General features: G+C 72.0%; 47 protein-coding genes and 1 tRNA gene. 36 read left to right on the forward strand and 12 right to left on the reverse strand.

The features are described from left to right. Nucleotides 1-283: 283 nt before the first annotated feature. From VIW71_RS16070 to VIW71_RS16150, 17 genes are all read left to right on the forward strand, one after another. Nucleotides 284-853: a hypothetical protein gene (locus VIW71_RS16070; protein WP_331622974.1), complete on the forward strand. Its 570-nt coding sequence runs from the start codon at nucleotides 284-286 to the stop codon at nucleotides 851-853. Beyond that, nucleotides 850-2397 carry a serine/threonine-protein kinase gene (locus VIW71_RS16075; RefSeq protein WP_331622975.1) on the forward strand — a complete coding sequence of 516 codons (1548 nt, stop codon included), beginning with the start codon at nucleotides 850-852 and terminating at the stop codon, nucleotides 2395-2397. The genes VIW71_RS16070 and VIW71_RS16075 overlap by 4 nt, the downstream gene beginning before the upstream one ends. Before the next feature lie 9 nt (nucleotides 2398-2406). Continuing rightward, entirely contained in the window at nucleotides 2407-3204 is a 798-nt protein-coding gene (locus VIW71_RS16080; RefSeq protein WP_331622976.1) for an HNH endonuclease family protein, read from the forward strand. Nucleotides 3205-3363: 159 nt separating this feature from the next. Continuing rightward, a complete protein-coding gene (locus VIW71_RS16085; protein WP_331622977.1) occupies nucleotides 3364-4014 on the forward strand; it encodes a SurA N-terminal domain-containing protein in 651 nt (216 codons plus the stop codon). A 79-nt stretch (nucleotides 4015-4093) separates the two neighbouring features. Continuing rightward, nucleotides 4094-5131, forward strand: coding sequence for a nucleoside triphosphate pyrophosphohydrolase (locus VIW71_RS16090; RefSeq protein WP_331622978.1), 1038 nt, complete (start codon nucleotides 4094-4096; stop codon nucleotides 5129-5131). Nucleotides 5132-5136: 5 nt separating this feature from the next. Beyond that, nucleotides 5137-5862, forward strand: a complete 726-nt coding sequence (locus tag VIW71_RS16095; RefSeq protein ID WP_331622979.1) for an endonuclease V — start codon at nucleotides 5137-5139, stop codon at nucleotides 5860-5862. Next, nucleotides 5859-7115 (forward strand): cytochrome P450 family protein, encoded by a 1257-nt coding sequence (locus VIW71_RS16100; protein ID WP_331622980.1) that lies wholly within the window; start codon nucleotides 5859-5861, stop codon nucleotides 7113-7115. Before VIW71_RS16095 ends, VIW71_RS16100 begins: the two co-directional genes overlap by 4 nt. 192 nt (nucleotides 7116-7307) lie before the next feature. After that, nucleotides 7308-8333, forward strand: coding sequence for a transglycosylase family protein (locus VIW71_RS16105; protein WP_331622981.1), 1026 nt, complete (start codon nucleotides 7308-7310; stop codon nucleotides 8331-8333). A gap of 509 nt (nucleotides 8334-8842) precedes the next feature. Continuing rightward, nucleotides 8843-9565, forward strand: a complete 723-nt coding sequence (locus VIW71_RS16110) for a transglycosylase family protein (RefSeq protein ID WP_331622982.1) — start codon at nucleotides 8843-8845, stop codon at nucleotides 9563-9565. A 174-nt stretch (nucleotides 9566-9739) separates the two neighbouring features. Beyond that, nucleotides 9740-11020, forward strand: a complete 1281-nt coding sequence (gene eno, locus VIW71_RS16115; protein WP_331622983.1) for a phosphopyruvate hydratase — start codon at nucleotides 9740-9742, stop codon at nucleotides 11018-11020. A gap of 99 nt (nucleotides 11021-11119) precedes the next feature. After that, complete coding sequence (locus VIW71_RS16120; protein ID WP_331622984.1) at nucleotides 11120-11617, forward strand: FtsB family cell division protein; 498 nt, start codon at nucleotides 11120-11122, stop codon at nucleotides 11615-11617. Nucleotides 11618-11708: 91 nt separating this feature from the next. Then, the gene (locus VIW71_RS16125; RefSeq protein WP_331622985.1) at nucleotides 11709-12332 is read left to right on the forward strand and encodes a DUF501 domain-containing protein; all 624 of its coding nucleotides are present in this window, start codon (nucleotides 11709-11711) and stop codon (nucleotides 12330-12332) included. A gap of 35 nt (nucleotides 12333-12367) precedes the next feature. Beyond that, complete coding sequence (locus VIW71_RS16130) at nucleotides 12368-13366, forward strand: Ppx/GppA phosphatase family protein (RefSeq protein WP_331622986.1); 999 nt, start codon at nucleotides 12368-12370, stop codon at nucleotides 13364-13366. Between the two features lie 361 nt (nucleotides 13367-13727). Then, nucleotides 13728-15155: an NAD(P)/FAD-dependent oxidoreductase gene (locus tag VIW71_RS16135; RefSeq protein WP_331622987.1), complete on the forward strand. Its 1428-nt coding sequence runs from the start codon at nucleotides 13728-13730 to the stop codon at nucleotides 15153-15155. Between the two features lie 173 nt (nucleotides 15156-15328). Next, entirely contained in the window at nucleotides 15329-16651 is a 1323-nt protein-coding gene (locus tag VIW71_RS16140; RefSeq protein ID WP_331622988.1) for a cyclopropane-fatty-acyl-phospholipid synthase family protein, read from the forward strand. Nucleotides 16652-16900: 249 nt separating this feature from the next. After that, a tRNA-Leu gene (locus VIW71_RS16145) sits at nucleotides 16901-16986 on the forward strand. A gap of 507 nt (nucleotides 16987-17493) precedes the next feature. Further along, nucleotides 17494-17712: a transposase gene (locus VIW71_RS16150; RefSeq protein ID WP_331622989.1), complete on the forward strand. Its 219-nt coding sequence runs from the start codon at nucleotides 17494-17496 to the stop codon at nucleotides 17710-17712. 44 nt (nucleotides 17713-17756) lie between these two features. Here the strand turns inward: VIW71_RS16150 and VIW71_RS16155 are convergent, their stop codons facing one another. From VIW71_RS16155 to VIW71_RS16165, 3 genes are all read right to left on the reverse strand, one after another. Then, complete coding sequence (locus tag VIW71_RS16155) at nucleotides 17757-17930, reverse strand: hypothetical protein (RefSeq protein WP_331622990.1); 174 nt, start codon at nucleotides 17928-17930, stop codon at nucleotides 17757-17759. A 225-nt stretch (nucleotides 17931-18155) separates the two neighbouring features. Beyond that, on the reverse strand, nucleotides 18156-18632 hold the full coding sequence (locus VIW71_RS16160) for an NPCBM/NEW2 domain-containing protein (RefSeq protein WP_331622991.1): 477 nt from the start codon (nucleotides 18630-18632) through the stop codon (nucleotides 18156-18158). Next, complete coding sequence (locus tag VIW71_RS16165) at nucleotides 18629-19591, reverse strand: bifunctional DNA primase/polymerase (RefSeq protein WP_331622992.1); 963 nt, start codon at nucleotides 19589-19591, stop codon at nucleotides 18629-18631. The genes VIW71_RS16160 and VIW71_RS16165 overlap by 4 nt, the downstream gene beginning before the upstream one ends. 236 nt (nucleotides 19592-19827) lie before the next feature. Here VIW71_RS16165 and VIW71_RS16170 point away from each other — a divergent pair, with 236 nt between their 5' ends. Continuing rightward, a complete protein-coding gene (locus VIW71_RS16170; protein ID WP_331622993.1) occupies nucleotides 19828-20730 on the forward strand; it encodes a Bax inhibitor-1/YccA family membrane protein in 903 nt (300 codons plus the stop codon). A 148-nt stretch (nucleotides 20731-20878) separates the two neighbouring features. On the opposite strand, the gene VIW71_RS16175 is transcribed toward VIW71_RS16170, so the two are convergent. Then, nucleotides 20879-21112 carry a DUF4287 domain-containing protein gene (locus tag VIW71_RS16175; protein WP_331622994.1) on the reverse strand — a complete coding sequence of 78 codons (234 nt, stop codon included), beginning with the start codon at nucleotides 21110-21112 and terminating at the stop codon, nucleotides 20879-20881. A gap of 122 nt (nucleotides 21113-21234) precedes the next feature. On the opposite strand from VIW71_RS16175, the gene VIW71_RS16180 reads away from it, so the two are divergent. Then, complete coding sequence (locus VIW71_RS16180) at nucleotides 21235-21576, forward strand: hypothetical protein (RefSeq protein ID WP_331622995.1); 342 nt, start codon at nucleotides 21235-21237, stop codon at nucleotides 21574-21576. 58 nt (nucleotides 21577-21634) lie between these two features. Here the strand turns inward: VIW71_RS16180 and VIW71_RS16185 are convergent, their stop codons facing one another. The 3 genes from VIW71_RS16185 to VIW71_RS16195 all read right to left on the reverse strand — a co-directional run bounded on the left by VIW71_RS16185 (nucleotide 21635) and on the right by VIW71_RS16195 (nucleotide 25160). Further along, complete coding sequence (locus VIW71_RS16185; protein WP_331622996.1) at nucleotides 21635-22417, reverse strand: hypothetical protein; 783 nt, start codon at nucleotides 22415-22417, stop codon at nucleotides 21635-21637. A 274-nt stretch (nucleotides 22418-22691) separates the two neighbouring features. Then, on the reverse strand, nucleotides 22692-23912 hold the full coding sequence (locus VIW71_RS16190) for an acetyl-CoA C-acetyltransferase (RefSeq protein ID WP_331622998.1): 1221 nt from the start codon (nucleotides 23910-23912) through the stop codon (nucleotides 22692-22694). A gap of 201 nt (nucleotides 23913-24113) precedes the next feature. Next, a complete protein-coding gene (locus VIW71_RS16195; RefSeq protein WP_331623019.1) occupies nucleotides 24114-25160 on the reverse strand; it encodes an SGNH/GDSL hydrolase family protein in 1047 nt (348 codons plus the stop codon). Nucleotides 25161-25314: 154 nt separating this feature from the next. On the opposite strand from VIW71_RS16195, the gene VIW71_RS16200 reads away from it, so the two are divergent. The 3 genes from VIW71_RS16200 (at nucleotide 25315) to VIW71_RS16210 (ending at nucleotide 29895) form a co-directional block, all read left to right on the forward strand. Then, nucleotides 25315-26703: a cystathionine beta-synthase gene (locus VIW71_RS16200; protein WP_331622999.1), complete on the forward strand. Its 1389-nt coding sequence runs from the start codon at nucleotides 25315-25317 to the stop codon at nucleotides 26701-26703. Nucleotides 26704-27371: 668 nt separating this feature from the next. Next, nucleotides 27372-28703, forward strand: a complete 1332-nt coding sequence (locus VIW71_RS16205; RefSeq protein WP_331623000.1) for an AMP-binding protein — start codon at nucleotides 27372-27374, stop codon at nucleotides 28701-28703. Between the two features lie 313 nt (nucleotides 28704-29016). Continuing rightward, on the forward strand, nucleotides 29017-29895 hold the full coding sequence (locus VIW71_RS16210; RefSeq protein ID WP_331623001.1) for a MurR/RpiR family transcriptional regulator: 879 nt from the start codon (nucleotides 29017-29019) through the stop codon (nucleotides 29893-29895). Between the two features lie 95 nt (nucleotides 29896-29990). On the opposite strand, the gene VIW71_RS16215 is transcribed toward VIW71_RS16210, so the two are convergent. Continuing rightward, nucleotides 29991-30143: a hypothetical protein gene (locus VIW71_RS16215; protein ID WP_331623002.1), complete on the reverse strand. Its 153-nt coding sequence runs from the start codon at nucleotides 30141-30143 to the stop codon at nucleotides 29991-29993. A 109-nt stretch (nucleotides 30144-30252) separates the two neighbouring features. Beyond that, complete coding sequence (locus tag VIW71_RS16220; protein ID WP_331623003.1) at nucleotides 30253-31584, reverse strand: diaminopimelate decarboxylase; 1332 nt, start codon at nucleotides 31582-31584, stop codon at nucleotides 30253-30255. A gap of 190 nt (nucleotides 31585-31774) precedes the next feature. Here VIW71_RS16220 and hutU point away from each other — a divergent pair, with 190 nt between their 5' ends. The 4 genes from hutU to hutI all read left to right on the forward strand — a co-directional run bounded on the left by hutU (nucleotide 31775) and on the right by hutI (nucleotide 37431). Further along, the gene (gene hutU, locus VIW71_RS16225; RefSeq protein WP_331623004.1) at nucleotides 31775-33442 is read left to right on the forward strand and encodes a urocanate hydratase; all 1668 of its coding nucleotides are present in this window, start codon (nucleotides 31775-31777) and stop codon (nucleotides 33440-33442) included. A gap of 82 nt (nucleotides 33443-33524) precedes the next feature. After that, nucleotides 33525-34721 carry an allantoate amidohydrolase gene (locus VIW71_RS16230; protein ID WP_331623020.1) on the forward strand — a complete coding sequence of 399 codons (1197 nt, stop codon included), beginning with the start codon at nucleotides 33525-33527 and terminating at the stop codon, nucleotides 34719-34721. Next, nucleotides 34712-36055: a formimidoylglutamate deiminase gene (locus tag VIW71_RS16235; protein ID WP_331623005.1), complete on the forward strand. Its 1344-nt coding sequence runs from the start codon at nucleotides 34712-34714 to the stop codon at nucleotides 36053-36055. The genes VIW71_RS16230 and VIW71_RS16235 overlap by 10 nt, the downstream gene beginning before the upstream one ends. A 152-nt stretch (nucleotides 36056-36207) precedes the next feature. Then, nucleotides 36208-37431 carry an imidazolonepropionase gene (hutI, locus tag VIW71_RS16240; RefSeq protein ID WP_331623006.1) on the forward strand — a complete coding sequence of 408 codons (1224 nt, stop codon included), beginning with the start codon at nucleotides 36208-36210 and terminating at the stop codon, nucleotides 37429-37431. Here the strand turns inward: hutI and VIW71_RS16245 are convergent. Further along, the gene (locus VIW71_RS16245; RefSeq protein WP_331623007.1) at nucleotides 37396-38247 is read right to left on the reverse strand and encodes an RNA polymerase sigma factor SigF; all 852 of its coding nucleotides are present in this window, start codon (nucleotides 38245-38247) and stop codon (nucleotides 37396-37398) included. The genes hutI and VIW71_RS16245 overlap by 36 nt on opposite strands. A gap of 181 nt (nucleotides 38248-38428) precedes the next feature. Here VIW71_RS16245 and VIW71_RS16250 point away from each other — a divergent pair, with 181 nt between their 5' ends. The 4 genes from VIW71_RS16250 to VIW71_RS16265 all read left to right on the forward strand — a co-directional run bounded on the left by VIW71_RS16250 (nucleotide 38429) and on the right by VIW71_RS16265 (nucleotide 41527). Beyond that, nucleotides 38429-38797, forward strand: coding sequence for an STAS domain-containing protein (locus tag VIW71_RS16250; RefSeq protein ID WP_331623008.1), 369 nt, complete (start codon nucleotides 38429-38431; stop codon nucleotides 38795-38797). A 144-nt stretch (nucleotides 38798-38941) separates the two neighbouring features. After that, nucleotides 38942-39436 carry an ATP-binding protein gene (locus VIW71_RS16255; protein ID WP_331623009.1) on the forward strand — a complete coding sequence of 165 codons (495 nt, stop codon included), beginning with the start codon at nucleotides 38942-38944 and terminating at the stop codon, nucleotides 39434-39436. A gap of 135 nt (nucleotides 39437-39571) precedes the next feature. Continuing rightward, on the forward strand, nucleotides 39572-40246 hold the full coding sequence (locus tag VIW71_RS16260; RefSeq protein WP_331623010.1) for a response regulator transcription factor: 675 nt from the start codon (nucleotides 39572-39574) through the stop codon (nucleotides 40244-40246). Between the two features lie 12 nt (nucleotides 40247-40258). After that, entirely contained in the window at nucleotides 40259-41527 is a 1269-nt protein-coding gene (locus tag VIW71_RS16265) for an ATP-binding protein (RefSeq protein ID WP_331623011.1), read from the forward strand. Between the two features lie 50 nt (nucleotides 41528-41577). Here the strand turns inward: VIW71_RS16265 and VIW71_RS16270 are convergent, their stop codons facing one another. Then, a complete protein-coding gene (locus VIW71_RS16270) occupies nucleotides 41578-42135 on the reverse strand; it encodes a GtrA family protein (RefSeq protein WP_331623012.1) in 558 nt (185 codons plus the stop codon). Nucleotides 42136-42406: 271 nt separating this feature from the next. Between VIW71_RS16270 and VIW71_RS16275 the strand changes: the two genes are divergently transcribed. The 3 genes from VIW71_RS16275 to VIW71_RS16285 all read left to right on the forward strand — a co-directional run bounded on the left by VIW71_RS16275 (nucleotide 42407) and on the right by VIW71_RS16285 (nucleotide 45426). Beyond that, nucleotides 42407-43564 (forward strand): 5-(carboxyamino)imidazole ribonucleotide synthase, encoded by a 1158-nt coding sequence (locus tag VIW71_RS16275; RefSeq protein ID WP_414720755.1) that lies wholly within the window; start codon nucleotides 42407-42409, stop codon nucleotides 43562-43564. Beyond that, nucleotides 43557-44102, forward strand: coding sequence for a 5-(carboxyamino)imidazole ribonucleotide mutase (gene purE / locus VIW71_RS16280; RefSeq protein ID WP_331623014.1), 546 nt, complete (start codon nucleotides 43557-43559; stop codon nucleotides 44100-44102). Before VIW71_RS16275 ends, purE begins: the two co-directional genes overlap by 8 nt. 118 nt (nucleotides 44103-44220) lie before the next feature. Then, nucleotides 44221-45426 carry a dipeptidase gene (locus VIW71_RS16285; protein ID WP_331623015.1) on the forward strand — a complete coding sequence of 402 codons (1206 nt, stop codon included), beginning with the start codon at nucleotides 44221-44223 and terminating at the stop codon, nucleotides 45424-45426. A 270-nt stretch (nucleotides 45427-45696) separates the two neighbouring features. Here VIW71_RS16285 and VIW71_RS16290 read toward each other — a convergent pair whose 3' ends face one another. Continuing rightward, entirely contained in the window at nucleotides 45697-47037 is a 1341-nt protein-coding gene (locus VIW71_RS16290) for a UDP-glucose dehydrogenase family protein (RefSeq protein WP_331623016.1), read from the reverse strand. Nucleotides 47038-47350: 313 nt separating this feature from the next. Here VIW71_RS16290 and VIW71_RS16295 point away from each other — a divergent pair, with 313 nt between their 5' ends. The 3 genes from VIW71_RS16295 to VIW71_RS16305 all read left to right on the forward strand — a co-directional run. After that, complete coding sequence (locus VIW71_RS16295) at nucleotides 47351-48523, forward strand: acyl-CoA dehydrogenase family protein (RefSeq protein WP_331623021.1); 1173 nt, start codon at nucleotides 47351-47353, stop codon at nucleotides 48521-48523. Between the two features lie 109 nt (nucleotides 48524-48632). Further along, nucleotides 48633-48911 (forward strand): hypothetical protein, encoded by a 279-nt coding sequence (locus VIW71_RS16300; RefSeq protein WP_331623017.1) that lies wholly within the window; start codon nucleotides 48633-48635, stop codon nucleotides 48909-48911. Nucleotides 48912-49153: 242 nt separating this feature from the next. Beyond that, on the forward strand, nucleotides 49154-49350 hold a 197-nt coding region (locus VIW71_RS16305; RefSeq protein WP_331623018.1), incomplete at its 3' end, for an alpha/beta fold hydrolase.

Genomic DNA, 49350 nt, shown 5'->3' on the forward strand with positions numbered 1-49350 from the left:
CTCCGGCACGCCGCCGGACGGATGTCGCGCCGCCGCCCGCCGTGCCCACCCGTGGCGCCGTGCGTCCCGAATAGTTATCCACAGGTCACACCGGAGCAGGCGACGGCCGTCGGTGGGGGCCGATACGCTCCCCGTATGTCCGCCGCCCGGCGGCCGTGAGCTACGCACATCAGCGGAGCCCGGTCCTCCGGTCACCGGCGGGAAGCCACCTCACGCATCACCGCGACACCCCGGCCGGGCAGGCCCGGCCACCCCATCCGCACCCGACGTCCAGGAGCACACGATGTACGGCCCCGGCACCGCTCCGCCGCAACACCGCCCCGAAGGCCGGGGTCTGGTCATCGGGTTGCGCGTGCTCTTCGTGGTGCTGCCCGTGGTCACGCTCGGAGTGTGCGCCTGGGGTTCGATCCTGCGGCTGGCACTGGCCCTGCGGCGCCCGATGGACTGGGTGCTGCTGCCGATCGTGGGCGTGCTCGGCATCGGCGGGTTCATCCTCGTCGGGGTCGCGCCCGACGACACCGGTTGGCAGAGCAACGTCGGCGTGTCCGGCCTGCTCGTGTGCATGCTCGCCACTCCGGCGTACTTCCTGGTCGTGGACATCCGGGGCGCGCGCCCGGCGCGGCCCCTGCCGCGGACCGCGGCTCCCGTCCACCCGCCGCGGTTTCCGCCCGGGCCGATACCGGGCACGGCGCCCGGGCCGATACCGGGCGCGCCCCGCATACCCGGGACGCCGCCCTACGGGTACGGGCAGCAGCCCACCGCACCGGTGCCGCCCGCGGGCCCGCGCATCCATCAGGTACGGGCGGAGCTGGACGAGTTGAGCGACTTCCTCCGCAAGGAGGAGGGCAGGTGACCGGTCGGCTCATCGCCGGACGGTACGAACTGGCCGCCGTCATCGGTCAGGGCGGCATGGGCCAGGTGTGGACCGCGTACGACCGGCGGCTGGACCGCCGGGTCGCCGTGAAACTGCTGCGGCCCGACAAGGCCGCGGCCGGCCAGGACGCCTCGGAGCTGAGGCAGCGCTTCGACCGGGAGTGCCGGGTCACCGCGCAGGTGGACCACCCGGGCCTGGTCACGGTGCACGACGCGGGCGGGGACGGCGACGACCTGTACCTGGTGATGCAGTATCTGGAGGGCGCCGACCTGGGCGACCACCTCGTCGAGCACGACCCGTATCCGTGGACGTGGGCGGTGGCCGTGGCGGCGCAGCTGTGCGCGGTGCTGTCCGCGGTGCACGCGGTGCCGATCGTCCACCGCGACCTCAAGCCGCGCAATGTCATGGTCCGGCCCGACGGTACGGTCACCGTGCTCGACCTGGGTGTCGCGTCCGTGATGGACACCGACACCACCCGGCTCACGCACACCGGTTCGCCGATCGGCAGCCCCGCGTACATGGCACCGGAGCAGGCGATGGGCGGCACGGTGGGACCGCGTACGGACCTGTACGCGCTCGGGGTGCTGCTGCACGAACTGCTCAGCGGCCACGTGCCGTTCGCCGGGTCGACCGCGCTCGGCGTGCTGCACCGGCACCTGTACGAGGCCCCGGTGCCGTTGCGTCAGGTGCGCCCGGAGGTGCCGGAGCCGTTGGAGTCGCTGGTACTGCGGTTGCTCGCGAAGGACCCGCAGCACCGTCCGGCCGGGGCGCAGGACGTCCACCGGGAGCTGGCCGCGCTGCTGCACGTGCCCGGAGCCGCCCCTCACCAACCGCTGGGCCCGATGGACCCCACCCGGCCCTTCCTGCGCCCGCACGCGCCCTGGCCCGACCGCGCCACCGCGCCCCCGGTCCCCTCCGCCCCGCCCGTCGGGCCCGCCGGCGCCGATCTGGCCGCCGCGGTGGACGAGGTCAAGCGGCTGCTCGACGCCGGCCGGATCACCCAGGCCGTGGACATGCTCGGCAGCATCATCCCGGCCGCCGCCAAGAAGCACGGCGAGCACTCGCCGGTGCTGCGGACGTTGCGCAAGCAGTACGCGGCGACGTTGATGGAGGACGGCCAGTACCGCAGGGCGCTGCCCGAACTGCGGCGGCTGTCGGAGGAGTGCGCGTCGCAGTACGGCGGGGCCGACCGGCAGGCGCTGCAGTTCCGCTACGAGGCGGCGCAGTGCCTGGAGCAACTGGGCGACACCGCCTCGGCGCTCACCGAATACCGCGTGCTGCTCCCGTACTTCGAGCAGTGGGCGGCCACCGACCCCGCCCGGCCGCTGGACATCCGGCGCCGCGTCGGCCACGTCCTGCTCTCCGTCGGTGACCGAGTCGCGGCCCGTGAAGTCCTCACCCGGCTTCTCTACGACGCCGAGCGGGTGCACGGCCCGAGCCATCCTTTTACGGCCGAAGTGCGCCGTAGTCTCGGCTGGTTGGGGCAGATACCTCATAGGGCGCATACCGGTCGGACCTTCTGAGGGGCGTGCATGGACACACGGACAACCAGGACTCTCGCCTGCGCCACGGTGCTCACCGTGGCGCTCGGCGTGGCGGGATGCAGCGGCACCACGGTCGGGACCGGCCCCGGTCCCGGGGCCGGCACGGCGTCAGGAGCCCCCGCACCGGGGGACGAACCGGGGCAGGGCGACGGTCGGGCGGTCAGTCCGCTCGACAACCCGGACGGCACCAAGCCCGGGCTCGCGGCCATCACCACCGATGCCGACAGGAGCGCGGCCCGCGCGCTGATCGACCGGGTGACGACGAAGGGGCGCGGCCCGAAGACCGGATACAGTCGCGACAAGTTCGGCTACGCCTGGATGGACTCCGCGCCCGACGTCCCGTACGCGCACAACGGCTGCGACACGCGCAACGACCTCATCAAGCGCGACGGCGAGGATCTCCACTACCGGTCCGGGTCCGACTGCGTGGTGACGTCGATGACCCTGCACGACCCCTACACCGGGCGGACGATCCACTGGACCAAGCGGAAAGCGACCGTCGTCCAGATAGACCACGTGATGCCGCTGTCCTACGACTGGCAGATGGGCGCCGCGCACTGGACCAAGGACAAACGCGAGCAGATCGCCAACGACCCGCTCAACCTCATCCCGGTCGACGGCCCGACCAACGGTGCCAAGAGCGATTCGGGTCCCGCGACCTGGCTGCCGCCGAACAAGCGCGTCCGGTGCTCCTACGCCGTCCGGATCGCGCAGGTGTCGCTCAAGTACCGGCTGCCGGTGACGGCCGCGGACAAGCAGGCGATGCTCACCCAGTGCGGCGGCTGACCGCTGAGGCGGACAGCGGCGGGAGTGGGACACGCCGCTTCGCGTGACCGATCCGATCGCGTTCGGCGGAGTGCTGGATATCAGTGGGTCCGGCTCAATATCCTCGTGCTCGATCATCCCGTCTGCATCGCGAGGCCCGTTCCCCCGCCGGGAGGCACCATGCTCCGCCGTCGTATCGCTGTCCCGATCGCCGCCGGGCTGCTGCTCGCGTCGCCCGCCCTGACCGCGTGCGGATCGGATCCCGCGCACCCGGGTGCCGCCGCGGTGGTCGGCGACCACCGGATCACGGTGTCCGCGCTGCAGTCGAAGGTCAACGAGGTCCGGGCGGCGCAGGCCAAGTCCCCGCAGGGCGACCAACTGATCGACAGCAGCGGCACGCTCTCCACCCAGACCCTGAGCATGCTCGTGCAGAACGAGGTGATCGACAAGGCGGTGCGGGACGCCGGTATCACCGTGAGCGCCGGCGACGTGCAGCGCGAGCACGCGGCGGCACTCCAGCAGTTCGGCGGCAGCGAGCAGCAGCTCGACTCCGCGCTCCTCACCCAGTACAAGATCGCGCCGTCCGCCGTCGACGCGTTCTTCCGTACGAACGTCGGCGTCGGAAAGCTGATCCAGAGCCTCGGCTACCAGCCCGGCAGCGACGGCGGCAACGCCGCGGTGCTCGCCGCGATCACCAAGACGGCAGCCTCACTCGGCGTGCACGTCAACCCGCGGTACGGCACCTGGGACGCCAGGAAAGCGATCATCGGCACCGCCACCGACCCGTGGGTCGTGACCAAGACCCCGGCCGTGGTCGGCCAGTCCGCGTGAGACGCCGGGTTGTCCACAGGCCGGGCCCGCGTGCCCGCGCCGTGAGGGTGGTCCACGGTACGTTCGAGGGGTGAACGACATGGACGACACAACGGGCGCCACCGCCCCTGGTCGGCTGGTCATGCTGACCACCAGCCACCGGGTCGCGCCCGGCCAGCTCTCCTGGCCCGCCTGGCAGACACTCCGCGACGCCGACCTCGTGGTGTGCCCGGACCCGGACCATCCGCAGCTCCCCTATCTGCGGGAGGCGGGGATACGGGTCGACGAGTCGGCCCCCGGCGGGCGCGAGCTGGTGGACGCTACCGCCGGCGGGCGGACCGTGGTCTACGTGGCGCCGTCCGGCGGCGCCGACCCGGCCGTCACCGATGAGCTCGCCCGGCTCGGCGGCTCCGGGCGGGTCGCGATGCCCGACCTGGAGCTGCTGCCCGGCTCCTACGACCTGCCCGGCGCCCGCCTGCTCGACCTCGTCCAGGTGATGGAGCAGATCAGGGCCGAATGCCCGTGGAGCAGCCTGCGCACCCACGAGGAGCTGGCCAAGTACGGCATCGAGGAGATGTACGAGCTGGTCGAGGCGATCGAGGAGGGCGACCGGACCGCGCTGCGGGAGGAACTGGGCGACGTGCTGCTCCAGGTCGTCTTCCACGCGGCGATCGCGGAGGGCGACCCCGAGGAGCCGTTCGGGATCGACGACGTGGCGGCCGGCCTGGTCACCAAGCTCGTCCACCGCCACCCGCACATCTACGGTGACGAGGTCGCGGAGACCCCCGAGCAGGTGCAGGCCAACTGGATACGGCTCAAGGGCGTCGAGAAGGCCCGCGAGTCGGTCACCGACGGCATCCCGCCCGCCTCCCCGGCGCTGGCCCTGGCCGCGAAGCTCTCCGGCCGGGCCAGGGGCGCGGGCCTCCCGCTCCCGGCCACTCCGTCCGCGCCCCGCTACGACGACGAGGCCGTGCTCGGCGAACACCTCCTCGCCGAGGCCGCCGCCGCCCAGGCCGCGGGCATCGATCCCGAAGCGGCCCTGCGCCACGCCGCCCGCCGCTACCGGGCCGTGATACGCGCGGCCGAGGCGGCGCGGCCCGGCGGCCCGGAGACCGCGGACGCGCGGGAGACCCGGTAGCCGCGATGCGCGTGGACGTCCCGTACGCCTGGCCCGCGGACGAGGGCGAGGCGCTGGCCCTGCAGGACCGGATGCGGGGGCTTGCCGACCACCGGGGCCCGGGGCCGGCGCACCCGCGGCTCGTCGCCGGGCTGGACGTCGCGTACGCGGGCGACGGTCGCGGTACGGGGGACCGCGTCGCCGCCGCGGCCGTCGTGATCGATACGGCGACCCTCGCCGTGGTGGAAAGCGCCACCGCCACCGGGACGACCACCTTCCCGTACGTGCCGGGCCTGTTCGCCTTCCGGGAACTGCCCGTGCTGGTCGAGGCGTTGCGCGCCCTGCGCACCACCCCCGACCTGCTGCTCTGCGACGGTCACGGCCTGGCCCACCCACGCCGCTTCGGCCTCGCCTGCCACCTCGGCGTCCTCACCGGCCTCCCCACGGCCGGCGTCGCCAAGACCCCTTTCACCGGCCACTACGACCCGGCCGCTCTCGCCCCCGAGCGCGGTTCCCACGCCGACCTCACCGCCGCCGGCGAGACGGTGGGCCGCGCCCTGCGCACCCGGACCGGCGTCAAACCCGTCTACGTCTCCACCGGCCACCTCATCGACCTCGCGACGGCCACCGCCCACGTCCTCACCCTCGCCCCGGCCTACCGCCTGCCGGAGACCACCCGCCAGGCCGACCGCCTGTGCAGGGCCGCGCTCGGTGCGGTCGGCCCGGGGGTGCGGGATACCGTCGGGGGATGAGCGACGTGCCCGATGTGATGCCCGAACTGTTCACGTGGCAGTTCGCCGGCGATCCGTATCCGGCGTACGCGTGGCTGCGGGAGCACGCGCCGGTGCGGTGGACCGTGCTGCCCAGCGGGGTGGGGGCGTGGCTGGTGACGCGGTACGCGGACGCGCGGGAGGCACTGGCCGACGGGAGGCTGAGCAAGAACCCGGTGCATCACGCCGGGGAGGCCGGGGCCAGGGGGAAGACAGGGATTCCGGGGGAGCGCAGTGCGGATCTGATGACGCATCTGCTCAATATCGATCCGCCGGACCACACGAGGCTGCGGCGGCTGGTGTCGAAGGCGTTCACGCCGCGGCGGGTGGCTGAGTTCGCCCCGCGGGTAAGGGAACTGACGGACCGTTTCGTGGACGGTTTCGAGGGCCAAGGCGAGGCGGAGCTGATCCACGACTTCGCCTTCCCGCTGCCGATCCACGCGATCTGCGACCTGTTGGGCGTGCCCGCCGAGGACCAGGACGACTTCCGGGACTGGGCCGGCATGATGATCAGACACGGGGGCGGTCCGCGCGGCGGCGTCGCGCGGGCGGTGAAGCGGATGCGTGCCTACCTCGTGGAGCTGATCCACCGTAAGCGCGGCGACCTCGCTGACGACCTGATCTCGGGTCTGATCCGCGCCAGTGACCACGGCGAGCATCTCACCGAGAACGAGGCCGCCGCGATGGCCTTCATCCTGTTGTTCGCCGGTTTCGAGACGACCGTGAACCTCATCGGCAACGGTGTGCACACCCTGCTGCGCCACCCCGAGCAGCGCGCCGCGCTCCAGGACTCGCTCGCACGCGGCGAGAGCGCCCTGCTGGAGACCGCAGTCGAGGAACTGCTGCGCCACGACGGCCCGGTGGAGCTGGCGACCTGGCGTTACGCCACCTGCCCGCTGACCATCGGCGGGCAGCGCATCGCGGTCGGCGACCCCGTACTCGTCGTGCTCGCGGCGGCCGACCGCGACCCCGCCCGTTTCGCGGCGCCCGACACCGTGGATCTGGCCCGCCGCGACAATCCGCACCTCGGGTACGGGCACGGTATCCACTACTGCCTGGGCGCCCCGCTCGCCCGCCTGGAAGCCAGGACCGCTCTGGCCACCCTGCTGACCCGCCTGCCCGACCTGCGGCTCGCTGTCGATCCGGGCGAACTGCGCTGGCGCGGGGGTCTGATCATGCGTGGACTGCGTACGCTGCCGGTGGTGTTCACACCCGAGACGGCGCACCGGAGATGAGGCGCCGTCACGACCGTGATGTCCACGTGACGACCGCTACATCGACTTGTGATGCGCAGGCCAACACCGCTACGTTCTGTGGCCAACGCGAGGTACCAACGCTCGCGGGACGCGCCCCGCCCCATCGGCGCGCGGGACTGCGCGACAGGGCAGTCCGCGCGGGCGCGTACGGCTTTGAAGGAAGGCGACCGCATGCTCACGTCCGGGAACGGCCGGCACCGACGCCCCCGTCAGGCACCGGCGGCCATGGTGACCGTGGCCGCGACGGGCGCCGGCCTCGCGATTCCTCTGCTCTGCACCGGCGCCGCGCACGCCGCCGACGTCGGCACATGGGACAAGGTCGCCATGTGCGAGACCGGCGGCCTGTGGAGCGCCGACACCGGCAACGGCTTCTACGGCGGCCTGGCCATCACCCAGGACACCTGGGACCAGTACGGCGGCGGCGTCTATGCCCAGCGGCCCGACCTCGCCTCCCGCTCCCAGCAGATAGCCGTCGCCGAGAAGATCCTCGCCGACCTCGGCCCCCACGCCTGGCCGGGCTGCGAGATCACCACCGGGCTGCTCCGGGACACCCTGGTGCCCAAGGCGGACCCCGGCGACACCGCGACGTCCGTCCCGGCGCCGCCCGCCCCCGGCGCCTCGGCGCCGGAGTACACCGTGCCCGCGGCGCCGACCCCGCCCGCCGTCCCCACGACCGGTGGCATCCCCGGCCTCGACCTGACCGTGCTCCCGGTGACGCCCACCGCCCCGCCGGTCGCGGGAAGGCCGAACCACACCCCGCCCACCGTGGCCGCGCCCCCCGCCGTCCCCACGACCGGCGGCACCCCGGGCGCCGCCCCCACCGCGCCCCCGGCGACCCCCACCGACCCGGCGGCCGGTCCCACCGCCCCCGGGCAGTCCACTCCGGGCACGGGCGGGCGGCACGCGAAGCCGTACGACCCCACCGACGAGGAGCTGGCCGCCGCCGACCAGGCCACCCGTACCCATGCCTACTCGGTCACCGAACGGGACGTTCTGACCGAAAGTGTCAACAATGCTGATGAATCGGGCACTTCGGCGCCCGGTGCGTACGCCGTCCATGCCGGCGACTCGCTCTCCGGCATCGCCGCCGCGCAGCACGTCGACGGCGGCTGGCATCGCCTCTACGAGGTCAACCACGATGTGGTCGGAGATGACCCGAACCTCATCAAACCGGGACAGATCCTCAATCTCGGCTGACATGACGGGTGCTGACGCTCGGAAGGCAAATCGGGCGTATCGCCCTCGGTGTTGTTGCGAAGATGTGACAAGGGTCTCGCCAGGCCCTGTGACCGTCCGCTCGCGGAACGCTGAGACCGCCCTTCCGACCTGCGGTTCTGCCCAGCCGACGAGCGCCTGACCTCAGTTGGCCGCCGGAACGCGCATGTTTGTCCTGTCCGCAGGGGTGTGCTTAACGTCTTATCGCTCGCACAGCGGGCCCCACCGGAGCGGAACGCCGAGTCCTGCCGCCGCCCCGACGGGAACAGCCGACGCGAAAGCGCCGCAGGCAGGAGCGGGGGACCCACCGTCTTCCGCCGGACCCCGGCCGTACGCCGCGCAGCAACGGACAGCACCCACCGCTGCGGTACGTACCGGCCGGACCGGCTCGGGGTGAAGCCGAGGAGCCGCGAGTACGCGGACCCGGCCGGGCAACTCACGTCCGAACCCGACAGCTCACCTCGCAGGCGTCGGTGAGGACACAAAACACCATGGGTAAGCACCGTCGCGCCTCGAAGAAGTCGCTGGTCCGTCTCGCCTCGATCGCCGGAGTCGCCGGCGCCGCCATCGCCGTACCGCTGATCGGCGCCACCCCCTCCTCCGCGGCCTCCGTCGCCACCTGGGACGCCGTCGCCCAGTGCGAGTCCGGCGGCGACTGGCACATCAACACCGGAAACGGCTTCTTCGGGGGCCTGCAGTTCTCGCAGTCGAGCTGGGAGGCGGCCGGCGGCCTGCAGTACGCCGCCCGCGCCGACCTGGCCACCAAGGACCAGCAGATCGCAGTCGCGGAGAAGCTGCTCGCCCTGCAGGGCCCGGGCGCCTGGTCCTGCGCGTCCGCGGGCGGCCTGACCGCCGGCGGCCCGGCCCCGGACATCAACCCGGGCGGCTCCTCGTCCAGCACCTCCAGCAGCAGCTCCTCTTCGTCCGGCAGTGCCGGCTCCGGGGCCGGCACCTCCTCCACCTCCGCCGGCGCCCCCTCCACCTCCTCCGCCGCCACCACGAAGAAGGCCCCGGCGCCGTCCCCCACCGACCACAAGACCTGGTCGCGCGGCGAGGGCCACGGCCAGTACACCGTCGTCCCCGGCGACACCCTGGCCAAGATCGCCGCCGCGCACCATGTTCCCGGCGGCTGGCACAAGCTGTACGACCTGAACAAGGACACCGTGAAGGACGCGAACGTGCTCCACCCCGGTCAGCACCTGCGCCTGCGCTGACCGCACGACGGCCCCACCACGGACTTCTCCGTTTCCCCGGCCGGGCACGCCACTGCCGGAGCGTGCCCGGCCGGGGTTTTCCGTCTCAGGAGCGGGGCCGACCCCCTGCACCGGACCCGTGGGCGGTTAGGCTCATCCCGAAAAAGAAGAGAAGTCATCTCAGAAGGAGACAACGTGCCGTCCATCGACGTCGTCGTAGCCCGGGAAATCCTCGACTCGCGAGGCAACCCCACCGTCGAGGTCGAGGTCGGCCTCGACGACGGCAGCACCGGCCGTGCGGCGGTCCCCTCCGGGGCCTCCACCGGCGCCTTCGAGGCCCTCGAACTCCGCGATGGCGACAAGAACCGTTACCTGGGCAAGGGCGTCGAAAAGGCCGTCCTCGCCGTGATCGAGCAGATCGGCCCGGAGCTCGTCGGCTACGACGCCACCGAGCAGCGGCTGATCGACCAGGCGATGTTCGACCTGGATGCCACCCCGGACAAGTCCTCCCTCGGTGCGAACGCCATCCTCGGCGTCTCGCTGGCCGTCGCGCACGCCGCCTCCGAGGCCTCCGACCTGCCGCTCTTCCGCTACCTGGGCGGCCCGAACGCGCACGTGCTCCCGGTCCCGATGATGAACATCCTCAACGGCGGATCGCACGCGGACTCCAATGTCGACATCCAGGAGTTCATGATCGCGCCGATCGGCGCCGAGTCCTTCTCCGAGGCGCTGCGCTGGGGCGCCGAGGTCTACCACACCCTCAAGACCGTGCTGAAGGGCCGCGGCCTGTCCACCGGCCTCGGCGACGAGGGCGGTTTCGCTCCCAACCTGGGCTCCAACCGCGAAGCCCTCGACCTGATCATCGAGGCGATCACGCAGGCCGGGTACGCGCCCGGCCAGGACGTCGCGCTCGCCCTGGACGTCGCCGCCTCGGAGTTCTACAAGGACGGCACGTACCAGTTCGAGGGCAAGGCCCGCTCCGCCGCCGAGATGACCGAGTACTACGAGGAGCTGGTCGCCGCTTACCCGCTGGTCTCCATCGAGGACCCGCTGTTCGAGGACGACTGGGACGGCTGGAAGATCATCACCGACAAGCTCGGCAGCAAGGTCCAGCTCGTCGGCGACGACCTGTTCGTCACCAACCCCGAGCGCCTGCAGAAGGGCATCGACAACGGCACGGCCAACGCGCTGCTGGTCAAGGTCAACCAGATCGGCTCGCTCACCGAGACCCTGGACGCGGTCGAGCTGGCCCAGCGCAACGGCTACAAGTGCATGATGTCGCACCGTTCCGGCGAGACCGAGGACGTCACCATCGCCGACCTGGCCGTCGCCACCAACTGCGGTCAGATCAAGACCGGCGCCCCGGCCCGCTCCGAGCGCGTCGCCAAGTACAACCAGCTCCTGCGCATCGAGGAGATCCTGGACGACGCGGCGGTGTACGCCGGCCGCTCCGCGTTCCCCCGCTTCAAGGGATAGGGATCACCGGCGGACCCGCCGCCGCTCCGTACGTCCCCGCACCCGGTCCCGTACCGTGGGCGGGGACGTACCGGCGAGGACGGTGAGGGGAGACACGGCGTGGGGGCGGATCGGTTCTCCACCGCGGCCCGGCTGAAGGCGATCGGTCAGGAGGCGCAGGCGCGGGTCTACCGGGCCGCGTCCCGGCCGGTCCGCCGCAACAGGCTGACCGGGCGCGCGGCCCTGCTCGCCCTCGTGCTGTGCGCCCTGGTGGTGGCCCTCGCCTATCCGATGCGGCAGTACGTCGCGCAGCGCTCCGACATCGCCGCCCAGCGGCGCGCCGCGCAGGAGGCGCGGGAGAAGGTCGAGCAGCTCCGCGAGGAGAAGGCCCGCTGGCAGGACCCGGAGTACGTACGGACCCAGGCCCGCGAGCACCTGCACTACGTGCTGCCCGGCGAGACCGGCTACACGGTGGCCGGCCCGACCGCACCCCCCGGCGGCACCGCGGCACCGCGCCGCACCGGCGGCAACGAGGCGGCGGCCCGCCGCCCGTGGTACGACAATCTGTGGGACAGCGTGGACCACGCCGACGCCGCCGCGGCGCCGGCCCGCCGCTGACCCCCGGCCCGTACGACGCCCCGCGGCGCGTTTCCCCCAGAACGCCCCCGCCACGCAGAACTCCGCATCCCCGTACCCCGTAGAACGGCTCATGGACAACGACCCGCACGACGCCCCGCGCACGCCGCCGCCCGCCACGTCGCACAGCACCCCGCCCACCGAGGCCGACCTCGCCGCGGTACGGGCCCAGCTCGGCCGCCCCCCGCGTGGAGTGCGCGCGGTCGCGCACCGCTGCCCGTGCGGCAATCCGGACGTGGTGGAGACCCAGCCGCGACTGGAGGACGGCACGCCGTTCCCGACGCTGTACTACCTGACGTGCCCGCGCGCCGCCTCGGCGATCGGCACCCTGGAGGCGGACGGCGTGATGAAGCGGATGACGGCTCGGCTGGCCGAGGACGCGGAGCTGGCCGCCGCGTACCGCGCCGCCCACGAGGACTACCTCGCCCGCCGCGACGCCGTCGAGGTGCTGGAGGGTTTCCCGAGCGCCGGCGGCATGCCCGACCGGGTGAAGTGCCTGCACGTACTGGCCGGCCACTCCCTGGCGGTGGGCCCCGGGATCAACCCGCTGGGCGACGAGACGCTCGCGCTGCTGCCCGACTGGTGGGCGAAGGGCCCGTGCGTCCCGCCTGCGGCGCGCGGACCGGAGGACGGCGCCCCCCGGTTCGGCGAGCGGGCCGAAGGACGCGCCGCTGTTGAAGGCGACGAGAACCAGTGACCGAGGACCGAGTGACCGAGGAACGAGGGAGCGCAGTGTCCAGGAGCATCGGCAGCGGGTCACAGCGCCCGGAAGCGAGCGGGCGCACCACGGCAGCCGCCATCGACTGCGGTACGAACTCCATCCGGCTGCTCGTCGCCGATCTCGACCCGGCCACCGGGACCCTGACCGATCGCGACCGGCGGATGCGCATCGTACGGCTCGGGCAGGGCGTGGACCGGACCGGACGGCTCGCCCCCGAGGCGCTGGAGCGGACCTTCGCGGCGTGCCGGGAGTACGCCGAGGTGATCAGGGAGTACGGCGTCCCGCCAGAGCGGACCCGGTTCGTGGCCACCTCCGCCTCCCGGGACGCGGAGAACCGGGACGAGTTCGTACGCGGTGTGGTGGACCTCCTCGGCGTCGAGCCCGAGGTGATCAGCGGCGACCAGGAGGCCGAGTTCTCCTATGCCGGCGCAACCCGCGAACTGACCCCGGAGCACGGCTTCGCGACCCCGTATCTCGTGGTGGACATCGGTGGTGGCTCCACCGAGTTCGTGCTGGGGGACGGGGAGGTCACCGCGGCCCGGTCGGTGGACATCGGCTGCGTGCGGATGACCGAGCGCCACCTCGTCCACGACGGGGTCCTGGCCGATCCGCCCACCCCTGAGACGGTCGCCGCGATGAACGCGGACATCGACGCGGCCCTGGACGAGGCGGCCCGCACCGTTCCGCTGGACCGGGCCCGTACCCTCGTCGGACTGGCCGGCTCGGTGACCACGGTCGCGGCCGTGGCCCTGGGTCTCGACGCGTACGACTCGGCGGCCATCCACCACTCCCGGGTCTCCCTCGAACAGGTCCGCGAGATCACCGGACGCCTGCTGACGGCCACTCACGCGCAGAGGGCGGCGATCCCGGTCATCCACGAGGGGCGGGTCGACGTGATCGCGGCGGGCGCGCTGGTGCTGCTCCGGATCATGGAGCGCACGGGCGCCAAGGAGGTCGTGGTGAGCGAACACGACATTCTCGACGGAATCGCCTGGAGCATGCTCAAGTGAGGCACCTTCGCGCCCGGTGAGCGGGGCCCGGGGTGTCCGGATCGCGGGCCCCGGGAAACCTTTGTGAAACTCTTCACATGAAGTTCCCGTTCGGTGGCCCAAGTTTCCAAGGTTTCCAGGCCCAATTCCCCATGATTCCTCGGGGTGTCCGTGTTTCGGCGGTGTTGCGCCGACAGTCGTGGCTGAACTTCGACGGTCGATCGGCGCTGCTCAGGGCCGTAGGGGCGGGTGGGGGAGGGGCGGTGGTCCGCACCGCTCCCGTACGCCCAGGTCGTGAAGCCGGGCAGTGTAGCAGAGGGTGTCCAGTACCTTGTGAAGGGGCTCACGAACCCCCCTCCGTGAAGTGCTGGATACTCGATGCATGAGCACCACGGAGCGTCCACGGATCCTCGTTGTAGGCGGCGGTTACGTCGGCCTGTACGCGGCGCGCCGCATTCTGAAGAAGATGCGGTACGGCGAGGCGACCGTCACGGTCGTCGACCCGCGTTCGTACATGACGTACCAGCCCTTCCTCCCCGAAACCGCAGCAGGCAGCATCTCCCCGCGGCATGTCGTCGTCCCGCTGCGACGCGTCCTCCCCGGGGCCGAGGTGCTCACCGGCCGGGTCACCACCATCGACCAGGACCGCAAGGTCGCGCTGGTCGAGCCGCTCGTCGGCGAGTCCTACGAGCTTCCCTTCGACTACCTGGTGATCGCCCTCGGTGCGGTCTCCCGCACCTTCCCGATCCCCGGCCTGGCCGAGAACGGCATCGGGATGAAGGGTGTGGAAGAGGCCATCGGCCTGCGCAACCACGTCCTGGAACAGCTCGACAAGGCCGACTCCACCACGGACGAGGAGGTCCGCCGCAAGGCGCTCAGCTTCGTCTTCGTCGGCGGCGGCTTCGCCGGTGCGGAGACCGTCGGCGAGATCGAGGACATGGCCCGCGACGCGGCCAAGTACTACCCGAACGTGAAGCGCGATGACATGCGCTTCATCCTGGTCGACGCCGCCGACAAGATCCTCCCCGAGGTCGGCCCGCAGCTCGGCACGTGGGGCCTGGAGCACCTGCGCGAGCGCGGCGTCGAGGTCTACCTCAACACGTCGATGAAGTCCGCCGTCGACAAGCACGTGGTGCTCTCCAACGGTCTTGAGGTCGACGCGTCCACCCTCGTGTGGACGGCCGGTGTGAAGCCCAACCCGGCGCTGACCCGGTTCGGCCTGCCGCTGGGCCCGCGCGGGCACGTGGACACCGCGGCCACCCTCCAGGTGCAGGGCACCGACTACATCTGGGCGGCCGGCGACAACGCGCAGATCCCGGACCTCGCCGCCGGTCCCGGTGCCTGGTGCCCGCCCAACGCCCAGCACGCGCTGCGCCAGGCCAAGGTGCTCGGCGACAACGTGGTCTCGGGTATGCGCGGCTTCCCGCAGCAGGACTACAAGCACGCCAACAAGGGCGCGGTCGCCGGTCTCGGCCTGCACAAGGGCGTCGCGATGATCGTCCTGACCAAGAAGACCAAGATCAAGCTCAAGGGCCGGCTCGCCTGGTACATGCACCGCGGCTACCACGGCCTGGCCGTGCCGACCTGGAACCGCAAGATCCGGGTCTTCGCCGACTGGACGCTCAGCATGTTCCTCAAGCGCGAGGTCGTCTCGCTCGGCGCCATCGAGAACCCCCGCGAGGAATTCTACGAGGCCGCGCGCCCGGCCCCGGTCGTGGCGGAGAAGCCCGTGGCGGAGAAGCCCGCCGACCAGCCGCCCGCCGGCACGCCGGCCGTGGAGTCCCACCCGGAGCGGGCCGCCGCGTCCTGACCCGGCGGCACGCCGCCGCACCGCTTCGAAACCTGTAGGGCGCCCGCCATCCGTGGTGCGGGCGCCCTTGGGTGTGTCCGGCCTGGCCACGGCGGGGCCTTCCGGGCTAAGCACGGATATCGGCTGTTGTGACTTCCGGCGCAAGGGCGATGTCCGGCCGTACGCTCGGGAGCATGGCTGACGCGGCTCCCCGCCTTCTCGAACTCGCCGAACACGCCCTCTCGACTCCGTTTCCCTTGCGGCTGCGCGCCTGGGACGGCAGCGAGGCCGGGCCCTCCGGCGCACCCGTGCTCGTCGTCCGCGGGCGCCGGGCCCTGCGCCGGCTGATGTGGCGCCCCGGTGAACTCGGCCTGGCCCGCGCGTGGGTGGCCGGCGACCTCGATGTGGACGGCGATCTGTACGAGGCGCTGGACCTGCTCTCCGGGCTGTTCTGGGAGCGCGGCGCGGACGGGTCGGGGGCCGGGCGGGCCGAAACCCTGCGCGACCTGGCCGCGATGCTGCGCGACCCGGCGACCTACCGCCTGCTGCGCTCCGGTCTCGCCCTGGCCGGACCCGGGCTGCCGCCCCCGCCGCCGCACGAGGAGGCGCGCCGGCGCACCGGAATCGCGCACACCAGGCGCCGCGACAAGGCGGCCGTCGCCCACCACTACGACGTCGGCAACGACTTCTACGAACTGGTCCTCGGCCCGTCCATGGTCTACTCCTGCGCCCTGTGGCCGGAGCCCGGCACCACCCTGGAACAGGCGCAGTACGCCAAACTCGACCTGGTCTGCCGCAAGCTGGGGCTGCGCGAGGGCCGGCGGCTGCTGGACGTCGGCTGCGGCTGGGGCTCCATGGTGCTGCACGCCGCCGAGCACTACGGCGTCCAGGCCACCGGGATCACCCTTTCGGTGGAGCAGGCCGCGTACGCCCGCAAGCGGATCGCGGACGCGGGCCTCGCCGACCGGATCGAGATCCGCGTCCAGGACTACCGGGACGTCAGGGACGGCCCCTATGACGCGATTTCGTCCATCGGAATGGCCGAACATGTCGGCAGCGACCGCTACCTGGAGTACGCGCGCACGCTCCACGCCCTGCTGAAGCCCGGCGGCCGGCTGCTCAACCACCAGATCGGACGCCGCCCGGTACGGGACGAGCAGGCCTACCGCATCGACGAGTTCATCGACCGCTACGTCTTCCCGGACGGCGAACTCGCGCCGATCGGCGCGACTGTCTCACGGCTGGAGGAGGCCGGATTCGAGGTGCGGGACGTGGAGGCGCTGCGCGAGCACTACGCGCGGACGCTGCGGGCCTGGGTCGGCAATCTGGAGGACCGCTGGGACGACGCGGCAGCCGTCACCACCGAGGGCAGGGCCCGGGTGTGGCGACTCTACATGGCCGCGTCGGCGGTGTCCTTCGAGCGCAACCGGATCGGCGTCAACCAGGTGCTCGCGGTGCGCGCGGAAGCGGGCGGCGGGTCGGGGATGCCGGCCACCCGGAGTGCCTGGCTGTCGTAGCCGCAGGGTCCGGTCCCGGGGGAATCGTCCGCTCCGCTGGGGAACGGCTCGCCGGGAGCGGTTGCGGAGAGCGATTTCACGTCACTTGCGCGTGAGGTCTGATGCTGCTGTGAAAGGCGCCTGTGGTGCGCGGGGACCCGAAAGTGCGGATTGACGCACCGTCAGTAACCCCTAAAATAAGACAACATGGCCACTTGGCGGTCCTGTTGAGAACCCCCAACCCGGATACGCTCTTACTGCGCCCCGCCGGCCCGGATGGTGGAACGCAGACACGGCGAGCTTAAACCTCGCTGCCCCAGGTGGGCGTGCCGGTTCGAGTCCGGCTCCGGGCACCACCGCACGACAGGGCTTTGATCAGCGAGAACAGCCGAAAACGGACGGCTAGTCAACGTCGTGCGGGAACACGGCGGGAACGCGGACGTAATGTCCGTTTCGTGGTGAGCGTGAACGCACGTAGGGACAAGGCCGGCCGGGTCGTCAGTTTCCAGGTGAAATGGCGGCTCGGCGGCGCGCCTACGGCTCCCTGGCAGACCGAGCGTTTCGACGATCTTCCACAACGGCAAGGGCGAGAGGCTGGTCCCCAGCACCTTCTACGACCGGTGGACGACGGCGGTGAAGGCAGCGGAACAGCGCGGGCTCCTGCCGGACTTCAAGGCCCTACGTTCCAGACCTGCGGCACTCCCACGTGGCTGCGCCGCTGCCGGACGCGCACAGCCTGACGTAGGCATCGCGGCCTGGTCGACGGCGAGGTCCTGGTCCCCGAGGCGTACCGGGTGGATGTGCAGAACCTGGGTCCGCATGGACGGCGAGTGCCGGCCGGCCTGCCAGGAGATGGCGGAGCCGTGCGGCGCCCCGGGCACCCCGACATCCCCGAAGTCCGCACCCTGGCCGCCACCGTCGACCGCTGGTGGCCCGAATCGCCGCGTTCATCGACACCGGCCACAGCAAACGCCAAGAGCGAGGGCGCCAACCGCGTGATCAAGCTCGTCGCCCGCAACGCGTTCGGGTTCCGCAACGCCGACAACCAGCGACTGCGGACACGCTGCATCACCACCCGCTGAGCCCGCGGACACCTCCGTACGGCCTAACTGCTGAGGACTCGCGATCAGCCGCTCGCCGACGAAGCCTGCCCGAGGACCTCGGACAGCCCCGAGAAGCCGAAGGCCGCCTCCCCGTTGCTGTTCAAAGCCCGGGTGAGCCGGCTCAGATTGCCTTCGTCCAGTTCAGGCAGAGCGTCCAGCGCATGCCAACGCACCTCCAGAGACTCTTCGTCGTTCACCTGCGTTTCACCGCCAACAACTCGGCAACGGAAGCCCGTCGGGCGGCCGCGCGCGGCGCAGAGGCCGGATCGCGTCCCGGATCGCGTCCGCCGCGCCGCGCGTGTTCGCCGTGGACGGCACGTGCCTGCGTGGAGCGGTCCGGGCCGAGGGCAGCCGGGTGAGATCGGCGCGAAAACCGACGAGATACCCGAGTTCGTGCCCCTACTGGACACGGCCCTGGGTCCTCACTGCTTCGAGAACCGCGCGTCGCCCCACACAGCATGAAGTGGTGCGTTTATCGAGTCGGGGGCGCGCTTGGTGACCTCAACCATGATCGTCAAGCGATGAGCGCCGGTGATGAGCGGGTTGACTTCCTGCCTCCCGTCGACGCCCAGAGTGAAACCGGAGTCTACCGGGGTCTCATTGCGCTGGATCTGGAAGAAGACGGTTGCTCCGGGCGCCGTCCTGTCGTCAAGCCCCACGGTCGCCTTGAAGTGCTTCATCCCCGAGGGAATAGTAAAGGTCAAGTCGAGGCGCTGCGAGTTGAAGTAGTTCGGTGTGAATATGATGCCGTTGCCGTAGGTCTTCTGTCCCATCCCGGCGCTTCCTGTCGTCTTCCAATTCCCGAGTCCGCCGATCGGGTCGAGGCTGGAGAGGTACACCACGTCAGGTTGCGACACCGCGCCGTTTGTGTCGCCGTTATCGGGAGCAGCAGTCGTCACGGGTTCATGGCTCGGAGCGGGAGGTGTCGTGGTTTTTCGCCCGCATCTGTGACAACGTCGCAGCCGGCTGGCAGTCGTGGGACGGCGCCCTCGCGCGATGCGGACGCCCGGAGCCGCCCGGCCGAGGCGACCGTGGCGGTGGCCTCCCGCTCGCTCAGCCCGGTGTGCACCGCCGCCGTTACCAGAGCCGGCCCGAGTGCCTCGCCGAGACCGGCGTCGTACGCCCGGCAGGCCGCCCAGAACAGCCGCCCGTTGCGCGCTCCTTCGCGTGAGTCGAGCACGAACTGCACGAGCGCGGCGGCGCGTCGCTCGGCCGGGTGGCGCGGTGCGGCGGTCTCCGGTTCGTGGGGCGGCGGGGGCGGCGGGGCGACCAGCCGGAGCAGCGCGGGCGGGGCCTCGGCGAGTGTGTGGTGCGCGGTGCCGGGGGCGAGCAGGTAGCGGCCGGCGACGGTACGCGAACCCGGGCCGACGACGTAACCGCCGTTGCCGCGGACGTCGATGCCGGGGGCGAGCCGGCCCACGGAGTTGGGGACCGGGCCGGGTGCGGTCAGCCACAGGTGGCGGCCACCGCTCGGGGTCAGCACCGTGACCGTCGCGGGGACCGTGAAGCCCTGCGCGGCGGCCAGCGCGTACAGCGCGGTCACCCCGTCCGAGCCGTGCTTCACGTCGAGGTCGAGGCCGATGAGGTGGTGCGGCGCCCGCCCGCAGGCGATGCCGTAGCCGGTCGCCCAGGGCGCCACGGCGAACAGCGCGCGGATGCGTACGGGGTCGGTGGTCGCGTCGTGCACCCCGTGCCCCGGCCGCCCGCACTCGCCGCGGCACCCGGTGGCACGTGGCTCGTCGCGGTGCGGGGAGCGGACGGCGGGCAGCTTCGTGCGGGACAGCGGGATGACCGGCAGGCCGCGGGCGGCGGTGAGGAGCGCCGCGTGCAGCGCGCGGGTGTGGTCGGGGCGTGGCATGGCCTGCTCCCTGATGTTCGAACGCGTGTTCGTTTCCACTCTTCAGTGATACCGCGCCGGGCGGCCACCGTCCACCGGGTATGCGGGCGACCTGCGTCACGGCCGTGACACGGTGTTCCGCGGGTGTGCGTGAGGGGTGCCGTCAGGGGAAGATCCTCCTCCGGGCGTAGCCCGGCATTTTTGCCAAGCCATTACTCTTAATGCACAGTCGCAGCGCGCGGCCATGGAGGAGTGACATGAGGAGCAGCAACCCGGTCTTCTCCCGACGGGGGTTCACCCGCGGGAACCAGTACGCGGGCTTCGGCGCGCAGGGCACCCAGGGTGCGTACGGCGGCCAAGGCGCCCCGGGCGGCAACCCGTTCGCCCAGCAGGGCGGCAACCCGTACGCGCAGGCCCCGAGGAACCCGTACGACCAGCAGCAGCCCCTCACGCCCCAGCAGATGGAGGAGATGTACGCGGGGCCGTCCGCCGGCCCGGCGCAGACCGGCCGGATGACGATGGACGACGTCGTCATGCGGACCGGGATGACCCTCGGCACCGTCGTGCTGGGCGCGGTGCTGGGCTGGGTCGCGCTGCCGGACAGCTACGGACTGGCTGTCGGCGCCGCGCTGATCGCCTTCGTGCTGGCCATGGTCCAGTCGTTCAAGCGCACCCCGGTGCCCGCGCTGATCCTCGGCTACGCCGTCTTCGAGGGCGTCTTCCTCGGCGTGCTCAGCCGGATGTACAACGAGGCGTGGCAGGGCGCGCCCGTGCAGGCCGTGCTCGGCACCATGGCGGTCTTCGCCGGCATGCTCCTCGCCTACAGGACGCGCGTCATCCGGGTCACCGCGCGCTACCAGCGGATCGGCCTGGCCATCGCGGTCGGCTTCATCCTGGCCATGGTGGTCAACCTGCTGTTCGCCGCGTTCGGCAGCGCCAACGGCCTGGGCCTGGCCACCGGCGGCCTCGGCATTGTCTTCTGCCTGGTCGGCATCGGCCTCGGCGCGTTCTTCCTCTCCCTGGACTTCAAGCAGGTCGAGGACGGCATCCGGTACGGCGCCCCGCAGAACGAGTCGTGGCTGGCCGCGTTCGGCCTGACGCTGTCTCTGGTGTGGATCTACCTGGAACTGCTGCGGCTGATCTCGATCCTGCGCGACTGACCGCCGTACGAGCGACCGCCGTACGGGTGGTCGTCGTACGGGTGGCCGTTCGACTCACCGCCGTACGCACACGCCACGGGCCGCCCGGAAGCACGCGCTTCCCGGCGGCCCGCCGGCGTTGGGGGAGGAGTGGGAGAGGGGGCGGGGCTCAGAGCAGGTTCCGGGCGGCCCGCCGCAGGTCGTACTCGTGGACGAGGGCCTTCGCGTGGCCGTAGGAGAGGTCGTGTTCGCTGCGCAGCCAACTGACCTTCTCGTCGAAGCGGAGGAACGACGGGCCGTCGGCGACGGCCCGCAGCCAGTCGCTGACTTCACGGCCCGTGCAGTGGGGGATGCGGTCGAGCAGGTTCCGGTGGGTTTCCTCGGAGAAATGCGTTTGGGACATCGGCGCCTCCGGTCTGTGGTCCGGTCACCCCACCGTGCCCCAGTGGCGGGCCGTTGGCAACCACCCTGAAGGGGTGGATATGGGTGCGGGGCGGGGAGCGGGACGCCGGTAGGGTCACCGTCATGGCCGATCGCATCGCTCTGCACACCGCTGTGGATCGCCTCGCCGGACGACTGCGGTCACTCCCGCAACGCCGGCTCCAGGCCGGCGCCGCGGCCGAAGCACGGGAACTCGCCCGCTGGCTGGCCCGGCAGGCGCAGGCCGTGGAGTTCCCCGGACGCGAGCCGTACGAGCTGCCGGACGACGGGATGTTCGTGGTCGGCGACCAACTGGCGGTGGCGGGACACGATTTACTGGCGGCGCTGAGCGCGCGGCTCGCGGACGGTGCCGACCCCGAGCGCGTCGGAGCCCTCCTGGAGGAGGCGCTCGCGCGGGTGACGCGTACGGCCAGGGCCGTCGGCTGACTCCGGGGCGCCGGAGGGGGCAGTGCGCCGGGGGGACAGTGAGCCGGGGGTGGGGTCGTCAGAGCGAGGCGACGACCCGGTCGGCGAGCACGTACACGCTCTCCTCGCCGTACTCGAAGGTGAGCGCGTAGGCGCCCGCTATCGCCGAGCCGCCGCACAGCACCGGGACGTCGCCGCGGTCGAGCGCCTCGGACAGGCGCAGGGCGGTCTCGCGGTGGCCGGGGGTCATGCAGAGCGTGGTGCCGTCGGCGAAGACGTACACGTCGAGGGTGCCGAGCGGGCCCGGGCGGACGTCGGAGAGCGGTATGCGGGCGTCGGCGAGGTCGGCGAGCCGGTCCGCGGTCTGGTCCTGGGAGGCCACGGTCGGCGACGGCGCGAACTCCGGGCCCGAGGGGTGCGGGATCGCGCCGGGCGCCGACAGCGTCACCTCGGGCGCTTCCGGCTCCAGGCCCGCGAAATCGGCCTGCCGGGGCAGGTGGGGCAGCGCCGGCGGCACCTCGTAGTCGGGCAGGCCCTCAGCCGCCACCTCGCCGCTCGCGGCGCCGTACAGGCCGCCGCGCGGGAAGGTGCCGTCGGCCGCGGTCTCGCGGGCCTCCTGCTCGGCCCAGAACGCGCGGGCCTCGGCCAGTTCGCACTCCCGCTCGTCGGCGAGGGCCTCGGCCACGGCGGCCCGGATCTCTCCGGCGCAGGCACGCGGGCCCGGCACCCGTAGACCCGCGACCTCGCGGCGCAGCGCGGCCAGCTCGCGGCGCATGCCACGGGCGCCGAGTACGGCGGCGGACCCCGCGGCCACGGCGGTGAGACCCGCGGTGACCAGCAGGACGGTGAAGTTGGCACTCACTGAGGTACTCCCGACTGACGCGACCGAGCAATGCCCACCTGGCGGTGGGCGAAAACTTCTCCCACGCCTCACTCTGCCGGTAAACCCATGGCCTCCGCAGTGTGGAATGTCATGATTCAGCCGGGCCTGCGGCGGTGTTGCGCGCGAGTACGGCGCCCTGAACTGGGCAAACGCGGCGCCCTCGGGGAAGCAAGCTCCCTGGTGTTAATTCCCTGCGACTTATGTCACAACTCAGCGTTACGGAGTCGGCCCGGCGCGGACGGTGACGGATCCCTCAGCTCAGGCGTTCGAGCACCATGGCCATCCCCTGGCCGCCGCCCACGCACATGGTCTCCAGGCCGAACTGCTTGTCGTGGAACTGGAGGCTGTTGATGAGGGTGCCGGTGATGCGGGCGCCGGTCATGCCGAAGGGGTGGCCGACGGCGATGGCGCCGCCGTTGACGTTGAGCCGGTCCAGGTCGATGCCCAGGTCGCGGTAGGAGGGGATGACCTGCGCCGCGAAGGCCTCGTTGATCTCGACCAGGTCGATGTCGCCGATGGTCATCCCGGCCCGCCCCAGCGCCTGCCGGGAGGCCTCGACCGGGCCGTATCCCATGATCTCGGGGGAGAGCGCGGAGACGCCGGTGGAGACCACCCGGGCCAGTGGGGTGATGCCGAGCTCGCGGGCCTTGGTGTCGGACATGACGATCAGGGCGGCGGCGCCGTCGTTGAGCGGGCAGCAGTTGCCGGCGGTGACGGTGCCGTCCGGCCGGAAGACCGGGTTGAGGCCCGCCACGCCCTCCATGGTGACGCCCGGCCGCGGGCCGTCGTCCTTGGCGACGACGGTGCCGTCGGGCAGCGTGACGGGGGTGATCTCGCGTTCCCAGAAGCCGTTCTTCAGCGCTTCCTCGGCCAGGTTCTGCGACCGTACGCCGAACTCGTCCTGCTCCTGGCGGGTGATGCCCTTGAGCGCGGCGAGGTTCTCGGCGGTCTGGCCCATGGCGATGTACGCGTCCGGTACGAGCCCGTCCTCGCGGGGGTCGTGCCACTCCCCGCCGCCCTCCGCCGCGCGCTGCTCGGTGCGGGCGACGGCCTCGGCGAACAGCGGGTTCATGGTCTCGGGGTGGCTGTCGGAGTTGCCCTTGGCGAACCGGGAGGCGGTTTCGACGCCGGCGGAGATGAACACGTCGCCCTCACCGGCCTTGATGGCGTGCAGGGCCATCCGGGTGGTCTGCAGGGAGGAGGAGCAGTAACGGGTGATGGTGCAGCCGGGCAGGTGGTCCATGCCCATCTGGACGGCGACGATGCGGCCGAGGTTGAAGCCCTGCTCGCCGCCGGGCAGGCCGCAGCCGAGCATGAGGTCGTCGATGTCGCGCGGGTCGAGCTGGGGGACCTTGGCCAGGGCGGTCCGGATGACGGTGGCGGCCAGGTCGTCCGGGCGCAGTTCCTTGAGCGACCCCTTGAAGGCGCGTCCGATGGGCGAACGGGCGGCAGAGACGATGACGGCTTCGGGCATCGTGGCACTCCTCGGCGAACTGCGGGGTCTGGACTCTCTGGAAAGTTACCCGTACGTATCGCAGTGCGTCACCGGACGACCGCTGTGATGCGGACTACTTTCTGAGCGCTTGCTTATCCACCGCCTGTCCTTACCCCGATCGCGGGCGTTCTACGCCGGCCGGGGTGCCGGGGCGCCGGCCGGCCGGGGCGCGTGGATGGGCTACGCCGTCTCGTGTGCCGCGTCCTCCTCCACCACCGCGGTGTCCTCCAGCGGGTGCTCCTGCTCCAGCAGCCTGCGCCGCCGCCGCTTGAGCAGCGCCCAGCGCCCGCGCGGTCCGGAGACCACTTGAGCGGGGGTGACCTCCGTACCGGCCTCGGCGGCCGCCTCCACCGCCGCCTCGGCGACCGGCAGGAAGCCCTCGCCGCGCCGCGCGTCGGGCCGCTCGTCGGCCTCCGGCCACAGCCCGAGTGAGGCGCACAGCGTGGGCAGTACGGCCATGGCGGCCGTCGCGTACCCCTCCGCGGACGGATGGAAGTTGTCCGGGCCGAACAGCTCGCGCGGCCGGGCCTCGAACTCCGGCCCCAGCAGGTCACCCAGCGAGACCGTACGCCCGCCCAGGCCCACCACCGCGATGGTCTGCGCGGCGGCGAGCTGGCGGCTCGCCCGGCGGGCCAGCCAGCGCAACGGCTGGTAGACCGGCTCCACCGAGCCCAGATCAGGGCAGGTGCCCACCACCACCTCCGTGCCGGCCGCGCGCAGCTCCCGCACCGCGTCGGACAGCAGTCGTACCGAGGTGGGCAGCGGCATCCGCCGGGTCACGTCATTGGCGCCGATCATGATCACGGCGACGTCCGGCGGCGGCACCGACGGGTCGAGCAGCAGCGCGACCTGGCGGGCCAGGTCGCTGGACTGGGCGCCGGGCTGCGCCACGTTCACCAGTTTCACCGGGCGCTCGGCCACCGCTGCCAGGCCCGAGGCGAGCAGCGCCCCCGGCGTCTCCCGGGCGCGGTGGACGCCCTGTCCCGCGGCAGTGGAGTCGCCGAGGAAGCCCAGCCGCAACGGCGGCTCCCCGGTCCGGTACGCGAACGCCGACCCGTACCGCCCGTCCGCCCGGGGCGGCACGTCGCCCGAACCGCCCACCACCCGCCTCGCCAGCCGTACCTCCGTCAGCAGCACCCCGATCGCAGCCCCGCCCAGCAGGCTGATCCCGCCGCCGCCGTACGCCGCCGCGGTCGCGATCCGCCGTGCCACCCTCGCCCTGGACATCGAGCCGGCCACCTCCTGCGCTTTCGCCCGGTACATCAACGTGTTGCCCACCTGGGGTTCCTGTCAACGTAGATGTTGTCCACAACGTCCACGTTTCGTGTGGCCTCACACCCTCTAGGCTGGCGGCACCATCACGGAGAACCCGGAGACTACGGTGCAGTTTCACGACTCGATGATCAGCCTCGTCGGCAACACCCCGCTGGTGAAGCTCAACAGCGTGACCGAGGGCATTCAGGCGACCGTCCTGGCCAAGGTCGAGTACTTCAACCCCGGCGGTTCGGTGAAGGACCGCATCGCGCTGCGCATGATCGAGGCCGCGGAACGCAGCGGCGAGCTCAAGCCGGGCGGCACCATCGTGGAGCCCACCTCGGGCAACACCGGTGTGGGCCTGGCCCTGGTCGCCCAGCGCAAGGGCTACCACTGCGTCTTCGTCTGCCCCGACAAGGTCTCGATGGACAAGATCAACGTCCTGCGGGCGTACGGGGCCGAGGTCGTGGTCTGCCCCACCGCCGTGGACCCCGAGCACCCCGACTCGTACTACAACGTGTCCGACCGGCTGGTGCGCGAGACGCCCAACGCCTGGAAGCCCGACCAGTACAGCAACCCGAACAACGCGCTGTCGCACTACCACTCCACCGGGCCCGAACTGTGGCAGCAGACAGACGGCCGGATCACCCACTTCGTGGCGGGCGTCGGTACCGGCGGCACGATCTCCGGCACCGGGCGCTACCTGAAGGAGGCCAGTGGCGGCCGGGTCCAGGTGATCGGCGCCGACCCCGAGGGCTCGGTCTACAGCGGCGGCTCCGGGCGGCCCTATCTGGTCGAGGGCGTCGGCGAGGACTTCTGGCCGTCCGCCTACGACCGCGGCGTCGCCGACGAGATCGTGGCCGTCTCCGACAAGGACTCCTTCCGGATGACCCGGCGCCTGGCCAGGGAGGAGGGGCTGCTGGTCGGCGGCTCCTGCGGCATGGCGGTCGTCGCGGCGCTGGAGGTCGCGCGGCGGCTCGGGCCGGACGACGTGCTGGTCGTGCTGCTGCCCGACAGCGGCCGCGGCTACCTGTCGAAGATCTTCAGCGACGAGTGGATGAGCTCGCACGGCTTCCTCGACGAGGGCAGCGGCGAGGCCCGGGTCGCCGACGTGCTCGCGCACAAGGACGGCGGCATGCCGCAACTGGTCCACATGCACCCGGACGAGACGGTCGGCCAGGCGATCGAGGTCCTGCGGGAGTACGGCGTCTCGCAGATGCCCGTCGTCAAACCGGGCGCCGGGCACCCCGACGTGATGGCCGCCGAGGTCGTCGGCTCGGTGGTCGAGCGCGAACTGCTGCACGCGCTGTTCACCAAACGGGCCACCCTGGAGGACCCGCTGGACAAGCACCTGTGCCCGCCGCTGCCGCAGGTCGGCTCGGGGGAGCCGGTCGGCGGTCTGATGACCGTACTGGAGAGCGCGGACGCGGCGATCGTGCTGGTCGAGGGCAAGCCGACCGGGGTCGTGAGCAGGCAGGATCTGCTGGCCTTCCTCGCCGGACACGGAGGGGCGTGAGCGTCAGGCCGGGAGGCCCGGGCGGGGTCCGATCAGCGTTCGCCGAACTGGTACACCCGCGACACGTACGCGCAGCACGGGCTTAACAACCATCCGGCACATTGGGTGGTGTCGAAACGGCCGGGTGCACCGGCCGGAGCGGCCCAACTGAATGTGGCGCCAAGGCTTCCGGAGCGGCTCCCGGATCCATGGTGACCCTGGACGCGTACGGCCCGGCCCTGACCCGGCCCGCGTCCCGGCGGGAACCGCCGTCGTCCCGCCCTCCGGGTGCTACCCCGGGGGTGCGGCGGTTCCCGCCCTTAACCTTTTTCGCCGCGGTGACGGGTTGTACGTGGTGAAGCGTTGCACGTGGTGAGGCGCTGTCTGATGACGCGGTCCCCGCAACGGTCCGGCCGCCTCCGGTCGTCCTTGTCCCGACTCCTGCTCGGCCCATGGCCGTCGACGTGTCCGGCCGCCATGTCCATGAACGTTTCGGCCGGTTCCGACCCGTACTCCCGGTTCTGACCCGTGCGTCCGCCCCGAGGTCCTCGCGGGCCTGCAGGGCGGCGCAGAGTTCCCTGCCGCGTTCCGGGTCACGGGTGTCCATGAACTCAGCCGTGGGCGGTGGGCCACACTGGGGGCAGCCCCCGACTTCCCCGGGGGTTCCACCGTTCCCCAGGAGGCCCGTCATGCCCGACGCACCGGTGCTCACCGCCCTGTACGGGGGCACGGACCGGGCGGACGCGATCACCGTGGACGGCAGGACGTGTTCGTACGAAGAGCTGCTCGGCGCGGCCGGCGCGGTCGCGCGGCGGGTCGCCGGGGTCAAGGCGTTCGCGGTGGAGGCGACGGCGAGCCTGGAGACGGTGGCCGCCGTGGTGGGCGGGCTGCTCGCGGGCGTACCGGTCGTGCCGCTCGCGCCGGACGCGGGCCCCGACGAGCGGGAACACGTACTGCGGGACTCCGGCGCCGAGGTGCTGCCGGTGGACTTCCGGGAACGCGCGGACTTCGCGGCGGCGCCCGCCGGGGAGGCCGCGCTGGTGCTCTACACCTCCGGCACGACCGGGCCGCCCAAGGGCGTGGTGCTCTCGCGGGCCGCGATCGCCGCCGACCTGGACGCGCTGGCCGACGCCTGGCAGTGGACGGCCGCCGACACCCTCGTCCACGGGCTGCCCCTGTTCCACGTGCACGGCCTGGTGCTCGGCGTCCTGGGTGCGCTGCGCACCGGAAGCCGCCTGGTGCACACCGGGCGGCCGACCCCACAGGCGTACGCGGCGGCCGGCGGCAGCCTCTACTTCGGGGTGCCGACGGTGTGGCACCGGGTGGTACGGGACGAGGCCGCCGCACGGGCGCTGTCCGGCGCGCGGCTGCTGGTCTCCGGCAGCGCGCCGCTGCCCGCCCCCGTCTTCCACTCGCTGCGGGCGCTGACCGGGCACGAACCGGTCGAGCGGTACGGCATGACCGAGACCCTGATCACCGTGAGCGCGCGGGCCTCGGGGGAGCGGCGGCCGGGCGCGGTCGGCAGCGCGCTGCCCGGTATCGGCACCCGGATCGCGCACCCCGCCGACGGCATCGGCGAGCTGCAGGTGCAGGGGTCCACCCTCTTCGACGGCTACCTCGGGCGGCCGGAGGCGACCGCCGCCTCGTACACCGACGACGGCTGGTTCCGTACCGGCGACATCGCGGCGATCGACCCGGACGGCACCCACCGGATCGTCGGCCGTGCGTCCACCGACCTCATCAAGTCCGGGGGCTACCGGATCGGTGCCGGCGAGGTGGAGAACGCGCTGCTCGCCCACCCCGCGGTACGGGAGGCGGCCGTCGTGGGCGCGCCGCACGCCGACCTCGGGCAGGAGATCGTCGCCTACGTGGTCGCCGACGGGGTGAGCGCGGCGGAACTCACGGACTTCGTGGCGGCGCGGCTGTCGGTGCACAAGCGGCCCCGCCGCGTCCGCTTCCTGTCCGAACTGCCGCGCAACGCGATGGGCAAGCCGCAGAAGCGGCTGCTGCCGCCGGTGTGAGGCGGGCCTTCACGGGTTGTCCACAGGCGGCCGGGCGGACGCCGACCACCCCTCCGGCCCTTCGGTTACGCTGTGGAACCGCTGAGTGATCGACTCGGTGATCGACGGGTGGACAGCCACGGGGGGCTGTGATGAGTGACGCGAACGACCTCGGACGGGGGCGGGTGAACGGTCCGGCGGTCCGGCGCCGTCGGCCGGGGGACGAGACCCGGCAGGGCACCGCGCTGCCACGGACCGCCGGCGGGTTGCCGGGCTGCATATTGTCATGCAGAGTCGTATGCCAGTGAATAGGAGCCGGTGGACGGGGTCGGGAATGGGCAGCGCGAAAGGCGGCGGGCACAACGGCACGGCGGACGCTGAGAGCGGCGCCGCGGCGCGGCTGCTGAAGCTCTTCGAGGCGCAGCGGCTGACGCCCACGCAGCGGCGGATCGCCCACTGCCTGGTCCGCAAGTCCGCCGACGCGCCCTTCCTGTCCAGCGTGGAGGTCGCCGAGCTCGCCGGAGTCAGCCAGCCCTCCGTGACCCGGTTCGCCGTCGCCCTCGGCTTCGACGGCTACCCGGCGCTGCGCAAGTACCTGCGCGAGGTCGCGCCGCCCCCGGTCACGGGCGACGAGACCGCGTACAACGAGTACCAGCAGGCCGTGCACGCCGAGATCGAGAATTTGCGGCATCTGGCCGCGCTGCTCGCCGACACCGGACCGGTCAGCCGGGCCGGAGCCCTGCTGGCCGCCTCCCGGCCGCTGCCGGTACTCGGCCTGCGGGCGGCCGGCGCCCAGGCCCGCGGCTTCGCCTACTTCGCGGCGAAGGTGCACCCGGACGTACGGCTCCTCGACGAGGGCGGCACGATGCTCGGCGACCGGATGGACGGCGCGGTACGGGCCGGCGCCACCGCCCTGATCTGCTTCGCGCTCCCCCGGCACCCCCGCGAGGTGGTCGACGCTCTCGCCCACGCCCGGCAGGCGGGGCTCACCGTCGTCACGGTCGCCGAGAGCGCCTTCGCCCCGGTGGCCGCCCACAGCGATCTCCTGCTGCCGGCCGCCGTCGGCACCGGCCTGGCCTTCGACACCGCGTGCGCGCCGATGCTGCTCGGCCGGGTCCTGCTGGAATCGATGTGCGACGCCCTGCCGGACGCACAGGCCCGCCTGGAGGAGTTCGACGCGCACGCGGCGGCGCGGGGGCTGTTCCTGGACTGAGGGGAGAAAGGAGGGGAAGAGGCAGCCCCCGGTCGGTTCACAGGTGGACGTCTTGACCAGAATCTGAGATTCGCCACGCACCTCCCGAGCACCTGTCAGGCGATGTCGTGCGACGACGAGGTGAGGAGGGAGCGCGACGTGGTGCGCGGGGCCTGCACATTGACGCGGGTTGCGGTGACGGTGCGGGTGGCGGCGTACTGGCCGTGGTGGCTGGGCGTGGTCGCCGCGGCGCCCGGGACGGCCGTCACGTCTGCCGTGCCGGGTGTCGCGACGGGGCGACCCTGGCAACGCGACCGACGCGGCTGACGCGGCACTGGCAGGAGGGCGCAGCCGCAGTCCTGGTCGGTGAAGGGCCGGTCAGCCGCGGCGCAGGGGCGGCAGGCCGCCGCCGCTCTCCGCGATCAGTTCCGCCTGGGTCTGGGCGGCCCTGACCGGGGCGAAGGCGACGGTGCCGTCGGGGCGGGCCGTGTAGCCGTAGACCGCCGGGCGGGGGAGGGAGTTGTAGGCGAAGTGGTTGGAGAAGTAATAGGCGCCGGTGTCGAGCAGGGCGACGTGATCGCCGGCGCCCAGCAACGGGAGGGCGCGGCCCCGGGCGACCAGGTCGCCGGCGAAGCAGCAGGGGCCGGCGACGTGCTGGACCACCGGTTCGCCGTCCTTCTGACGGCCCTTGGCGTCCAGGGCCAGGACCCGGATCGGCCAGGCGTCGGGTACGAAGACGGTCCGGGTGGCGACCTGGGCGCCCGCGTGGGTGACGGCGATGGGCCGGCCGCCAGCCGACTTGGCGTACTCGACGCGGGCCAGCACGGTGCCGTTCTTGGCGAGCAGGGAGCGGCCGAACTCGGTGACCAGGCCGTAGCGGCCGTCGAAGAGCCCGGGGATCTCGGCGCGCAGCAGGTCGGCGTAGTCGGCGAAGGCCGGGGTGACCTCGTCGGAGCCGAAGTTGACCGGCAGGCCGCCGCCGATGTCGAGGACCGTGATCTGCTGCCGTCCGGCGGCGGCGTTGATCCGCTCGGCCAGCTCGTACGCGGCGCGTACGCCGGCGACCATCAGGCCGAGGGGCACGCCCTGCGAGCCGGTGTGGGTGTGCAGGCGGCTGAGCCAGGGGCGTTCGGCGTACGCGCGCAGCACCCACTCCTCGGCGCCCGGGTCGCGCAGCGCCACTCCGAACTTCGAGGTGGCGGTGGCTGTGCTCATCGCGCCGATGCTGCCGGCGCCGACCTGCGGGTTGACCCGCAGCCCGACGGGTGCGGCAGCGGGGGCCGTGGGGGCTTCGAGGCGGATTTCGTCGATGCGGGCGAGTTCGCTCGGGTTGTCCGCGTTGACGGCGATGCCGAGGGTGAGTGCTTCGCGCAGCTCGGCGACGGTCTTGGCGGGGGAGTCCAGCACGGTGCGGTCGGCGGGGATGCCGGCGGCGCGGGCGAGGGCGAGTTCGCCCGGGCTGGCGACCTCCGCGCCCAGGCCGCACTCGCCGAGCAGGGCCAGGACCGGTACGAGGGATGCGGCCTTCACGGCGAAGGTGTGGGTGATCGCCACGCCCGGTGTGGCGAAGGCGGCGTGCAGCGCTGTCGCCGCGTGCGTGATGCCCGTGATGTCCAGTAGCCCGAGGACGGGTTCCTCCTCGCCGACCAGTCCCTGCTCCACCGCCGCACGCAGCGCGTGTCCCCGCCGTATCCCTGGCTCGTCCGTCATGACGGCCATCCCACCACCTCGGCCCCGAGGGCCGCTACCCGGCCTCTTCCCGCCCGGGCGCCGCCACCCGGCCCCCTGCCGGCCCTTCTCGCGTCCCCTCGCGCACGCCCGTCAGGCCGACGTTGTTGACTAGGACTATTCAGCCAGTCAGGATGTGAATGAAAACCACCACTGCGAGGAGGCCGGACCGATGACGGGACCGAGGCCCGTGCGCGCGCCGCGCGGCACGGAACTGAGCACCCGGGGATGGCAGCAGGAAGCCGCGCTGCGGATGCTGCAGAACAACCTCGACCCCGAGGTGGCCGAACACCCGGACAAACTCGTTGTCTACGGCGGCACCGGCAAGGCCGCCCGCGACTGGAACTCCTTCGACGCGATGGTCCGCACCCTGCGCGGCCTCGAACAGGACGAGACGATGCTCGTCCAGTCCGGCCGCCCGGTCGGCGTGATGCGCACCCACGAATGGGCGCCCCGCGTACTGATCGCCAACTCCAACCTGGTCGGCGACTGGGCCACTTGGGAGGAGTTCCGCCGCCTCGAAGCGCTCGGCCTGACGATGTACGGGCAGATGACCGCCGGCTCGTGGATCTACATCGGCACCCAGGGCATCCTGCAGGGCACGTACGAGACCTTCGCCGCGGTCGCCGAGAAGCGGTTCGGCGGGTCGCTGGCCGGCACCGTCACCCTCACCGCCGGGCTCGGCGGCATGGGCGGCGCCCAGCCGCTCGCCGTCACCATGAACGGCGGCGTGGTGCTGTGCGTCGACTGCGACCCGCGGGCCATCGAGCGGCGCATCGAACACCGCTACCTCGACGTCCGGGCCGACTCCCTCGACCACGCCCTGCGGCTGGCCGGCGAGGCCCGCGAGGCCCGCCGCCCGCTGTCCGTCGGCGTCCTCGGCAACGCCGCCGACCTCGTCCCGCGCCTGCTCGCCATGGGCGCCCCCATCGACATCGTCACCGACCAGACCTCCGCGCACGACCCGCTCGCCTACCTCCCGATCGGCGTCGAGCTCGCGGACATGGCCACCTACGCGGCCGAGAAGCCCGCCGAGTTCACCCAGCGTGCCCGGGAGTCCATGGCCCGCCACGTCGAGGCGATGGTCGGTTTCCAGGACGCGGGCGCCGAGGTCTTCGACTACGGCAACTCCATCCGCGGCGAGGCACAGCTCGCCGGCTACGACCGGGCGTTCGCGTTCCCCGGGTTCGTGCCCGCCTACATCCGCCCGCTGTTCTGCGAGGGCAAGGGTCCCTTCCGCTGGGCCGCGCTGTCCGGCGACCCCGCGGACATCGCCGCGACCGACCGCGCCGTCCTCGACCTCTTCCCGGAGAACGAGACCCTCGCCCGGTGGATCCGCCTGGCCGGCGAACGCGTCCGCTTCCAGGGCCTTCCCGCCCGCATCTGCTGGCTCGGCTACGGTGAACGCGACCGCGCGGGCGAGCGCTTCAACGAGATGGTCGCCGACGGCACGCTCAAGGCGCCGGTCGTCATCGGCCGTGACCACCTCGACTGCGGTTCGGTCGCCTCCCCCTACCGCGAGACCGAGGCCATGCTCGACGGTTCCGACGCGATCGCCGACTGGCCGCTGCTCAACGCGATGGTGAACGTCGCCTCGGGCGCGTCATGGGTCTCCGTCCACCACGGGGGCGGGGTCGGCATCGGCCGTTCCCTCCACGCCGGGCAGGTCACGGTCGCCGACGGTACGGCGCTGGCCGCCGAGAAGATTCGGCGGGTCCTGACGAACGACCCCGGGATGGGCGTCATCCGGCATGTCGACGCGGGGTATGACCGGGCGGAAGAGGTCGCAGTGGACCGCGGGGTGCGGGTTCCCATGCGCGAGGGCGCGCCGCATGAGTGAGGCGACCTCGAGAACAGCCCGTCCGGCGAACGGCGACCGCGGTCCGGCGGAGGGGCCCCTGGCGACCGCCGGGTTCCACGAGATGTGGCGGGACCTGGCAGCGATCGGACGGTACCGCGAAACCGGCGGCTACCGCAGATACGCGTGGACCGGTGCCGATGCGGAGTGCCGTGCGTGGTTCCGGGCGCAGGCGGAGGCCCGGGAGCTGGCGTACGAGGTGGACCGAAACGGCAACCAGTGGGCCTGGCTCGGGGATCCCGAGGCGGGAGGCGCCGTGGTCACGGGGTCGCATCTGGACTCCGTGCCCGACGGCGGGGCTTTCGACGGGCCGCTGGGGGTCGTGTCGTCGTTCGCCGCGCTGGACGAGCTGCGGCGCCGGGGCGCCGTCCCCGGTAAGCCGCTGGCGGTGGCGAACTTCGGCGACGAGGAGGGCGCCCGCTTCGGCCTGGCCTGCGTGGGTTCCCGGTTGACGGCGGGCCAGCTCGACCCCGGGCGGGCGCGGGAGCTGCGCGACGGCGACGGGGTGACCCTCGCCCGGGCGATGGAGGCGGCGGGGCACGACCCGGAGCGGATCGGGGCGGACACCGAGCGGCTGTCGCGGATCGGCGCGTTCGTCGAACTGCACGTCGAACAGGGCCGGGCACTGGACCTCCTGGGGCACCCCGTCGGCGTGGCCTCCGCCATCTGGCCGCACGGCAGATGGCGCTTCGACTTCCGGGGCGAGGCCAACCACGCGGGCACCACCGGTCTGGAGGACCGGCGCGACCCGATGCTGACCTACGCCAACACCGTACTGGCCGCGCGGAAGAAGGCGCGGCTGGCCGGGGCGCTGGCCACCTTCGGCAAGGTCGCGGTGGAGCCCGGCGCTGTCAACGCGATCGCCTCCCTGGTACGGGGCTGGCTCGACTCGCGCGCCCCGGACGAGGACACACTCACGGCGCTGGTGGACGCGATCGAGCAGGCCGCACGTGAACGCGGAGTCCGCGACGGCGTCGAGGTGAGCGTGGCACGCGAGTCGTTCACCCCGGTGGTGGAGTTCGCGCACGAGCTGCGCGACCGGATCGCCGCCCTGGTCACCGCGGACGCGCCCGTCCCCGTACTGGCCACCGGCGCGGGACACGACGCGGGAATCCTGGCCGCGGCCGTGCCGACCGCCATGCTGTTCGTACGCAACCCCACCGGCGTCTCGCACTCCCCGGCGGAATCGGCGGCCGAGGACGACTGCCTCGCCGGGGTGACCGCACTCGCCGATGTACTGGAAGGTCTCGCGTGCAGGTGACGTACTGGCTGGAGCACGCCTGGCTCGGCACCCATGTCGAACCGGGCGTCGTCCTGACGGTGACCGACGGCCGTATCACCGGCGTCCGCACCGGCGTGGACACCGCGCCCCCGGACGCGACCGCGTTGCGCGGCCTGACCCTGCCGGGCCTGGCCAACGCGCACAGCCACGCCTTCCACCGGGCGCTGCGCGGGACCGTGCAGGTCGGGAGCGGGACGTTCTGGACCTGGCGCGAGATCATGTACTCCGTCGTGTTCCGCCTCACCCCCGATTCGTACTTCGAGCTGGCCCGGGCCGTGTACGCCGAGATGGCGCTGGCCGGCATCACCTGCGTCGGCGAGTTCCACTACCTGCACCACCAGTTGGACGGCAGCCCGTACGACAACCCCAACGCCATGGGCGAGGCGCTGATCGCCGCCGCGGCCGAGGCCGGCATCCGGATCACGCTGCTGGACACGGTGTATCTGCACGGCGGGCTGGCCCGGGGCGGCTACCGGCCGCTGGAGGGCGCGCAGGCGCGCTTCGGCGACGGGCGGCCCGACCGGTGGTACGCGCGCTGGTCGCAGCTCAAGGGCGGCGAGCACGCCAGGATCGGCGCCGCGCTGCACTCGGTGCGGGCGTTCTCCGACCGCGACGGCTACCGGACCTTCGCCGAGTGGACCCGCGAGGTGCCCACGCACATCCACCTGTCCGAGCAGCCGGCCGAGAACGAGGCGTGCCTGGCGGTGCACAACCGCACCCCGGCCCGGCTGCTCGCGGACTCCGGTTTCTGGGGCCCCCACACCACCGCCGTGCACGCCACCCACCTCACCGGCGAGGACATCGCCCTGCTCGGTGCCGCGGGCAGCACGGTCTGCATGTGCCCCACCACCGAACGGGACCTCGCCGACGGCATCGGCCCCGCACCCCAACTGCGCCGCGCGGGCTGCCCGTTGAGCCTGGGCAGTGACAGCCACGCCGTCATCGACCTGTTCGAGGAGGCGCGGGCGATGGAGCTCAACGAGCGTCTGCGCAGCCGGACCCGCGGCCACTGGACGGCGGCGCAACTGCTGCGCGCCGCCACCGAGGACGGCCACGCCTGCCTCGGCTGGCCGGAGGCGGGCCGTCTGGAGGCGGGCGCGCTCGCCGACTTCACCACGGTCGCGCTGGACTCCGTACGCACCGCGGGACCGCCGCCCCGGCTCGGTGCGGAGAGCGCGGTATTCGCGGCGACCGCAGCGGACGTACGGCACACCGTGGTCGCGGGCCGCCAGATCGTACGCGACGGACGCCACCGACTCGTGGAGGATGTGCCCACCGCGCTGGCCAAGGCGATCGCAGCGGCCCGCGGCTGACCCCGTGAGCCGCGGGCCCCATCCGATCCCCGTGTCCCGCGAGCCCCGCACGACCGGCCGCGAACCCCGCACCGACCCCGTCACCCGCGAGCTCCGCCAACCCACCGCGTCCCGCGCCCACCCCGTACCCCCGGAACCGGAAAGAGACGGCCATGACGGCCAGTACGGTCATCACGAACATCGGCAGCCTGGTCACCAACAACCCCTCCCTGTCCTCCGGTGATCCGCTCGGGCTGATCCAGGACGCGGCCGTCGTCATCGACGGCGACCGCATCGCGTGGGTCGGTGGTTCCAGGAAAGCACCCCCCACTGACAATCGGGTCGACGCCGGGGGCCGGGCCCTCCTGCCGGGGTTCGTGGACTCCCACTCCCACCTGCTGTTCGCCGGTGACCGCACCGCCGAGTTCGCCGCGCGGATGTCCGGCCGTCCCTACTCTGCGGGCGGTATCCGTACCACCGTCGCGGCCACCCGTGCCGCCTCCGACGCCGACCTCTCCGCCAACGTCGCCCGTTACCTGGCGGAGGCGCTGCGGCAGGGCACCACCACCCTGGAGACCAAGTCCGGTTACGGCCTCACCACGCACGACGAGGCCCGCGCCCTGCGCATCGCCGCCCGGCACACCGACGAGGTCACCTACCTCGGCGCCCACATCGTCGCCCCCGAGTTCGCCGACGCCGGCGACCCGGCCGGATACGTGGACCTCGTCACCGGCGAGATGCTGGACGCCTGCGCGCCGTACGCCCGCTGGATCGACGTCTTCTGCGAGCAGGGCGCCTTCGACGGCGACCAGGCCCGCGCGGTCCTCACCGCGGGCGCCGCCCGCGGCCTGATCCCGCGCGTGCACGCCAACCAGCTCACCCACGGTCCCGGTGTCCAGCTGGCCGTCGAACTGGGCGCGGCCTCCGCCGACCACTGCACCCACCTCACCGACCGGGACGTCGAGGCCCTGGCCGGCGCGGAGAACACGGTCGCCACCCTCCTGCCGGGTGCGGAGTTCTCCACCCGAGCCGCCTACCCCGACGCCCGGCGGCTGATCGACGCGGGCGCCGCCGTGGCGCTGTCCACCGACTGCAACCCCGGCTCGTCCTTCACCACCTCGATGCCGTTCTGCGTCGCCGTCGCCGTACGCGAGATGGGCATGACCCCCGACGAGGCCGTGCACGCGGCCACATACGGCGGCGCGCGCGCCCTGCGCCGTACCGACATCGGTACGGTCACGCCGGGCGCGCGCGCCGATCTGCTCCTGCTGGACGCCCCGAGCCACGTCCACCTCGCCTACCGCCCCGGCGTGCCCCTCACGGCGGCGGTGTGGAAGGCGGGCAACCTCCTCGCCGGGAACCTACTCCTCGACCATCAGCCCCCGCCGCAGCCGTGACAGCGTGCGGCTCAGCAGCCGTGACACGTGCATCTGCGAGATGCCGAGCTCTTCCCCGATCTCCGACTGGGTCAGATTCCCGACGAACCGCAGCGAGAGGATCTCGCGGTCGCGTGCCGGCAGCCCGGCGATCAGCGGCTTGAGCGACTCGACGTACTCCACGCCTTCCAGGTCGTGGTCCTCGTAGCCGATCCGGTCGGCGAGTGCGCCTTCCGGGTCGTCCTCGGCGGGCTGTGCGTCGAGGGAGCTGGCGGTGTACGCGTTGCTCGCCGCCATGCCCTCGATGATCTCGTGCTCCGGCAGGTCGAGCCGGTCGGCGAGTTCGCGGACCGTGGGTGCGCGGTCCAGTTTCTGGGCCAGTTCGTCACCGGCCTTGGCGAGGTCGAGCCGCAGCTCCTGCAGCCGCCTGGGTACCCGTACCGACCAACTGGTGTCGCGGAAGAACCGCTTGATCTCTCCGACGATGGTGGGCATGGCGAAGGTCGGGAACTCCACCTCGCGGCTGAGCTCGAACCGGTCGATGGCCTTGATCAGGCCGATGGTGCCGACCTGGATGATGTCCTCCATCGGTTCGCTGCGGGTGCGGAACCGGGAGGCCGCGAACTTCACCAGGGCGAGGTTCAGCTCCACCAGGGTGTTGCGGACGTACGAGTATTCAGCGGTGCCTTCCTCCAGCGTCCCCAGACGGGCGAACAGCGTCTTGGACAGGGCACGCGCGTCGACGGCGCCGATCTCCTCGTACGGGGGGATTTCGGGGAGCCCCTCAAGACCCTCTAGCTGTTCCTGCTCATGTTCCAGGCCGAGCCGGGGTGCCATGTGCTCATCCCTCTCTAGCGGCGGGTGGCTGTGCCTATGCCGTATCTCCACCCCTACCCCGTTTCCGGCCGGCCTCGCAAGTTCGGAGGCGGCACGTTGGTGTGTGACAGGTGCGACTACCGTCCCCCCCGGTGAAACGCGTATGGTCAGGAACGCGTCACAGGGATGCCTAAGGAGGCACATGGAAGGCGAAGTGCTGGGGACCGCCGGCCTGGGCAGGCTGCAGGTCACGGTCGGCCGGCACGGCGACTCCGCCGTGTTCACGCCCTCCGGAGAGCTGGACCACCACACGGCTGACCTGCTGGCGGACCCGCTGGCCGAGGCCGTGGACGCCGGGACCACCCGGCTGGTGATCGACTGCTCGAAGCTGGAGTTCTGCGACTCCACCGGATTGAACGTGCTGCTCGGCGCCCGGCTGCGGGTCGAGGCGCTGGGCGGGCGGGTGCACCTGGCGGCACTGCGGCCGATCGTGGCCCGGGTCTTCGAGATCACCGGGGCGGAAACCGTCTTCACCGTGCACGACACGCTGGACCAGGCGCTTCAGGAGTAGACGACGTTCGTACGGGGGGCCAGTGCGAGTGATCCGTGCGATCCGGACTCCGCGAGCTTTCGTGGTGATCCGGGCGTGTTCCCGGAGATCGACCGGGCAGAAGACTGTCGGACCGCTGTCGGACATCCGTGAGGTGAGGCCACGATGAGCAGTACCCGGCCCTACGCCGCCGACGGCCACGCTCCGGACGCCGGCGACCCGGGCGAGTCCGACGTGAATATCCACACGCCGGAGGCGGTGCGGCGCCTGGCGCTGTCCGGAGAGAGCGGCATCGTGCCGCGGGCCAGGGACTTCACCCGGCAGGCACTGCGGGACTGGGGCTGGCTGCCGGCGTCCACCGCGGACCGCCGGGCGGCGGCCGAGGACGTGCTGCTGGTCGTCTCCGAGCTGGTCACCAACGCCTGCCTGCACGCGGGCGGCCCCCAGGAACTGCGGCTGTGCCGCAGCCACAAGGCGCTGCGCATGGAAGTCGTCGACGGCGGCCCCGGCGACCCGGCCCCCCGCACCCCGCACCGCTCGGGGCGCCCCGGTGGCCACGGCATGTTCATCGTGCAGCGCCTGTGCCTGGACTGGGGAGTGGTCCGGCACGGCGACCGCCCCGGCAAGACCGTGTGGGCGGAGCTGGCTGCGCCGTCCTAGTGCCGCCCGTCGAAGGCGCGCGGCGAAGCGCTCCCTTCCGGGTGCCGCCCCGCGCCCGGCACCCGTTCCCACCCGGTGCACGGACCTCCGCGCACCTCTCCATCGCCGCTGGGCCGTGCGGACTACCATCAGCCCATGACCCGCGTACTTCTCGCCGAGGACGACGCATCCATCTCGGAACCACTGGCGCGCGCACTGCGCCGGGAGGGCTACGAGGTCGAGGTGCGCGAGGACGGACCCAGCGCGCTGGAGACGGCGCTGCTGGGCGCCGTCGACCTGGTGGTGCTCGACCTGGGCCTGCCCGGCATGGACGGCCTCGACGTCTGCCGCCGGATCCGCACCGAGGGCCACACCTTTCCGGTGCTGGTGCTGACCGCCCGCGCCGACGAGGTGGACACCGTGGTCGGCCTCGACGCCGGCGCTGACGACTACGTCACCAAGCCGTTCCGGCTCGCCGAACTTCTCGCGCGGGTCCGCGCCCTGCTGCGCCGCGGCACCACCGAGTCGGCCCAGCCCACCACCCACGGTGTCCGGATCGACGTCGAGTCGCACCGCGCCTGGATGGGCGAGGACGAACTCCAGCTCACCGCGAAGGAGTTCGACCTGCTGCGGGTCCTGGTACGGGATGCGGGACGGGTGGTCACCCGGGAGCAGTTGATGCGCGAGGTGTGGGACACCACCTGGTGGTCGTCGACCAAGACGCTCGACATGCACATCTCCTGGCTGCGCAAGAAACTCGGCGACGACGCCGGCAACCCCCGCTTCATCTCGACCGTCCGCGGTGTCGGCTTCCGGTTCGAGAAGAACTGACCCGCTCTTCCCATGCGCCGCCGCCTGATCTCCTCCACGCTGGCCGTCGTGCTCGTCGTGATCGCGGTCTTCGGCCTCTCCCTGGTGATCGTGGAGACCCGGACCATCGAGGCCAGCGCCAAGGACGGCGTCCAGTCCGAGGCGGTACGGCTGGTCGGCATCGTGGAGAACCGCATCCTGGCCGGGGAGTCGGTTGACGCCAAGGGCCTGGACCGGCAGATCGCGGCCAATCGCTACGCGGTGGTACGGGTCCCCGGCCGCACGGAGGTGCGGCTCGGCGACCGGCCGGCCGGGAAGGTCATCTCCTCCACGCAGCGGGGAGACTACGGCGAGACGGTCACCGTGCAGGAGTCGCGGTCCACGGTCAGTCAGGAGATCGGCCGCACCCTGCTGGTGATCTTCGTCGTGGCGCTGCTCGCGGTGCTGGCCGCGGTCGCCCTGGCGGTACGGCAGGCCCGGCGGCTGGCCAGCCCGCTCAGCGACCTCGCCTCGACCGCGGAACGCCTCGGCTCCGGCGACCCGCGCCCCCGGCACCGCCGCTACGGTGTTCCGGAGCTGGACCGGATCGCCGACGTGCTGGACGCCAGCGCCGAGCGGATCGGCCGGATGCTCACCGCCGAGCGGCGGCTCGCCGCCGACGCCTCCCACCAGCTGCGCACCCCGCTGACCGCCCTGTCGATGCGGCTCGAAGAAATCGTCGCCACCGCCGACGACCACGAGGCGGTCAAGGAGGAGGCCACCATCGCGCTCGGCCAGGTGGAACGCCTCACCGACGTCGTACAGCGACTGCTCACCAACGCGCGCGACCCGCGGACCGGGTCGGCCGTCGACTTCGACCTCGACGAGGTGATCAAGCAGCAGGTGGAGGAGTGGCGGCCGGCGTACCAGAACGAGGGCCGGGTCATGGTGCGGTCCGGAACACGGTCGCTGCGGGCGGTCGGCACGCCGGGCGCGGTGGCGCAGGTGCTCGCCACGCTGATCGAGAACTCGCTGATGCACGGCGCGGGTACCGTCACCCTGCACACCCGGGTGACCGGGAACCAGGCGGTGGTGGAGGTGACGGACGAGGGCCCCGGGGTGCCGCCGGACCTGGGCGCGCGGGTTTTCGAACGTACGGTCAGCGGCCGTAACTCCACCGGGCTCGGCCTCGCGCTCGCCCGGGACCTGGCCGAGGCGGACGGGGGGCGGCTCGAACTGCTCCAGCAGCTGCCACCGGTGTTCGCGCTCTTCCTGGCCCGGGAGATCATGCCTCGGCCTCAGCGCGAAAAGACCATAGGCTGAGCCGGCCGTCCGGCTCCGGCCGACCCCGGGCGCAGCCTCGGCGGCAGGGCTCAGCGTCGGTTCGCGCCCGCGTTCTTCCGCTTCTTCTGGTCGGACCCGGCGCTCGTGCCCGCCTTGGTATCCGCTCTGGTCGCGCCGGTGAGGAAGGACTCCGCCTGCTCCACGGCCTCCCGACCCGGCAGCGCCCGGAACACCCAGGTGCGGTACGACCAGAAGCGGAACAGGGTCGCCACCGCGATACCGGTGAACTTGAAGAAGTTGCTCTGCAACGGGCTGTCCCAGCCGAAGCCGTACGTGGCCGCGTACAGCACACCGTTCTCGATCACCAGGCCGATGGCGCTGAACAGCAGGAAGAGGCTCAGTTCCCTGGCGCGCCCGGCCTTGTCGCGGTCGCGGTAGGTGAAGTACCGGAATCCCAGGTAGTTGAAGGCGATCGACACCAGCGTGGCCACGATGCTGGCCCGTACGGTCTGGAGGTCGGTGCTGTTCCGCAGCAGGTTGAAGACGCCGATGTTCACCACCACGCCCGCGCCGCCGACCGCACCGAACTTGGCGATCTCCCGGTACATCAAGGCCAACCGGGGACGCAGTGTGCGCGGTCCGCTCATGGTGATCGCTCGGCCCTGTCTGTAGGGGGTCGGGTGCCTGGCGGGGTAGGGGTGCCGGAAGCGCGGCACGAGGCACCAGGGGTGATGCGGGTGTATCCGCTCTCATGCTAGCCGGGTGGTAGGAAGACCCGGTGTCGGTAGCCGCCATTCGTGTGGTCGTAGGGCTGGCCCGGCGCCGGATACCCTGGTACAGCCCATCCCCGGGGGCCAGCCCCCGCGCACCACTCGCGTCCCTCCGGCAGGAAAAAACGTGACATTCCCCGTAGTCGGCATGGTCGGCGGCGGCCAGCTCGCCCGTATGACCCATGAAGCGGGCATTCCGCTCGGCATCAGGTTCAAGGTCCTCAGCGACACCCCGCAGGACTCCGCCGCCCAGGTCGTGACCGACGTCACCGTGGGTGACTACCGGGATCTGGAGACGCTCCGCGCCTTCGCCGCGGGGTGTGACGTGATCACCTTCGACCATGAGCACGTGCCGACCGGGCACCTGCGCGCCCTGGAGGCGGACGGGATCGCGGTCCGGCCGGGTCCCGACGCCCTGGTGCACGCCCAGGACAAGGGCGTGATGCGGGCCAGGCTCGCGGAGATCGGGGTGCCGTGTCCGCGCAACCGCCTCGTCTCCGACCCGGCCGACGTGGCGCGGTTCGCCGCCGAGTCGGGGACGCCTCCTCGGCGAGGTTCCGGGGAAGGCTTCCCGGTGGTGCTGAAGACCGTACGCGGCGGCTACGACGGCAAGGGCGTGTGGATCGTCCGCTCCGAGGCGGACGCGGCCGAGCCCTTCCTGGCCGGGGTGCCGGTGCTCGCCGAGGAGAAGGTGGACTTCGTGCGGGAACTCGCCGCGAACGTCGTGCGCTCGCCGCACGGGCAGGCCGTGGCGTACCCCGTGGTGGAGTCCGTGCAGGTGGACGGTGTCTGCGACACCGTGATCGCGCCCGCGCCCGGGCTGCCGGACGCGTTGTCCGCGCAGGCGCAGGCACTCGCCCTGACCATCGCCCGCGAGCTCGGTGTCGTCGGCCACCTCGCGGTCGAACTGTTCGAGATCCGCCAGGCGGACGGCACCCCCGGGGTCCTCGTCAACGAACTGGCGATGCGGCCCCACAACAGCGGCCACTGGACCATGGACGGCGCTGTCACCTCCCAGTTCGCCAACCACCTGCGGGCCGTCCTCGACCTTCCGCTCGGCGACCCGCGCCCGCGCGCCCGCTGGACCGTGATGGCCAACGTGCTCGGCGGTGAGTACCCCGACATGTACCCGGCCTACCTGCACTGCATGGCCCGCGATCCGGGCCTGAAGATCCACATGTACGGCAAGGACGTCAAGCCGGGCCGTAAGGTCGGCCACGTCACCACCTACGGCGACGACCTGCCCGCCGTACGCGAGCGCGCCCGACACGCGGCCGACTACCTGCGAGGAACGATCGATGAGTGACACACCGCCGACCTCCGCGGCTCCCCTGGTCGGCATCGTCATGGGCTCCGACTCCGACTGGCCGGTCATGGAGGCCGCGGCTGCCGCGCTCGACGAGTTCTCCGTCCCGTACGAGGTCGATGTCGTCTCCGCGCACCGCATGCCGCGCGAAATGATTGCGTACGGGGAGGAGGCGGACGGGCGCGGGCTGAAGGTGCTGATCGCCGGCGCGGGCGGCGCCGCCCATCTGCCCGGGATGCTGGCCTCCGTCACGCCGTTGCCGGTCATCGGGGTGCCGGTGCCGCTGAAGTATCTGGATGGCATGGATTCACTCCTTTCGATTGTGCAGATGCCGGCCGGGGTACCGGTGGCGACCGTCTCGGTGGCGGGCGCGCGCAACGCCGGACTGCTGGCCGTACGGATGCTGGCCGCGTACGACACCGAACTTCGGGCGCGCATGCGGGAGTTCCAGCAGTCGCTCAACGAGCAGGCCACGGAGAAGGGGAAGCGGCTGCGGTCGAAGGTGGCAGGGACCACGGGCTTCGGATTCGGAAAGTAGCACCCGGCTGCGATGCCGCCGCGGAGTTATCCACAGGCCTGACCTCTGACGGTGGTCCGGATCGAGTTGTCCACAGGGCCGGGTCGCGGGGTGGGCGGGTCTCAATAGAGTGTTCGGCATGGACCTTCTGAACCGTGCCCGCGACCTGCTCGCCGCCCACCCGGTCGTGGACGGGCACAACGATCTGCCGTGGGCGCTGCGCAAGCAGGTCTCGTACGACCTCGACCGGTTGGACATCACGGCGGACCAGAGCGCCCGCACACACACCGACATCCCGCGGCTGCGGGCCGGCGGCGTCGGTGCGCAGTTCTGGTCGGTGTACGTGTCCACCGAGCTGGCCGGGGGTGCGGCCGTCACCGCGACTCTCGAACAGGTCGACGTCGTCCGCCGGATGACCGAGCGTTACCCCGCCGACCTGGCGCTCGCCGTCACCGCTGACGACATGGAAGCGGCCCGCGAACAGGGCCGTATCGCCTCGCTGATGGGTGCGGAGGGCGGGCATTCCATCGACTGCTCGCTGGCCGCACTGCGGAGCCTGTACGACCTGGGGGTGCGGTACATGACGCTCACCCACAACGACAACACCCCGTGGGCGGACTCGGCGACCGACAAGCCCGCCGCGGACGGCCTCACCACCTTCGGCGAGGAGGTCGTCCGCGAGATGAACCGGCTGGGCATGCTGGTCGATCTCTCACACGTCTCGCCGGACACGATGCGCGCCGCGCTGGCCGTCACCGAGGCCCCCGTGCTGTTCTCCCACTCCTCGGCGCGCGCCGTCTGCGACCACGTGCGCAACATCCCCGACGACGTGCTCGCCGCGCTGCCCGCCAACGGCGGTGTCGCGATGGCCACCTTCGTGCCCAAGTTCATCCTGCCGGCCGCCATCGAGTGGACCCTGGAAGCCGACGCCAACATGCGCGCCCACGGTCTCCACCCGCTCGACACCACCCCGGCCGGCATGACCGTCCAGCGCGCCTTCGAAGCCGCCCACCCCCGCCCCCGCGCCACGGTCTCCACTGTCGCCGACCACCTCGACCACATGCGCGCCGTGGCCGGCATCGACCACATAGGCATCGGCGGCGACTTCGACGGCACCGCCTTCACCCCGGACGGCCTCACCGACGTCTCCGGGTACCCCAACCTCGTCGCCGAACTCCTCCACCGCGGCTGGTCCGCCCCCGACCTCGCCAAACTCACCTGGAGCAACGCGGTCCGGGCGCTGCGCGACGCGGAATCGGCCGCCGTCTCGATCCGCGCCCGCCGCGGCCCCTCGGTGGCGACGATCGCCGCACTGGACGGGCCCGTCACCGAACCGGACGGGTAGACCCGAGGGGCGCGAGCGAGCGGTCAGGCCGCCTCGGGCAGGCGGCCGGGCTGGTTTCCCCATGATGCCGGTGCTGGGGGCCGTGGCCGACGGCACCTGGCCGCGCCCGAAGACTGCGCCTGCGACACGACACCCGCCGCGGGGTCTCCCACGGCCGCGGCCCCGGCCGGCGTGGCCCCTGGTGCACTATGGCGCTGTGCGGCGGCCGGGCGAGGACGCGGACCTACCGGAGAAGCAGGAACGCGGGGTGACCCGACGGGGACGGGAGCTTCACGCCGAGGGCCGTCCCATCGCGCGGTACGTCCACCCCTCCTTGCGCCACAGCGCCGGGTCCAGGGCGTTGCGGCCGTCCAGGATGCTGCGACGGCGCGCCACCTCGGCCAGTGCCGCCGGGTCCAGTTCGCGGAACTCGCGCCACTCGGTGAGGTGGAGTACGGCGTCGGCACCGCGTACGGCGTCCAGGGCGGTGTCCGCGTAGCCGAGGGTGGGGAAGAGACGGCGCGCGTTGTCCATGCCCTTGGGGTCGTAGACGGTGACCTGGCCGCCCTGCAGCTGGATCTGGCCCGCGACATTCAGCGCGGGGGAGTCCCGTACGTCGTCGGAGTCCGGCTTGAACGTGGCGCCGAGCACCGCGATGCGCTGTCCGAGGAAGCCGCCGCCGACCGCGTCGCGGGCCATCTCCACCATGTTGGTGCGGCACCGCATGTTGACCGAATCGACCTCGCGCAGGAAGGTCAGCGCCTGGTCGGCGCCCAGCTCACCGGCCCGAGCCATGAACGCGCGGATGTCCTTGGGCAGGCAGCCGCCGCCGAAGCCGACCCCGGCACGCAGGAACTTGTGACCGATCCGGTCGTCGTAGCCGATCGCCTCCGCGAGTTTGGCGACGTCGCCGCCCGCCGCCTCGCTGACCTCGGCCATGGCGTTGATGAAGGAGATCTTCGTGGCGAGGAAGGCGTTCGCGGCTGTCTTGACGAGTTCGGCGGTCGGATAGTCGGTCACGACGAACGGCGTGCCTGCTGCGACGGGCGTGGCGTAAACCTCCCGCAGCAGTGATTCCGCGTGCTCACCGGTTACGCCGACCACGATCCGGTCCGGGTGCAGGGTGTCCTGCACCGCGAAGCCCTCCCGCAGGAACTCCGGGTTCCAGGCCAGTTCGGCGTCCGCGCCGGCCGGGGCCAGCTCCCGCAGCAGTGTCGCCAGCCGCGCCGCGCTGCCCACCGGCACGGTCGACTTGCCGACCACCAGCGTCGGCCGCCGCAGGTGCGGGGCGAGCAGCGTGAACGCGCTCTCCACATAGCTCATGTCGCAGGCGTACTCCCCGCGCTTCTGCGGGGTATTGACGCACACGAAGTGCACATCGCCGAAGTCGGCCACCTCCTCCCAGGAGGTGGTGAAGCGCAGCCGGCCGCTGGCGCCCGCCATCCCGGCCACGTGGCGCGCGAGCAACGCCTCAAGACCGGGTTCGTACATCGGGACCCGGCCCCGCGAGAGCATCTCGACCTTGCGCGGCTCGATGTCGAGGCCCAGTACCTCGAATCCCAGCTCGGCCATGGCGGCAGCGTGCGTCGCGCCGAGGTAACCAGTGCCGATGACGGTGAGCTTCAGGGGCATGGCGCAGAGCATAGTCGCCAGAGTGCGGACCGGAGCGGGGATGACGGCGGGGTCGGCGATCCGCGATGCGTCCTGGGACCGAGGGGTGGCGGTTCGCTCATGACCGGCGGCATCGGTGGACAGGGCGGCGGGGAGGGAACACGCCCCGCGCGCGGTGAGCGCCCGCAACCGTGCGGGTGTCAGCACAGCGCCCCCGTGAAAGGTGTCACCAACGTCACGTCCCCCGGGTGGTACCAGCGAGTAGGCCTCGTGGCGCGATGAGCCCTACGATCGTGATTACTTAACAGTAGTTAGCATACGGGGAGTGAGTACAGTGGCCGGATCCTCCGACTTCGACCTTTTCCGGACCTCCGAGGAGCACGACATGCTCCGGGACGCGGTCCGTTCCCTCGCCGAGTCGAAGATCGCGCCCTACGCGGCCGAGGTCGACGAGCAGGGCCGCTTCCCCGAGGAGGCGCGCGAGGCGCTGGAGGCCAACGACCTGCACGCCGTCCACGTCCCCGAGGCGTACGACGGCTCCGGAGCCGACGCGCTGTCCACCGTCATCGTCATCGAGGAGGTCGCCCGGGTCTGCGCCTCTTCCTCCCTCATCCCGGCCGTCAACAAGCTCGGCTCGCTGCCCGTACAGCTCTCCGGCTCGGAGGAGCTCAAAGCCACGTACCTCCGCGCGTTGGCCCGCGGGCAGGGCATGTTCTCGTACTGCCTGTCGGAGCCGGAGGCCGGTTCGGACGCGGCCGGCATGAGGACCCGCGCGGTGCGCGACGGCGACGCCTACGTACTCAACGGTGTCAAGCGGTGGATCACCAACGCCGGCGTCTCGGAGTTCTACACGGTGATGGCCGTCACCGACCCCGACGCCCGCTCCAAGGGCATCTCGGCGTTCGTGGTGGAGAAGGACGACCCGGGCGTCTCCTTCGGCGCCCCGGAGAAGAAGCTCGGTATCAAGGGCTCCCCGACCCGGGAGGTCTACTTCGACAACGTCCGCATCCCCGCCGAGCGCATGATCGGCGCGGAGGGAACCGGCTTCGCCACCGCGATGAAGACCCTCGACCACACCCGGGTCACCATCGCCGCCCAGGCCCTCGGCATCGCCCAGGGCGCGCTGGACTACGCCAAGGGATACGTCAAGGAGCGCAAGCAGTTCGGCAAGGCCATCGCGGAGTTCCAGGGCATCCAGTTCATGCTCGCGGACATGGCGATGAAGCTGGAGGCCGCCCGCCAGCTCACCTACGCCGCCGCCGCCAGGTCCGAGCGCAACTACGTCGGCGGCAGGGAGGAAGCTCTGACCTTCTTCGGCGCCGCCGCCAAGTGCTACGCCTCCGACGTCGCCATGGAGATCACCACCGACGCGGTCCAGCTCCTCGGTGGCTACGGCTACACCCGCGACTACCCGGTCGAGCGGATGATGCGCGACGCCAAGATCACCCAGATCTACGAGGGCACCAACCAGGTCCAGCGCGTCGTGATGTCCCGCAACCTGCCGTAGCGGGCACCGGTCCCACCCGACCCCGCCCGCAAGGACCCGCCGACCGACCCCGGCCTGAGTGGCCTTGGCCGGTAGCAGGCGGGGAGGCGGAGGACTGGGAGGGCGTGACATGGCGCTCCTGCTCGACACGGACGCGGTGGCCCGGTGCGACCGGGTGGCGGCGATGCGCGCGGCGATGAGCGCCGGTCCCGACCTGTTCGGCATCGCCCTGGCCACCCTGGAACTCCTCGGCGAGGCCGCCACCCGAACACTCCGCGGACCGGGCCCGGGCCCGGACCGCGGCCTCGTACATGGGCGTCGCCGCCACCGCCTGCCGTTCGCAGGGGCGGCTCGCGCTGCTCGCCCGCACCCTGGGCCCGGGGAACTGGGGCCGGATCTGGACGGGTGAGTGGGACCAGGTCCTGGCCGAGGCACAGGAGGCGGGCCGGCTCGCGGAGAAGACCGGCGAGCACTTCTGGGTGCGGCGAGCTGACCGATGCCTCGGCACAGGGCGCGGGCGGAGGCTGAACGGCGCTGCCAGGCCCGCGCGGCTGAATGACGCCGGGCGGGACCGCGAGCCTGCGTCGCGGTCCCGCCCGGGACGGCGAGCCTCGAAGCAACATACGCGCACCCGCACGGAAGGAAACGGTCATGCCCGCCATCACCACGCAGGACGGTACCCGGATCTTCTACAAGGAGTGGGGTGGCGGACGGCCGGTGGTGTTCTCCCACGGGTGGCCGCTGAATGCCGATGCCTGGGACAGTCAGGCCCACCTGGTCGCCTCGCACGGGTATCGGGCGATCGCGCACGACCGGCGTGGTCACGGCCGGTCGGACCAGACGTGGGA

It is taken from the genome of Streptomyces sp., assembly GCF_036524955.1.
Taxonomy (GTDB): domain Bacteria; phylum Actinomycetota; class Actinomycetes; order Streptomycetales; family Streptomycetaceae; genus Actinacidiphila.

Bases quoted from the DNA above. Each gene is read 5' to 3' on its own strand.
- VIW71_RS16105 (WP_331622981.1), top strand. From the start codon at position 7,308: ATGCTCACGTCCGGGAACGGCCGGCACCGACGCCCCCGTCAGGCACCG.
- VIW71_RS16095 (WP_331622979.1), top strand. From the start codon at position 5,137: ATGCGCGTGGACGTCCCGTACGCCTGGCCCGCGGACGAGGGCGAGGCG.
- VIW71_RS16255 (WP_331623009.1), top strand. From the start codon at position 38,942: ATGAGCAGTACCCGGCCCTACGCCGCCGACGGCCACGCTCCGGACGCC.
- VIW71_RS16245 (WP_331623007.1), bottom strand. From the start codon at position 38,247: ATGGCACCCCGGCTCGGCCTGGAACATGAGCAGGAACAGCTAGAGGGT.
- VIW71_RS16080 (WP_331622976.1), top strand. From the start codon at position 2,407: ATGGACACACGGACAACCAGGACTCTCGCCTGCGCCACGGTGCTCACC.
- VIW71_RS16250 (WP_331623008.1), top strand. From the start codon at position 38,429: ATGGAAGGCGAAGTGCTGGGGACCGCCGGCCTGGGCAGGCTGCAGGTC.
- VIW71_RS16265 (WP_331623011.1), top strand. From the start codon at position 40,259: ATGCGCCGCCGCCTGATCTCCTCCACGCTGGCCGTCGTGCTCGTCGTG.
- VIW71_RS16205 (WP_331623000.1), top strand. From the start codon at position 27,372: ATGCCCGACGCACCGGTGCTCACCGCCCTGTACGGGGGCACGGACCGG.
- hutU (WP_331623004.1), top strand. From the start codon at position 31,775: ATGACGGGACCGAGGCCCGTGCGCGCGCCGCGCGGCACGGAACTGAGC.
- VIW71_RS16300 (WP_331623017.1), top strand. From the start codon at position 48,633: ATGGCGCTCCTGCTCGACACGGACGCGGTGGCCCGGTGCGACCGGGTG.
- VIW71_RS16110 (WP_331622982.1), top strand. From the start codon at position 8,843: ATGGGTAAGCACCGTCGCGCCTCGAAGAAGTCGCTGGTCCGTCTCGCC.
- purE (WP_331623014.1), top strand. From the start codon at position 43,557: ATGAGTGACACACCGCCGACCTCCGCGGCTCCCCTGGTCGGCATCGTC.
- VIW71_RS16165 (WP_331622992.1), bottom strand. From the start codon at position 19,591: ATGCCACGCCCCGACCACACCCGCGCGCTGCACGCGGCGCTCCTCACC.
- VIW71_RS16275 (WP_414720755.1), top strand. From the start codon at position 42,407: ATGGTCGGCGGCGGCCAGCTCGCCCGTATGACCCATGAAGCGGGCATT.
- VIW71_RS16210 (WP_331623001.1), top strand. From the start codon at position 29,017: ATGGGCAGCGCGAAAGGCGGCGGGCACAACGGCACGGCGGACGCTGAG.
- VIW71_RS16220 (WP_331623003.1), bottom strand. From the start codon at position 31,584: ATGACGGACGAGCCAGGGATACGGCGGGGACACGCGCTGCGTGCGGCG.
- VIW71_RS16140 (WP_331622988.1), top strand. From the start codon at position 15,329: ATGGCTGACGCGGCTCCCCGCCTTCTCGAACTCGCCGAACACGCCCTC.
- VIW71_RS16290 (WP_331623016.1), bottom strand. From the start codon at position 47,037: ATGCCCCTGAAGCTCACCGTCATCGGCACTGGTTACCTCGGCGCGACG.
- VIW71_RS16195 (WP_331623019.1), bottom strand. From the start codon at position 25,160: ATGTCCAGGGCGAGGGTGGCACGGCGGATCGCGACCGCGGCGGCGTAC.
- VIW71_RS16135 (WP_331622987.1), top strand. From the start codon at position 13,728: ATGAGCACCACGGAGCGTCCACGGATCCTCGTTGTAGGCGGCGGTTAC.
- VIW71_RS16190 (WP_331622998.1), bottom strand. From the start codon at position 23,912: ATGCCCGAAGCCGTCATCGTCTCTGCCGCCCGTTCGCCCATCGGACGC.
- VIW71_RS16175 (WP_331622994.1), bottom strand. From the start codon at position 21,112: ATGTCCCAAACGCATTTCTCCGAGGAAACCCACCGGAACCTGCTCGAC.
- VIW71_RS16285 (WP_331623015.1), top strand. From the start codon at position 44,221: ATGGACCTTCTGAACCGTGCCCGCGACCTGCTCGCCGCCCACCCGGTC.
- hutI (WP_331623006.1), top strand. From the start codon at position 36,208: ATGACGGCCAGTACGGTCATCACGAACATCGGCAGCCTGGTCACCAAC.
- VIW71_RS16070 (WP_331622974.1), top strand. From the start codon at position 284: ATGTACGGCCCCGGCACCGCTCCGCCGCAACACCGCCCCGAAGGCCGG.
- VIW71_RS16170 (WP_331622993.1), top strand. From the start codon at position 19,828: ATGAGGAGCAGCAACCCGGTCTTCTCCCGACGGGGGTTCACCCGCGGG.
- VIW71_RS16260 (WP_331623010.1), top strand. From the start codon at position 39,572: ATGACCCGCGTACTTCTCGCCGAGGACGACGCATCCATCTCGGAACCA.
- VIW71_RS16125 (WP_331622985.1), top strand. From the start codon at position 11,709: ATGGACAACGACCCGCACGACGCCCCGCGCACGCCGCCGCCCGCCACG.
- VIW71_RS16180 (WP_331622995.1), top strand. From the start codon at position 21,235: ATGGCCGATCGCATCGCTCTGCACACCGCTGTGGATCGCCTCGCCGGA.
- VIW71_RS16230 (WP_331623020.1), top strand. From the start codon at position 33,525: ATGTGGCGGGACCTGGCAGCGATCGGACGGTACCGCGAAACCGGCGGC.
- VIW71_RS16090 (WP_331622978.1), top strand. From the start codon at position 4,094: ATGGACGACACAACGGGCGCCACCGCCCCTGGTCGGCTGGTCATGCTG.
- VIW71_RS16270 (WP_331623012.1), bottom strand. From the start codon at position 42,135: ATGAGCGGACCGCGCACACTGCGTCCCCGGTTGGCCTTGATGTACCGG.
- VIW71_RS16085 (WP_331622977.1), top strand. From the start codon at position 3,364: ATGCTCCGCCGTCGTATCGCTGTCCCGATCGCCGCCGGGCTGCTGCTC.
- VIW71_RS16100 (WP_331622980.1), top strand. From the start codon at position 5,859: ATGAGCGACGTGCCCGATGTGATGCCCGAACTGTTCACGTGGCAGTTC.